General features: G+C 64.8%; 53 protein-coding genes (2 of these 53 cut by a window edge). 35 read left to right on the plus strand and 18 right to left on the minus strand.

The genetic code is table 11. The features are described from left to right. Positions 1 to 268, plus strand: the end of a protein-coding gene (locus tag OPU69_RS09725) for a phytase (RefSeq protein WP_060980212.1). The gene continues 812 nt to the left of window position 1, outside the view; the window shows 268 of its 1,080 coding nt (coding positions 813–1,080); its start codon lies beyond the left edge, outside the window; it ends in the stop codon at positions 266 to 268. Here the strand turns inward: OPU69_RS09725 and queF are convergent, their stop codons facing one another. Next, positions 269 to 727 (minus strand): preQ(1) synthase, encoded by a 459-nt coding sequence (gene queF / locus OPU69_RS09730; protein WP_498510669.1) that lies wholly within the window; start codon positions 725 to 727, stop codon positions 269 to 271. Positions 728 to 895: 168 nt separating this feature from the next. Between queF and OPU69_RS09735 the strand changes: the two genes are divergently transcribed. The 5 genes from OPU69_RS09735 to OPU69_RS09755 all read left to right on the plus strand — a co-directional run bounded on the left by OPU69_RS09735 (position 896) and on the right by OPU69_RS09755 (position 5,870). Continuing rightward, positions 896 to 2,446, plus strand: a complete 1,551-nt coding sequence (locus OPU69_RS09735; RefSeq protein WP_498510671.1) for a hypothetical protein — start codon at positions 896 to 898, stop codon at positions 2,444 to 2,446. Positions 2,447 to 2,536: 90 nt separating this feature from the next. Continuing rightward, positions 2,537 to 4,054: a S10 family peptidase gene (locus tag OPU69_RS09740; RefSeq protein ID WP_498510673.1), complete on the plus strand. Its 1,518-nt coding sequence runs from the start codon at positions 2,537 to 2,539 to the stop codon at positions 4,052 to 4,054. Between the two features lie 11 nt (positions 4,055 to 4,065). Beyond that, entirely contained in the window at positions 4,066 to 4,410 is a 345-nt protein-coding gene (locus tag OPU69_RS09745; protein WP_498510675.1) for an ArsC family reductase, read from the plus strand. Positions 4,411 to 4,575: 165 nt separating this feature from the next. Beyond that, positions 4,576 to 4,860 (plus strand): DUF427 domain-containing protein, encoded by a 285-nt coding sequence (locus OPU69_RS09750; RefSeq protein WP_060980217.1) that lies wholly within the window; start codon positions 4,576 to 4,578, stop codon positions 4,858 to 4,860. A gap of 23 nt (positions 4,861 to 4,883) precedes the next feature. Next, positions 4,884 to 5,870 carry a glycerophosphodiester phosphodiesterase gene (locus OPU69_RS09755; protein WP_498510800.1) on the plus strand — a complete coding sequence of 329 codons (987 nt, stop codon included), beginning with the start codon at positions 4,884 to 4,886 and terminating at the stop codon, positions 5,868 to 5,870. A 14-nt stretch (positions 5,871 to 5,884) separates the two neighbouring features. Here the strand turns inward: OPU69_RS09755 and OPU69_RS09760 are convergent, their stop codons facing one another. Then, positions 5,885 to 6,979, minus strand: a complete 1,095-nt coding sequence (locus OPU69_RS09760; RefSeq protein WP_498510677.1) for an endonuclease/exonuclease/phosphatase family protein — start codon at positions 6,977 to 6,979, stop codon at positions 5,885 to 5,887. A gap of 122 nt (positions 6,980 to 7,101) precedes the next feature. On the opposite strand from OPU69_RS09760, the gene panB reads away from it, so the two are divergent. Then, a complete protein-coding gene (gene panB, locus OPU69_RS09765; protein ID WP_498510679.1) occupies positions 7,102 to 7,974 on the plus strand; it encodes a 3-methyl-2-oxobutanoate hydroxymethyltransferase in 873 nt (290 codons plus the stop codon). Between the two features lie 6 nt (positions 7,975 to 7,980). Here panB and OPU69_RS09770 read toward each other — a convergent pair whose 3' ends face one another. The 4 genes from OPU69_RS09770 to OPU69_RS09785 all read right to left on the minus strand — a co-directional run bounded on the left by OPU69_RS09770 (position 7,981) and on the right by OPU69_RS09785 (position 11,443). Continuing rightward, positions 7,981 to 9,090: an alpha/beta fold hydrolase gene (locus OPU69_RS09770; RefSeq protein ID WP_067512545.1), complete on the minus strand. Its 1,110-nt coding sequence runs from the start codon at positions 9,088 to 9,090 to the stop codon at positions 7,981 to 7,983. A gap of 90 nt (positions 9,091 to 9,180) precedes the next feature. Further along, positions 9,181 to 9,849, minus strand: coding sequence for a GGDEF domain-containing protein (locus tag OPU69_RS09775; RefSeq protein ID WP_202189420.1), 669 nt, complete (start codon positions 9,847 to 9,849; stop codon positions 9,181 to 9,183). A gap of 182 nt (positions 9,850 to 10,031) precedes the next feature. Continuing rightward, on the minus strand, positions 10,032 to 10,703 hold the full coding sequence (locus OPU69_RS09780) for a GGDEF domain-containing protein (protein WP_157759186.1): 672 nt from the start codon (positions 10,701 to 10,703) through the stop codon (positions 10,032 to 10,034). Between the two features lie 113 nt (positions 10,704 to 10,816). After that, entirely contained in the window at positions 10,817 to 11,443 is a 627-nt protein-coding gene (locus OPU69_RS09785; protein ID WP_498510682.1) for a GGDEF domain-containing protein, read from the minus strand. A gap of 227 nt (positions 11,444 to 11,670) precedes the next feature. Here OPU69_RS09785 and purE point away from each other — a divergent pair, with 227 nt between their 5' ends. The 8 genes from purE to OPU69_RS09825 all read left to right on the plus strand — a co-directional run bounded on the left by purE (position 11,671) and on the right by OPU69_RS09825 (position 20,042). Beyond that, positions 11,671 to 12,189 (plus strand): 5-(carboxyamino)imidazole ribonucleotide mutase, encoded by a 519-nt coding sequence (gene purE, locus OPU69_RS09790; protein WP_269454091.1) that lies wholly within the window; start codon positions 11,671 to 11,673, stop codon positions 12,187 to 12,189. Further along, on the plus strand, positions 12,186 to 13,280 hold the full coding sequence (locus OPU69_RS09795) for a 5-(carboxyamino)imidazole ribonucleotide synthase (protein WP_498510685.1): 1,095 nt from the start codon (positions 12,186 to 12,188) through the stop codon (positions 13,278 to 13,280). Before purE ends, OPU69_RS09795 begins: the two co-directional genes overlap by 4 nt. Beyond that, complete coding sequence (locus OPU69_RS09800) at positions 13,277 to 13,774, plus strand: dihydrofolate reductase (RefSeq protein ID WP_498510687.1); 498 nt, start codon at positions 13,277 to 13,279, stop codon at positions 13,772 to 13,774. The genes OPU69_RS09795 and OPU69_RS09800 overlap by 4 nt, the downstream gene beginning before the upstream one ends. Next, positions 13,771 to 14,955, plus strand: coding sequence for a dipeptidase (locus tag OPU69_RS09805; RefSeq protein WP_498510689.1), 1,185 nt, complete (start codon positions 13,771 to 13,773; stop codon positions 14,953 to 14,955). The genes OPU69_RS09800 and OPU69_RS09805 overlap by 4 nt, the downstream gene beginning before the upstream one ends. A 9-nt stretch (positions 14,956 to 14,964) precedes the next feature. Then, on the plus strand, positions 14,965 to 15,888 hold the full coding sequence (locus OPU69_RS09810) for a bifunctional riboflavin kinase/FAD synthetase (RefSeq protein WP_498510691.1): 924 nt from the start codon (positions 14,965 to 14,967) through the stop codon (positions 15,886 to 15,888). Positions 15,889 to 15,918: 30 nt separating this feature from the next. After that, positions 15,919 to 18,900: an isoleucine--tRNA ligase gene (gene ileS, locus OPU69_RS09815; protein ID WP_498510693.1), complete on the plus strand. Its 2,982-nt coding sequence runs from the start codon at positions 15,919 to 15,921 to the stop codon at positions 18,898 to 18,900. Between the two features lie 148 nt (positions 18,901 to 19,048). Continuing rightward, positions 19,049 to 19,621 carry a signal peptidase II gene (lspA, locus tag OPU69_RS09820; RefSeq protein WP_498510695.1) on the plus strand — a complete coding sequence of 191 codons (573 nt, stop codon included), beginning with the start codon at positions 19,049 to 19,051 and terminating at the stop codon, positions 19,619 to 19,621. Beyond that, positions 19,614 to 20,042 carry a DUF3035 domain-containing protein gene (locus OPU69_RS09825; protein ID WP_498510697.1) on the plus strand — a complete coding sequence of 143 codons (429 nt, stop codon included), beginning with the start codon at positions 19,614 to 19,616 and terminating at the stop codon, positions 20,040 to 20,042. Before lspA ends, OPU69_RS09825 begins: the two co-directional genes overlap by 8 nt. An 84-nt stretch (positions 20,043 to 20,126) precedes the next feature. Here OPU69_RS09825 and dxs read toward each other — a convergent pair whose 3' ends face one another. The 5 genes from dxs to pabB form a co-directional block, all read right to left on the minus strand. Continuing rightward, positions 20,127 to 22,061, minus strand: coding sequence for a 1-deoxy-D-xylulose-5-phosphate synthase (gene dxs, locus OPU69_RS09830; RefSeq protein WP_181268028.1), 1,935 nt, complete (start codon positions 22,059 to 22,061; stop codon positions 20,127 to 20,129). Positions 22,062 to 22,175: 114 nt separating this feature from the next. Then, on the minus strand, positions 22,176 to 22,649 hold the full coding sequence (locus tag OPU69_RS09835; RefSeq protein WP_066044110.1) for a Fur family transcriptional regulator: 474 nt from the start codon (positions 22,647 to 22,649) through the stop codon (positions 22,176 to 22,178). Positions 22,650 to 22,698: 49 nt separating this feature from the next. Further along, positions 22,699 to 23,394, minus strand: coding sequence for a peptide-methionine (S)-S-oxide reductase MsrA (msrA, locus tag OPU69_RS09840; protein WP_498510700.1), 696 nt, complete (start codon positions 23,392 to 23,394; stop codon positions 22,699 to 22,701). Then, positions 23,391 to 23,534, minus strand: coding sequence for a hypothetical protein (locus tag OPU69_RS09845; protein WP_167348181.1), 144 nt, complete (start codon positions 23,532 to 23,534; stop codon positions 23,391 to 23,393). Before OPU69_RS09845 ends, msrA begins: the two co-directional genes overlap by 4 nt. A 233-nt stretch (positions 23,535 to 23,767) precedes the next feature. Further along, positions 23,768 to 25,600, minus strand: a complete 1,833-nt coding sequence (pabB, locus tag OPU69_RS09850) for an aminodeoxychorismate synthase component I (protein ID WP_498510702.1) — start codon at positions 25,598 to 25,600, stop codon at positions 23,768 to 23,770. Positions 25,601 to 25,725: 125 nt separating this feature from the next. Here pabB and OPU69_RS09855 point away from each other — a divergent pair, with 125 nt between their 5' ends. Continuing rightward, entirely contained in the window at positions 25,726 to 27,699 is a 1,974-nt protein-coding gene (locus OPU69_RS09855; protein ID WP_498510704.1) for a S9 family peptidase, read from the plus strand. 24 nt (positions 27,700 to 27,723) lie between these two features. Continuing rightward, positions 27,724 to 29,106 carry an L-serine ammonia-lyase gene (locus tag OPU69_RS09860; protein ID WP_498510706.1) on the plus strand — a complete coding sequence of 461 codons (1,383 nt, stop codon included), beginning with the start codon at positions 27,724 to 27,726 and terminating at the stop codon, positions 29,104 to 29,106. Here the strand turns inward: OPU69_RS09860 and OPU69_RS09865 are convergent. Further along, positions 29,087 to 31,216, minus strand: a complete 2,130-nt coding sequence (locus tag OPU69_RS09865; RefSeq protein ID WP_498510708.1) for a ComEC/Rec2 family competence protein — start codon at positions 31,214 to 31,216, stop codon at positions 29,087 to 29,089. The two genes, OPU69_RS09860 and OPU69_RS09865, sit on opposite strands and share 20 nt — an antisense overlap. 97 nt (positions 31,217 to 31,313) lie before the next feature. On the opposite strand from OPU69_RS09865, the gene gltX reads away from it, so the two are divergent. Then, positions 31,314 to 32,774, plus strand: coding sequence for a glutamate--tRNA ligase (gene gltX, locus OPU69_RS09870; RefSeq protein WP_498510710.1), 1,461 nt, complete (start codon positions 31,314 to 31,316; stop codon positions 32,772 to 32,774). 42 nt (positions 32,775 to 32,816) lie between these two features. Then, complete coding sequence (locus OPU69_RS09875) at positions 32,817 to 34,100, plus strand: citrate synthase (protein WP_498510712.1); 1,284 nt, start codon at positions 32,817 to 32,819, stop codon at positions 34,098 to 34,100. A gap of 295 nt (positions 34,101 to 34,395) precedes the next feature. Here OPU69_RS09875 and dnaN read toward each other — a convergent pair whose 3' ends face one another. Next, a complete protein-coding gene (dnaN, locus tag OPU69_RS09880; protein ID WP_498510714.1) occupies positions 34,396 to 35,514 on the minus strand; it encodes a DNA polymerase III subunit beta in 1,119 nt (372 codons plus the stop codon). A gap of 188 nt (positions 35,515 to 35,702) precedes the next feature. Between dnaN and OPU69_RS09885 the strand changes: the two genes are divergently transcribed. Together OPU69_RS09885 and OPU69_RS09890 are read left to right on the plus strand one after the other, a co-directional pair. Continuing rightward, positions 35,703 to 36,359 (plus strand): histidine phosphatase family protein, encoded by a 657-nt coding sequence (locus tag OPU69_RS09885; RefSeq protein WP_498510716.1) that lies wholly within the window; start codon positions 35,703 to 35,705, stop codon positions 36,357 to 36,359. Beyond that, positions 36,356 to 36,847, plus strand: coding sequence for a hypothetical protein (locus OPU69_RS09890; protein ID WP_498510718.1), 492 nt, complete (start codon positions 36,356 to 36,358; stop codon positions 36,845 to 36,847). The genes OPU69_RS09885 and OPU69_RS09890 overlap by 4 nt, the downstream gene beginning before the upstream one ends. Here the strand turns inward: OPU69_RS09890 and OPU69_RS09895 are convergent. After that, the gene (locus tag OPU69_RS09895; RefSeq protein WP_060977098.1) at positions 36,844 to 37,254 is read right to left on the minus strand and encodes a low affinity iron permease family protein; all 411 of its coding nucleotides are present in this window, start codon (positions 37,252 to 37,254) and stop codon (positions 36,844 to 36,846) included. The two genes, OPU69_RS09890 and OPU69_RS09895, sit on opposite strands and share 4 nt — an antisense overlap. 81 nt (positions 37,255 to 37,335) lie before the next feature. Between OPU69_RS09895 and rlmN the strand changes: the two genes are divergently transcribed. Next, the gene (gene rlmN, locus OPU69_RS09900; protein ID WP_498510720.1) at positions 37,336 to 38,589 is read left to right on the plus strand and encodes a dual-specificity RNA methyltransferase RlmN; all 1,254 of its coding nucleotides are present in this window, start codon (positions 37,336 to 37,338) and stop codon (positions 38,587 to 38,589) included. Positions 38,590 to 38,771: 182 nt separating this feature from the next. Here the strand turns inward: rlmN and OPU69_RS09905 are convergent, their stop codons facing one another. The 3 genes from OPU69_RS09905 to OPU69_RS09915 all read right to left on the minus strand — a co-directional run bounded on the left by OPU69_RS09905 (position 38,772) and on the right by OPU69_RS09915 (position 43,468). Next, a complete protein-coding gene (locus OPU69_RS09905) occupies positions 38,772 to 40,544 on the minus strand; it encodes a cation:proton antiporter domain-containing protein (protein WP_060978472.1) in 1,773 nt (590 codons plus the stop codon). A 61-nt stretch (positions 40,545 to 40,605) separates the two neighbouring features. Continuing rightward, positions 40,606 to 42,240: a GNAT family N-acetyltransferase gene (locus tag OPU69_RS09910; RefSeq protein WP_498510723.1), complete on the minus strand. Its 1,635-nt coding sequence runs from the start codon at positions 42,238 to 42,240 to the stop codon at positions 40,606 to 40,608. Between the two features lie 7 nt (positions 42,241 to 42,247). Then, on the minus strand, positions 42,248 to 43,468 hold the full coding sequence (locus OPU69_RS09915) for an NADP-dependent isocitrate dehydrogenase (RefSeq protein ID WP_060978470.1): 1,221 nt from the start codon (positions 43,466 to 43,468) through the stop codon (positions 42,248 to 42,250). A gap of 211 nt (positions 43,469 to 43,679) precedes the next feature. Between OPU69_RS09915 and OPU69_RS09920 the strand changes: the two genes are divergently transcribed. Together OPU69_RS09920 and OPU69_RS09925 are read left to right on the plus strand one after the other, a co-directional pair. Continuing rightward, on the plus strand, positions 43,680 to 44,414 hold the full coding sequence (locus tag OPU69_RS09920; protein WP_060978469.1) for a phosphatidylserine decarboxylase: 735 nt from the start codon (positions 43,680 to 43,682) through the stop codon (positions 44,412 to 44,414). Between the two features lie 49 nt (positions 44,415 to 44,463). Continuing rightward, a complete protein-coding gene (locus OPU69_RS09925) occupies positions 44,464 to 45,285 on the plus strand; it encodes a CDP-alcohol phosphatidyltransferase family protein (protein WP_082730772.1) in 822 nt (273 codons plus the stop codon). Here the strand turns inward: OPU69_RS09925 and OPU69_RS09930 are convergent. Further along, complete coding sequence (locus OPU69_RS09930) at positions 45,254 to 45,529, minus strand: hypothetical protein (protein ID WP_060978468.1); 276 nt, start codon at positions 45,527 to 45,529, stop codon at positions 45,254 to 45,256. The genes OPU69_RS09925 and OPU69_RS09930 overlap by 32 nt on opposite strands. Positions 45,530 to 45,875: 346 nt before the next feature. Here OPU69_RS09930 and rpsB point away from each other — a divergent pair, with 346 nt between their 5' ends. The 11 genes from rpsB to fabZ all read left to right on the plus strand — a co-directional run. Next, the gene (gene rpsB / locus OPU69_RS09935) at positions 45,876 to 46,658 is read left to right on the plus strand and encodes a 30S ribosomal protein S2 (RefSeq protein ID WP_060978467.1); all 783 of its coding nucleotides are present in this window, start codon (positions 45,876 to 45,878) and stop codon (positions 46,656 to 46,658) included. Positions 46,659 to 46,794: 136 nt separating this feature from the next. Continuing rightward, complete coding sequence (tsf, locus tag OPU69_RS09940; RefSeq protein WP_060978466.1) at positions 46,795 to 47,718, plus strand: translation elongation factor Ts; 924 nt, start codon at positions 46,795 to 46,797, stop codon at positions 47,716 to 47,718. Positions 47,719 to 47,909: 191 nt separating this feature from the next. Continuing rightward, positions 47,910 to 48,632, plus strand: coding sequence for a UMP kinase (pyrH, locus tag OPU69_RS09945; protein WP_023836941.1), 723 nt, complete (start codon positions 47,910 to 47,912; stop codon positions 48,630 to 48,632). Positions 48,633 to 48,636: 4 nt separating this feature from the next. Beyond that, positions 48,637 to 49,194, plus strand: a complete 558-nt coding sequence (gene frr, locus OPU69_RS09950) for a ribosome recycling factor (protein ID WP_060978465.1) — start codon at positions 48,637 to 48,639, stop codon at positions 49,192 to 49,194. Continuing rightward, on the plus strand, positions 49,191 to 49,967 hold the full coding sequence (locus tag OPU69_RS09955) for an isoprenyl transferase (protein WP_081097073.1): 777 nt from the start codon (positions 49,191 to 49,193) through the stop codon (positions 49,965 to 49,967). Before frr ends, OPU69_RS09955 begins: the two co-directional genes overlap by 4 nt. Continuing rightward, positions 49,954 to 50,760: a phosphatidate cytidylyltransferase gene (locus tag OPU69_RS09960; protein ID WP_498510802.1), complete on the plus strand. Its 807-nt coding sequence runs from the start codon at positions 49,954 to 49,956 to the stop codon at positions 50,758 to 50,760. Before OPU69_RS09955 ends, OPU69_RS09960 begins: the two co-directional genes overlap by 14 nt. A 7-nt stretch (positions 50,761 to 50,767) precedes the next feature. Continuing rightward, a complete protein-coding gene (gene dxr / locus OPU69_RS09965) occupies positions 50,768 to 51,979 on the plus strand; it encodes a 1-deoxy-D-xylulose-5-phosphate reductoisomerase (RefSeq protein WP_498510728.1) in 1,212 nt (403 codons plus the stop codon). A 3-nt stretch (positions 51,980 to 51,982) separates the two neighbouring features. Further along, on the plus strand, positions 51,983 to 53,095 hold the full coding sequence (gene rseP, locus OPU69_RS09970; RefSeq protein WP_060978463.1) for an RIP metalloprotease RseP: 1,113 nt from the start codon (positions 51,983 to 51,985) through the stop codon (positions 53,093 to 53,095). Between the two features lie 116 nt (positions 53,096 to 53,211). Further along, the gene (bamA, locus tag OPU69_RS09975) at positions 53,212 to 55,896 is read left to right on the plus strand and encodes an outer membrane protein assembly factor BamA (RefSeq protein ID WP_060978479.1); all 2,685 of its coding nucleotides are present in this window, start codon (positions 53,212 to 53,214) and stop codon (positions 55,894 to 55,896) included. Beyond that, positions 55,896 to 56,576 carry an OmpH family outer membrane protein gene (locus OPU69_RS09980; RefSeq protein ID WP_060978462.1) on the plus strand — a complete coding sequence of 227 codons (681 nt, stop codon included), beginning with the start codon at positions 55,896 to 55,898 and terminating at the stop codon, positions 56,574 to 56,576. Before bamA ends, OPU69_RS09980 begins: the two co-directional genes overlap by 1 nt. Before the next feature lie 9 nt (positions 56,577 to 56,585). Further along, positions 56,586 to 56,906 carry the 5' portion of a 3-hydroxyacyl-ACP dehydratase FabZ gene (fabZ, locus tag OPU69_RS09985; protein WP_060978461.1) on the plus strand. It continues 138 nt past the right edge of the window, so the window shows 321 of its 459 coding nt (coding positions 1–321); its start codon is at positions 56,586 to 56,588; its stop codon lies off the right edge, out of view.

A 56,906-nucleotide genomic window follows, 5' to 3' on the forward strand; every position in this document is an offset into this window, starting at 1 on the left:
AAGCAGCCTGCTCGTCGCCTCGAGCCAGGGCGACCATGCCTATGCGGTGTTCGACACCGCCAATGGCAAGCTGCTCGGGCGCTTCCGCATCAACGGCGGCGCGCTCGACGGCACGTCGGAAACCGACGGGATCGAGCTGGCGGTCGGCAATTACGGCCCCGGCTTCGAACGCGGCCTGTTCATCGCGCAGGACGGCGACAATGGCGGCGGCACGCAGAATTTCAAGCTGGTGAGCTGGGCCGCGATCCTCGCCGCGCTGGGGCTGTAATCAGCCCCGCCCGCGATAGCCCGGAACGTCCTGCGGCGGCAGCCACAGCCCTTGCGGCGGTTCGCCCGATTGCCAGAACACGTCGATCGGGATGCCGCCGCGCGGATACCAGTATCCGCCGATGCGCAGCCAGTGCGGCTGCATCTCTTCGAACAGCCGTTCGGCAATGCCGACGGTGCAGTCCTCGTGAAAGGCCTGATGGTTGCGGAAGCTGCCCAGGAACAGTTTCAGCGACTTGGATTCGACCATCACCCTGTCGGGTGCATAGTCGATGACCAGATGCGCGAAATCGGGCTGCCCGGTGACCGGGCAGAGCGAGGTGAACTCGGGCGCGGTGAAGCGCACCAGATATGGCCTGCCGGGACGAGGATTGGGCACATAGTCCAGCACCGCCTCTTCGGGAGAGGTCGGCATGGGGCTGTCTTTGCCCAGAAAGCGTGTTTGGGGTTGATCAGTCATGCGCCTCATCTAATGCGGCACACGGCTGATGTCATCTCCCGCCCCGCATTCAGCGCCGATTAAGCGCTCAGACCGCGTGGCGGATGCTTCAACTGGGGATGGTCAGCCTTTTGTCGGACCGGTCGCACGCGCGCCGGCCGCATCAGCTATACGGGGAATTTCGTCGGCATGAACGGTGACGGCCGCAAGATCATTGGGACGCTATTGGCAGCAGGCCTGCTCGGCCTGAGTGCGCCCGGCATGGCGCAGGACAATCCTGGCAGCTTCTCGCTCCCGGCAGGGGCGCAGCCGAGCCCACAGCCGCCATCCGACGTGCAAGGTCCGGTCGATGCCGAATCGACCCCGCCGCGCCGGACGGATGAACCCGCCGAGCCCGCACCGCGTCCCCCGGTGGCGACGATCGCGCCGACCCCGGTGCCGCGCCAGCAGACTCCGCGCCAGCAGACCCCGCGCGCGCAGGAAACGCCGCGTCCACGCCCTGCCAGCCCACGCCCGGCGGCGCAGCAGCCGCAAGCGCAGCCGCGCGTGCAAGCGCCTGTCGCGGCGCCAGCCCCCTCACCCGCGCCCGATACGCCGGTCAGCTCGGCTGAGCCGTCTGCTCAGGCTCCCGCCGCCGAACTCCCTGCAACCGACGCCCTGCCCGTGCCCGAACTGCCGGGCCTTTCCGAGCCCGATCCGGCAACCACGCCGGAGACCGACCCTGCCGAGGTTGAAGACGCCGGCTCGATCTGGTGGTGGGCTGCCGCTGGCCTGGTCGCGCTGGCGAGCCTGGTGTTCATGGGCCTGCGCTCGCGCAAGCCCAAGCCCGCCGTCGCTGCCGACACGCCGGTGCATCTGCAGCCGGTCGAGACGGTGCCGACCCCGCCGCTGCGCCAGCAGCCAAAGGTGGCCGCGCCTTCTGCCCCTGCACCGCGCCCAGCCGCACCTCAGCCTCAGCCGCAGCCTCAGCCTCAGCTTCAACCGCAAGCGGATTTGAAATTCGACGCTGCGCAGATGGCAGGAAGCTGGCGCACCGCCGCAGCGACACCACCGCCGCCAGCCATCCCGGCCACCGCTCGCGCGCCCGTCATGGCGCCGCCGCCCGAGGCGGAAGAGGCGGACATGGACGAAATCCTGCCCGATTCGGCGCTCGCCGATTCCGCCGGTGGCGCGTCGGCCTCGCTCGGAGCCCCGCCGGGCGTGCCGCAGCGGCATCAGCTCGGCGGTGAAACCCCCGCGCCGGTGGTCCCGCGCCTGCTGCTCGACTACACGACGCTGGGCATCGACGTGACGCTGGTGAACGCAGTGGCGCGCTATCATCTGGGCGTCACCAACATGTCCGACATGTCCGTAAGCAACATCGCGCTGCACGGTGCGATCGTTCAGGCGCGCAAGGGCATGCCGCCGACGATCGACCCGATGCGCGGCGACAGCCTGCTTCCGCATCTGCAGAAGATCGCCGATATCGACCCCGGCAGTACCCAGCGCTGCGAGGGCCAGATTCGCTTGCCGCTCGGCCAGATCGAGCCGATCGCGATGCAGGGCCGCATGCTGTTCGTGCCGCTGGTGCACATCTGGATCGGCTATAACGGCCCGGACGGCACGCGTTATGCGGTCACCCAGTCGTTCGTGCTGGGCGAGGAGAGCAATCCGCCCGGCCCGCGCGTCGGCCCCTTGCGGCTCGATCTCGGTCCGCGCCGCTTCACCTCGATCGGTCAGCGACCCTTGCAGCCTGCCTGATCGCGGCACTGCTTGCCAAGCATGGGGCGATCATGCCAATCAGCTGAAACGTATACGGAATGTTGATTCCGCGCTGAGAGGGTCCCCAACATGCTGAACCGGTTCGCTTCGTCCGCTCTGGCCCTGTGCCTGTGTCTTTCGCCCCTGCCGCTCTCCGCGCAGGACGGTGGCAAGGCGCAGGAAAAGGCAGCACCTGCCAAGATCGAGCCGATGGTTTCGGTGACCAAGCACAGCGGCACCTTCGGCGGCCAGCGCGTCGCCTATACCGCCACCGCCAGCGACACCTTCCTCAAGGACGAAAAGGGCAACCCGAAGGCGAGGATCTTCTCGGTCAGCTATGTCAAGGATGCGCCCGAGCCGAACCGCCCGGTCACCTTCCTGTTCAATGGCGGCCCCGGATCGGGCTCGCTCTGGCTGCACATGGGCGCGTTCGGCCCCAAGCGCGTCGCCATCCCCAATGACGGCCGCGACGATGGCGCGCCGCCCTATCGGCTGATCGACAATCCCGACAGCCTGCTCGACGTGACCGACATCGTGTTCATCGATCCGGTCGGCACCGGCTTTTCGACTGCGCTCGGCGACACCGACCCCAAGGAATATTGGGGCGTCACCAAGGACGCCAAGTCGGTCGCGCAGTTCATCCGCCAGTGGCTCAGCGACAATGGCCGCTGGAACGCGCCCAAGTTCCTGGGTGGCGAAAGCTATGGCACCACCCGCACCGCCGCCGTCGCGAACGAGCTGGAAGGCACGTATAACGACGTGGCGCTCAATGGCCTGCTGCTGATCTCGACCATTCTCGATTTCGGGGCGCAGGCCGAGGTTCCGGGCAATGAGATGCCCTATGTGCTGATGGTGCCGAGCATGGCGGTGACCGCGCTCTATCACGGCAAGACGCAGCCCGCCGCCTCGGGCCCCGGCCCCGATGCGCTGGCGCAGGAGGCGCGGGCCTTTGCAACCAACGAATATCTGCCCGCGCTGATGAAGGGCAGCGCGCTGGTCGGCGAGGAGCGAGCGGCGATCCGCGCCAAGCTTGCGCGCTATACCGGTCTGTCCGAGCAATATCTGGAAAATGCCGATCTGCGGGTGACGCCGGGCCGCTTCTACAAGGAGCTGCTGCGCGACCGTGGTCTGGTGGTCGGCCGGCTCGATGCGCGATATACCGGCAAGGATTATGACAATGCCGGGGAAGAGCCCGACAACGATCCCAGCTTCTATGGCATCGACGGCAGCTATACCGCCGCACTCAACGCCTATGTGCGGCAGGAGCTGAAGTTCAGCCCCGAGCGGCAATATGTCACGATCGGCGGCGTGAGCGACTGGGACTGGGACCTGCCCGGCAATGGCGGCGAATCGCGCTATTACAAGAATGTCGCGCCCTATATCGGCCGCGCGCTGCGCGAGAATAGCGGCCTCCGCGTCCTTGTCGCCCAGGGCTGGTACGATTTCGCCACCCCGTTCTTCGGCGCGGAATATTCGCTCACCCGCACCGGCATCCCCACCGACCGCATCGAATATACCCGCTATGACGCTGGGCACATGATGTACGTGAACGAGACGGACCTCAGCAAATTGTCGCGTGATATTCGCGGGTTTATCGGGCGTCGGTGAGGAGGCTTGCGATGACCACGATCTACGGCATCCCCAATTGCGACACGATGAAGAAGGCGCGGACCTGGCTGGAGGGTCAGGGCGTGCCTCATGACTTTCATGACTACAAGAAGGCCGGGATCAGCGCGGAGAAGCTGGATGCCTGGGCCGATGCGGTCGGTTGGGAGCTGTTGCTCAACAAGGCGGGGACGACGTTCCGCAAGCTTCCCGATAGCGACAAGGCAGGGATCGACCGGGCGAAGGCCATCGCGCTGATGGTGGAACAGCCTTCGCTCATCAAGCGCCCGGTGCTGGAATATCCCGGCGGCGTGCTGGTCGGCTTCAAGCCCGATGCCTGGGCGGCAGCGCTGGGCTGAGCCGGGCTGTCACATGCCTGTCAGCTTGGGCGTTTAGGACCTGTCGATACATCATCGTCATTCCCGCGAACGCGGGAATCCCGCTATGATCGCTGACCCCTGTGAAGAAGCGGGACCCCGTTGCACTGGGGTGACGAGACTATCGCGAGCTGAGGAGACCCGAAAATGCCCAAGGCCATCTGGAACGGCACCGTCATTGCCGAAAGCGACGATACCGTCGTCGTCGAGCGCAATCATTATTTCCCGCGTGAGCATGTGCGCGCCGATCTGCTGGTGCCCAGCGACACCACCAGCTTCTGCCCGTGGAAGGGCACGGCGAGCTATTATTCGCTCGAGGTCGACGGCAAGACCAATACCGACGCGGTCTGGTATTATCCCGAGCCCAAGGATGCGGCGAAGGACATCCGCGACCGGCTCGCCTTCTGGAAGGGTGTCGAGGTCGTCGCGTGATCCTGGCGGCGCTGGCGCTCGCCATGGCTGCGAACGGACCGATCGTCATTGCGCATCGCGGCGCGAGCGGCGAGCGGCCCGAGCACACCTTGGGATCGTATGCACTCGCGATCGACCAGGGCGCGGATTTCATCGAGCCCGATCTGGTGAGCACGAAGGACGGCATCCTCGTCGCGCGACACGAGAACGAGATTTCGGAAACCACCGATGTCGCCGCACACCCCGAATTTGCCGAGCGCAAGACGACCAAGACGATCGACGGCCAGAGCCTGACCGGCTGGTTCACCGAGGATTTCACGCTCGCCGAGCTCAAGACGCTGCGCGCCAGGGAGCGGCTGCCGCAGCTTCGCCCCGCCAACACCGCCTATGACGGGCAATGGGATGTACCGACGCTCGACGAAATCATCGCCCTGGTGAAGCGGCGCGAGCAGGAGACCGGGCGGCGCATCGGCCTGTACCCGGAGACCAAGCACCCGAGCCATTTCCGCGCGCTTGGCCTGCCGCTTGAGGAGCGGCTGGTCGCAACGCTCGCCAAGGCGGGTTATGACGGCGCGGATGACCCTGTGTTTATCCAGAGCTTCGAGGTCGATAACCTCAAGCGCCTCAATGCCATGACCGAGTTGCCGCTGATCCAGCTGATGGCGAGCGTGGCCGGTCCGCCCGACCAGCCCGGCGTAACCTATGCCGCGATGAGCACGCCCGAGGGCCTCGCCGAAATCGCGCTTTATGCCGATGGCGTGGGGCTCGAAAAGGCGATGGTCATTCCGCGAACCGCCGATGGCAGGCTGGCCGCGCCGACGCGCATCGTCGCCGATGCGCATGCCGCCGGGCTCAAGGTGCATGCCTGGACCTTCCGGCGCGAGAACTATTTCCTGCCTGCCGAGTTCAAGGCAGGCGACAGCCCGGTTGCGGTCGGTAAAGTCGGCGCGGAGATCAAGGCGTTCCTCGCCACCGGGATCGACGGGCTGTTCTCCGACAATGTCGCCGAAGCGGTGGCAGCTGTTCGATGATCACGGGGCGCTGATCAAGGCTTAGGGGCTTTCTCCCCCGAAGCTGTCCCTTCCTCGATCGCCGCCTTCTTGCCGTCGCGGATCGACATGACCATGTCCTTGCGATCCGCAGCATCGGGCTTTTCGGGCTCGTCGTTCAGTACCTTGGCCGCGCGCGGCGCGAGGCACACGGTGGCCGCCACCGGCAGATGGTCCGACCCGACATTTTCCAGCACCTTCATTTGCACGAGGGTGAAATCGGGCGACATGAACAGGTGGTCGAGCGGCCAGCGCAGGCCGGGAAGGTTCGCCGGGAAGGTCGCATAGAGCCCGCGCCCGACGCGCGGGTCGAGATAGCCGCCGATCCGCTTGAACATCTGCGAGGTGCGCGACCAGGCGACATCGTTGAAATCGCCCATGGCCAGCACCGGCAGATCGGTGAGCTTGGCATGGCGCGCGGCGATCGCGATCTCGCCATCGCGCTTGGCGGTGTCCTCGCCCGGCTGGGGCGGACGCGGGTGCAGGCCGATATAGCGGAACTTGGCCCCTGCCCCGGTCGAGATGGTCGCGAAGACCGAGGGCGTCTCGGTATCGATCAGCCAGGTGATCTCGGCATCCTCCACCGGCAGCCGCGACAGGAAGATCAGGCCATAGAGGTTGGGCAGCGGGGCCGATTGCCGGTGCGGATAGCGGTCGATCACCGGCTTCAATGCCCTTTCCCAGCCCTGGTCGGTCTCGAGCAGCAGCACGATATCAGGGTCCTCGCGGTCGATCAGGTCGATCGTGCGCTGATAGTCGCGGTTGGTCTGCAGCACGTTGAATGAGAAGGCGGAGATGCAGTTCTCCTTTTTGGTCACCGCCTGCGCCACCTCGGTCTTGGCGAGCGGAGTATAGGGATAGATGCGAAAGCCCTGCCAGCCGACCACCAGCAGCATCAGTGCGACCACGATGCCGCGCGCCCAACCGGACAGGATGGGGATCGCCAGCACCAGGGCGATCAGCGCGAGCACCATCAGCCCCAGGCGGGGAAAATCCCACATGCGGATATACCAGCGATAGCTGGTCAGCAGACTGAGCGCCGTGCCGGTAGCGGTAAGCGCCGCCAGCGCGAAAACCAGGATTCGCAGCATGCCTGAAATCACCCGAGCCAGAAGAAACAACGCCTTGTCGCCGTGTCGGACGCACAAGGCAAGCAAGCGTTGCACATAGGTTAGGTTTGCACCCCGCCCCTGCCCCCGCTACACCGGCGTCCATGTCCACCACCTACACGCTCGACACGTCGACCAGCCGCGCCAATCCCACCCCTGCGCCGATGAAGCGCCTGACCGTGCCTGCGATCCAGCGGCGCAAGCAGGCGGGCGTGACCGAGCAGCCGGTGGTGATGCTGACCGCCTATACCGCGCGCATGGCGCAGCTGCTCGATCCGCATTGCGACATGCTGCTGGTCGGCGATTCGCTTGGCCAGGTGATCTATGGCCTGCCGAGCACCGTGCCGGTGACGCTCGAGATGATGGCGGCGCATGGCGCAGCCGTGGTGCGTGGCAGCTATCACAGCATCGTCGTCATCGACATGCCGTTCGGCAGCTACGAAGCCTCGCCCGAGATGGCCTTTGCCAGCGCCGCACGGCTGCTCAAGGAAACCGGCGCGGCGGCGGTGAAGCTCGAGGGCGGCGCGGCGATGGCGCCGACGGTCAAGTTTCTCACCGAACGTGGCATTCCCGTGGTCGGCCATGTCGGCCTCACCCCGCAGGCGATCAATATCCTGGGCAGCTATGCCGCGCGCGGAAGGTCGGACAGTGAGGCGGACAAGATCGTCGCCGATGCACAAGCGCTCGACGAGGCGGGTGCCTTCGCGATCGTCGTCGAGGGCGTGGTCGAACCGATCGCGATCGCGGTGACCGAAGCGGTGTCCGCCGTGGTCATCGGCATCGGCGCATCGGCGCGCTGCGACGGCCAGGTGCTGGTCACCGAGGACATGCTCGGGCTGTTCGAGCGCACCGCGCGCTTCGTCAAGCGCTACGAGAACCTCGCCGAGGTCATCGAGACTGCGGTAAAGAGCTATGCCGGGGAAGTGAGTAACCGCAGCTTCCCCAGCGCCGACCAGACCTACGCACCCAAGGACTGAGCCCGGCTATTTCTCGCTGCGCTTGAGCAGCGCCACCAGTTCGTCCTTCCAGAACTTGGCCCAGGTGTGCGTGCTGTGCCCGCGCGTCTCGTCGGTCGCCTTGATCAGCAGATATTTGCCATCGGGCAGCCGCTTGCCGAAATCCTCGGCGACGCCATAGTCCCAGGGATTGATGAAATCGTCCGACGAGTTGATCCAGGTGACCGGCATGGTCATCGCCTCGATCGTCTTCGAAGGGTCGTAATTCCGCGAGGATTCGATCTGGTAGATGATGTCATTGGCGTCGATGCCCTTCATGGAAGCCTCGATCCGCTGGGTGATATAGGCATCGGCCGCATCGCGCGTGCCATAGGCCTTTTGCAGATAGAGCGGCGCGAAGCCCGCGACCTGCAACAGGCTGGCCGCGACGCGCAGGCCCATGACCGGCGGGCTGGTGTAATTGCCGCCCTGCCAGGCCGGATCGGCCTTGATTCCCTCGATCGCCGCCTTGCGCCACATGCGGTTGTGCCCCGCGATCGGCATCGGCAGGCAGGCCATCGGCATCATCGCCTGGACAAAGCCCGGATCGACCTGACCCCAGACGAAGCCGTGCATGCAGCCCATCGAGGTGCCCATGATCAGCCGCAGACGATCGACCTTCAATCCCTCGACCAGCATCTGCCGCTGCGCACGCACCATGTCGGTATAATCATAGGCAGGGAAGCGCATCCGGAGCCCGTCCGAGGGCTTGGATGATTTGCCGTGCCCGATATTGTCAGGCAGGATGATGTAGTATTTGGTGATATCGAGCGGCTGGCCCGGGCCGAACAGCTCCTGGGCGAATTGCGGTTGCAGGAACTGCAGCCCGGTGCCGCCGGTCCCATGCAGCACCATGACCGCATTGGTGACACGGCCTTGCGCGTCGCGCTTCGGCGTTCCGAGCGTCGCATAGTGCATCCGCAATTCGGGCAGCACCTCGCCGGTGCCGAAGCGGAAATCCTTGAGGACGATATCGCCCTGTGTGAGCTGCACCGCATAATCGACATCCGGTGCCGCCTGTGGCGGTCCTGGCTGCGCAGCGGCGGGCACGGCAAGCATCGCGCAGCCGAGCAATGCGGCGAGCATCTTCATCTTCATGGCAAACCCCTCTGTCCTTGAGGGGGCAACATTGCAGCGCAATCAACGGGTTGCAACTGTCCCGACGATGAGGCCAGATGATCGGCGCTTTCAGGCGGCGGCATGCACCCGGTTGCGACCGCTGCGCTTTGCACCGTACATCGCCGCATCGGCCTGCGCGAGTGCATTGTCGAGCGACCAGCCGGCGCGATAGGGCGCGACCCCGACCGAGATCGACAGCGCAATCGGTTCACCCTCGGGCGATCGGAACTCCAGGGCATCGATCGCACCGCGCGCACGCTCCGCAATCGTCATGCCCAGGCCGAATGGCAGGCCGCACAACAGCATCGCGAATTCCTCGCCGCCGACCCGCCCCAGCAGATCGTCGGGGCGCAGCGCCGCCTGCAGGGTCGATGCCACCAGCTTCAGCGCCTCGTCGCCAGCGGCATGGCCATGCTCGTCGTTGATCGCCTTGAAATGATCAATATCCGCCAGCAGCACGCATGCCGGGGCCTCATCGGCATAGGCTGCGGCATCGCGGTAGAAGGCTGCGCGATTGATCACCCCCGTCAGCGCGTCCCGATCGGCCCGGATCAGCAGATCAGTCTGCATGTCGAGCAATTGCGCAGCGAGCTGGCCATTGGCCTCGATCTGCCGGACCAGCACGATGCTGATGGTTGCCGTAACGGCAGCGGGCGATACAACGGCAAAGACCCAGAACGGCCAATCGACACTTTCGTGCAGCGCATGCACCATCGCCTCTAGACCAATCAAAGTCACCAGGACGCCAAACGCGACACAGAACAGGATTTTCTTGAGCGGGCTCATGCAAATCCGGTTAATCTCGAAAGCTTAAGACTAACCAAATACGCCCTGTCTTGGTCAGAAGCACTGCTCAAGGGCAAATAAGCATAAAATCAGGCGCCATTCGGGTCGCCATGACCAGGTCGGCAAGGATCGCTTCAACGGGCAACCATGACGCGATTGCGCCCCTCGCGCTTGGCGCGGTACATGGCTTCATCCGCCTGCGCGAGCGCAGCGTCGAGCGAAGCTCCTGCATCATAGCTGGCCACGCCGATTGAGATAGAAAGGCCGACCCGCAAGCCATCTGCCGATCGCATGCACAGCCCGGCAATGGCGCCGCGAGCCCGCTCGGCGATCGCCAGCGCCAGCGGCAACGGCATTTCACTGAGCAGCACCGCGAATTCCTCGCCGCCGACCCGGCCGAGAAGATCGTCGGGTCGCAGGGCCGCCTGCAGCGTCGATGCAACCAGCCTCAGCGCCGCGTCGCCTAGCGCATGCCCATGGCCATCGTTGATCGCCTTGAAATGGTCGATATCGACCAGCAGCACGCTCGCCGGCGCGTCGCCCGCATAGGCAGCGGCATGGCGGTAAAAGGCGGCACGGCTCAGCACACCGGTCAGGTGATCGCGATCCGCCCGCGTGAGCAGTTCGCGCTGCGCCACCAGCAGTTCGAGATTGAGCCGACGGTTTGCCTCGGCCTGGCGAACCAGCACATAGCTGGTCGGTGCCGAGACGACGATCGGGCAGACGATGCCAAAGGCCCAGTAGATGAATTCGATCGGCTCGCCCGTCGCCAGGACCAGCGTCTCCAGCGCCACAAGCGTCGCCACGACGCTGAACGCGATTGCAAGAAGGATTTTTTGCCACGGGCGCATGTAAAGCCCGGTAAAGCAAAAGGTTTAAGACACGGCAAATGCTTGGCCGTCGGACGGCCGAAGGAGGATCAGCGCACGGTCGCGCGCGACCGCTTCAGCCGGTACATATGGTCGTCGGCCCGCGCCAAGACCTGCTCCGCCTCGTCATCGGGGTGGACGAAAGCATGGCCGAAGGTGGCCGACAGGCTGGTCGCTGCCTCGCCATGGCCGACGCGGCAGGCCGCGATCCCGGCGGTCAGCTGTGCGACCTTGTGCTCGACATCGCCTTCGCCGATCGCGCCCAGGATCAGGGCGAACTCGTCCCCGCCGATCCGCGCGACGACATCGGTCGAACGCACATTGGCGAGCAGCACCTTTGCCACGCAGCGCAGCGCCTCGTCGCCTGCCGCATGCCCGAAAGTGTCGTTGATCAGCTTGAGGTCGTCGACATCGACGAACAGCAAAGCGGCCCGGCTCTGGTAGCGCTGGCAATGCGCAATCGCGCTCGCCACCGCCTGCTCGAAATAGCGGCGGTTGAACAATGGGGTGAGCGTATCGCGGCAGATCTCGTCCTCGAGCTGGCGCACGCGGGCGGTCAGCAGCGCGTTCTGGTGCTTGAGGTCAGCGCACAACAGGGCGAGCTGCTCGTGGCTCAAAGCCACGTCAGCCTGGGGTGGTTGTCCACCCGGGCCGCCTTGCACATCGGTCATCTTCATATATGTGCCTGCAAACTTCCCCGGCGCGGTCCCTTGAACCTTGGGCATAGCAAGCAAGGCCCGGACAGGCATGATTTAAATCACATTCACCATGTATAATCTGTGCACAAGCGGGACAGTGGCGCGCTCTAGCGCGGCTCGATGCTTTTCGCGTGCAGGGTGATTGCGGGTCTCAGGCTTTGCCTTTAAGACCCTGGCCAGACCAGCAATTACGCGGAGAGACATGCGTGGCCGAGCCACTTGAAACGCCCGACCGCCAGACCGCCGGAGCGACCCGCGTCGCCATCATCATGGGCAGCCAGTCGGACTGGGACACCATGTCGGGCGCCGCAGCGGTGCTCGACGAGCTCGGCGTCGCGCATGATTGCCGCATCGTCTCGGCCCATCGCACCCCCGACCGGCTGGTGAACTTCGCCAAGACGGCGGTCGATTCGGGCTTTCAGGTCATCATCGCGGGAGCAGGCGGCGCGGCGCACCTGCCCGGCATGGTGGCCAGCATGACGCGGCTCCCGGTGCTCGGCGTGCCGGTGCAGAGCAAGGCGCTGAACGGCATGGACAGCCTGTTGTCGATCGTCCAGATGCCTGGCGGCATTCCGGTCGGCACGCTGGCTATCGGCCCTGCGGGCGCGAAGAACGCCGGTCTGCTGGCCGCCTCCATCCTGGCACTCCATGATCCTGCGCTGGCCGAAAGGCTCGATGCCTGGCGTGCGGCGCAGAGCGATTCGGTGGGCGAACGTCCGGCATGAGCGCGATCATCCCTCCCGGCAGCACCATCGGCATCATGGGCGGAGGGCAGCTCGGGCGGATGCTCAGCCTTGCCGCCGCGCAGCTCGGCTATCGCTGTCATGTTTTCGCCCCCGAGGCGACCAGCCCCGCGGGCGAAGTCTCGGCCGAGACGACCTGCGCCCACTATTCGGACAGCGAAGCCCTCGCCGCCTTCGCCAAGGCTTGCGATGTCGTGACCTACGAATGGGAGAATGTGCCGGTCGCGCCGCTCGATGGAATCGCGGGCCTTGTCCCCCTGCGCCCCTCGCCGCGCGCGCTCGAAGTCGCGCAGAGCCGGATCGACGAGAAGCGCTTCGTCGCCGAACTTGGCGGACGCACCGCGCCGTTCGGCTTTGCCCAAACCGAGGCGGAGGTCGCCGCCGCTATGCAGGTTGCGGGCACGCCTGCCATCATCAAGTCGAACCGCATGGGCTATGACGGCAAGGGCCAGGCGCGGGTGATGCCCGGAGACGACCCGGTCGCCCGCTGGTTTGAGGCCGGCGGCGTTCCGGCCATCATCGAGGGCTTCGTTACCTTCGATGCGGAATTCTCGGTCATCCTGGCGCGCTCGCCCCAGGGCGAGGTCCGCTTCTGGGACAGCGCCGAAAATGTGCATCTTGCAGGGATTCTGGACCTTTCGAGCGTTCCTGCGAGCGCCGCGATCGAGGCGCAAGTGCCCGCTGCGCGCGCACTTGCCGCGAAGGTTGCGGAAAAGCTCGATTATGTCGGCGTGCTGACGCTGGAATTCTTCGCGACCAGGGATGGTCCGGTGTTCAACGAAATGGCCCCGCGCGTGCACAATAGCGGGCACTGGACGATCGAAGGCGCGTTCACCAGCCAGTTCGAGAACCATATCCGCGCGATCTGCGGCCTGCCGCTGGGCGAGACCGCGCTTGCCTGTCACGGGGCCCAGATGCGCAACCTGATCGGCGAGGCAGCGCATCAATGGCCGGAGCTGCTCGCCGATCCCGCCAACCATCTGCACCTCTATGGCAAGCACCGCGCGCTTCCCGGTCGCAAGATGGGGCATGTCACACGCATCACGCTGGAAGCTTCAGGGGCGGCATCATGAACCATCCCGAGATATTCCTCGTCCTCGCCCGCGCGCGCAACGGGGTCATCGGTGCGAACGGCACCCTGCCCTGGCACCTGCCGATGGACCTGCGCCATTTCAAGGCGCTGACTCAGGGGCGGCCGATGATCATGGGCCGCAAGACCTTCGACAGCCTGCCCGGTCTGCTGCCCGGCAGGCGCCATATCGTGCTCACCCGCGATGAGGACTGGGCGGAGGATGGCGCGGAGGTCGTGCACAGCATGGACGAAGCCATTGCAGCGGCTAATGCGCCGCATGTCGCGGTGATCGGCGGCGCGGAAATCTTCACCCTGTTCCTGCCGCATGCCGATCGGATCGAGCTGACCGAAGTGTATGCCGACGTGCCCGGCGACACGCATATGCCCCCCTTCGATCCGGACGTCTGGCAGGAAAGCGCGCGCACCGATCACCCCGCCGATTCCGAGCATCGCGACCGGCCTGCCTTCAGCTTCGTGACTTTGGTGCGGCGGTGATCCGCAAGATTCTGCTGGGGCTGGTCCTGCTCGTTGTTGCAGGGCTGATCTTCGCCGTCACCGTGCTGCCCGGGCTGTTCGAGAAGCAGACCAATATCGTCACCGACGAGCCGCTGCCGGCGGTCCGCGCCGACGCGAAGGCGCTGCACGAGACGCTGCAGATTGCCGATCTGCACGGCGATACCTTGCTGTGGAAGCGCGACCTGCTCGACAAGGCGAGCCGTGGCCAGATCGACCTGCCCCGGCTCGAGGCAGGCAATGTCGCGCTGCAGGTCTTCTCGTCGGTCTCGAAGACGCCCAAGGGCCAGAACTACGACAGCAACTCGGCCGATACCGACAATATCACGTTGCTTGCGATGGCGCAGCTGCAGCCGGTGCGGACCTGGTTCTCGGTGCACGAACGCTCGATGTGGCATGGTCAGCGGCTGGAAGCAGCGGCGAAGGAATCGGGCGGTCGGCTGATGCTGATCCGCGAGCCTGCCGATATCGACAAGCTGCTCGCCGCACGCGCAGCGGGCAAGCCGGTGACCGGCGCGCTCTATTCGGTCGAGGGGCTGCAGAATCTGGAAGGCAAGGCGGAGAATCTCGACCGGCTCTATGGCGTCGGCATGCGAATGGCTGGCCTCGTCCATTTCTTCGACAATGAGCTGGCCGGATCGATGCATGGCGAGCGCAAGGGCGGGCTGACCCCGTTCGGGCGCCAGATGATCCGCGCGATGGAGGCGCGCGGCATCATCGTCGACATCGCGCATTCGAGCCATAAGGCGGTCGCGGAAATCCTGGCGATGGCGCGGCGTCCGGTCGTCTCCAGCCATGGCGGGGTGCAGGCGGTGTGCGGCGTCAATCGCAACCTGTCCGACACCGAAATCCGCGCTGTGGCGGCGACCGGCGGCATCATAGGCATCGGATACTGGGACGGCGCGATCTGTTCGACCGACCCCAAGATGATCGCCAAATCGATTGCCCATGTCCGCGATCTGGTCGGCATCCAGCATGTCGCGCTGGGCAGCGATTTCGACGGGGCGGTGACCACGCGGTTCGACACCAGCCAGATCGTGCAGGTCACGCAGGCGCTGATGGATATCGGCTTCACGCCGGAGGAAATCCGCGCGGTGATGGGAGGCAATACGCTCCGCATCCTCAAACAGGGCATTGAACCCCTGCCCGGCAAGGGCCTATAGGGCGCCCCTATGATCAGGGTGGAGGGCAGCGATCGGCTGCCAGACAGGTTGCGCGGGGGCATCATCGCGCTGGGCAATTTTGACGGCTTTCATGCCGGTCACCAGGCCGTGGCCGGGCATGCCATCCGCTGGGCCAAGGGCGAAGGCCGCCCCGCGATCATCGCCACTTTCGATCCGCACCCGGTGCGCTATTTCAGGCCCGACACCCCGCCCTTCCGCCTCACCAGCCTCGACCAGCGCCAGCGGCTGTTCGGGCAGGCGGGCGCGGACGCGATGCTGGTCTTCGCCTTCGACCAGACGCTCGCCAGCACGCGGGCGGAGAGTTTCATCGCCGATCTGCTGATCGAGCGCTTCGGCGCGGTCGGCGTGGTGACGGGCGAGGATTTCACCTTCGGCAAGGGCCGCGGCGGAAATATAGAGGTGCTGCGCGATCTCGGCGCGTTGCTCGGGCTGCGCAGCGAGGCGGTCGGCCCCGTCACCACCCAGGGCGAGGTGATCTCGTCGAGCCGCATCCGGCAATGCCTGATCGAGGGTCGCCCCGACGAGGCCGAGCGGCTGATGACCCGGCCCTTTGCAGTGCAGGGCGTGGTCCAGCATGGAGACAAGAACGGGCGGCTGCTCGGCTTTCCCACCGCGAACCTCGACATGGGCAGCTATTTGCGGCCGAAATACGGGATCTATGCCGTCACCGGGCATCTCGCCGATGGCCGCGCGCTGAAGGGCGCGGCGAACCTTGGCATCCGACCCCAGTTCGATCCGCCCAAGGAATTGCTCGAACCGCATTTCTTCGATTTCGACGAGGATCTGTACGGCCAGACGATCGAGGTGGCGCTGCGCCATTTCATCCGGCCCGAGGCGAAGTTCGAAGGCTGGGACGAACTCAAGCGCCAGATCGATGCCGACTGCGTGCGCGCGCGGGAATTGCTTGCCTGAAACGCCGCCGCGCCGTAAGCGCCAGCCACTATGACTGAGCAATCGCCAAGCGCCGCCGCCGACTTTAAAGACACCGTCTTTCTGCCGCAGACCGACTTCCCGATGAAGGCGGGCCTCGCCCAGAAGGAACCGGCGATTCTGGCGCGCTGGCAGGAGCAGGACCTATACGCCATGCTGCGCGAGGCGCGCAAAGGCCGCGAAAAGTTCATCCTCCACGATGGCCCGCCCTATGCGAATGGCGACATGCATATCGGCCATGCATTGAACCATATCCTCAAGGACATGGTCTGCCGCACCCAGTCGCTGCTCGGCAAGGACGCGCCCTATGTTCCCGGCTGGGACTGTCATGGCCTTCCGATCGAATGGAAGATCGAGGAGCAGTATCGCAAGAAGAAGCTCAACAAGGACGAGGTCGATCCGGTCGCCTTCCGCGCCGAATGCCGCGCCTATGCGCAGCACTGGGTCGATACCCAGCGCGAGCAATTGAAGCGCCTCGGCATTCTGGGCGATTGGGACAATCCGTACCTGACGATGGACTTCGCCGCCGAAGCGACCATCGTGCAGGAACTGATGAAGTTCGCCGAAAGCGGCCAGCTCTATCGCGGTGCCAAGCCGGTAATGTGGTCCCCGGTCGAAAAGACCGCGCTCGCCGAGGCCGAGGTCGAGTATGCGGATGTTACCAGCACGCAGATCGATGTGGCATTCGAGATCGTCGATGCGCCCAACGCGCCCGAACTGGTCGGTGCCTATGCAGTGATCTGGACGACGACGCCTTGGACGATCCCGGTGAACCAGGCGCTCGCGTATGGGCCTGAATTCGAATACGTTTTGGTTCATTACGGCGATCGGAGATATTTGGTCGCAGAAGACCTTTGCTATGCCCTGTCACTCCGCACAGGAGCGAACGAGAATGGCACTGACGCTCCCGCCAGTGGTGAAACCAACGTTAAAATCTACCGAGGCTCCGATCTCGCCGGTGCCACCGCTCGCCACCCGATGCACGCACTTGGCGGCTTCTTCGCCATGCCCCGCCCTTTCCTGCCCGGCGATTTCGTCACCACCGATGCGGGAACCGGCCTCGTCCATATGGCACCCGACCATGGCGAGGACGATTTCGATCTATGCAAGGCGCATGGGCTGGAGCCGGTGTTCGCGGTCGAGGGCGACGGGCGCTATCGCGACGATTGGGCCTGGCTCGGCGGCGCGGACGAGCGGCGGATGTCGGTGATCAACCCCAAGTTAAACGCGCCCGACGGCCCGATCTGCGAAGATCTGCGCGCAGCTGGCGCGCTGCTCTCTGCCGCGCCGTTCCAGCACAGCTATCCGCACAGCTGGCGCTCCAAGGCACGCGTGATCTTCCGCTGTACCCCGCAATGGTTCATCCCGATGGATGCTCCCATCATGCCCTCTCCCCTTCAGGGGAGAGGAGGGAGCCACGCAGTGGCGGAAGGAGAGGGGCAGTCGCTCACGTCTCCGCAGTCCCCCCTCCCAACCCTCCCCCCTGAAGGGGAGAGGGCTAAGACTCTGCGCTCCACCGCCCTCCAAGCCATCACCGACACTCGCTGGGTGCCCGCCAAGGGCGAGAACCGCATCCGTTCGATGGTCGAGGGTCGCCCCGACTGGGTGATCAGCCGCCAGCGTGCCTGGGGCGTGCCGATCACGCTGTTCGTCAATCGCAAGACCGGCCAGTATCTGCGCGACCCCGCGGTCAACGCCCGCATCGTCGCGGCGATCCGCGAGAGCGGGGTCGATGGCTGGAACGAGGCCGCCGTCCCTGCTCTGCTCGGTCCCGATTACGACCCGGCGGACTATGAGCGCGTCACCGACATTCTGGACGTGTGGTTCGACAGCGGTTGCACCCATGCCTTCGTGCTGGAAAGCGGCAAATGGCCCGATCTGCTGCGCCCCGAAGGCTATGTCGGCCCCAAGGCGGACCTGTATCTCGAAGGGTCGGACCAGCATCGCGGCTGGTTCCAGTCCTCGCTGATGGAAAGCTGCGGCACGCGGGCGCATGCGCCGTACAAGGCGGTGCTGACCCATGGCTTCACCATGGACGCCAAGGGCATGAAAATGTCCAAGTCGCTGGGCAACACCATCGATCCGCTGACGCTGATCAAGGATTCGGGCGCGGACATCCTGCGGCTCTGGGCGCTTTCGGTCGATTTCACCGAGGACCACCGCATCGGCAAGGAAATCCTCGCCGGCGTGTCCGACCAGTACCGCAAGCTGCGCAACACCTTCCGCTACCTGCTCGGCGCGCTCGCCGGGTTCGAGGACAGCGAGAAGGTCGCGGTCGAAGACATGCCCGAGCTGGAACGCTATGTGCTGCATCTGCTTGCCGACATGGACGCGAAGCTGAAACAGGCGGTCGAGGATTTCGACTATAATACATACGTCCGCACGCTTGCCGATTTCGCCAACAACGACCTGTCGGCCTTCTTCTTCGATATTCGCAAGGACTGCCTCTATTGCGATATCGGCCCCGCCGCGCCGCAGGGCACGATGAAGCGCCGCGCTTATCGCACCGTGCTCAACGTGCTGTTCGAGGCGCTGGTCCGTTATGCCGCGCCGGTGCTGGTGTTCACGGCGGAAGAGGTGTGGACCACGCGCTATCCCGATGCGGGCAGCGTGCATTTGCTGGAGTGGCCGGAACTGCCGGAGCTGGTTGAAGATCTGCGGTTTATGGAGCGCTGGCAGACTATCAGGGTCATTCGCGACGGGATCAACGAGGCGATCGAGCCAAAGCGGCGCGACAAGGAAATCCGAAGTAGCCTTGAGGCTGTAGTAAGTCTGCCGATGCATGTTGCTTATGACGGTCAGTATGATGGGCTCGATTGGGCAGAGATATGCATCGCCGCTGAAGTCTCGTTGGTGCCCCCAGCAAGCGACTTTAACGGCCCTGCATCCGTAAGCCGCACCACCCACCATAAATGCGGCCGCTGCTGGCGTCACCTTCCCGAGGTGACCGAAGACGGCGCGCTGTGCGGTCGTTGCTCGGAGATGCTGGCGTGATGGCGCTGACGATCCCTTCCCGTCATGCTGAACTTGTTTCAGCATCCATCGACCATCTGGGTGCCGACAGGGCGAAGGCGCTTGGTGCCCGATGGACCCTGAAACGAGTTCAGGGTGACGGATATGGCGCAGGCCGGGAGTGCGCTGCATGACCCTCACCCGCTTTCGCACCGAGGGCGTTGTCCTGGCGCTTGCCATTCTCGTTATCGACCAGCTCGCCAAGTTCATCGTTGCAGGCCCGCTCGCGCTGAGCAGCCGGATGCAGATCGAGATCACGCCCTTTTTCAACCTGACCTGGGCGGAAAATCGGGGCGTCTCGATGGGCTTCCTCACCGCCGAAACCGAAACCGCGCGCTGGATGCTTGTCGTGCTGACCGGCATCATCGCCACCATCGTGCTGCTGTGGATGTTCAAGGAGCGGGCGCGCGGCGACATCCTCGCCCTGGGTATGATCCTGGGCGGCGCGCTCGGCAACATCATCGATCGCGCGCGGCTGGGCTATGTCGTCGATTATGCCGACCTGCATTTCGGCGCGTTCCGGCCGTTCATGATCTTCAACATTGCGGATGCAGCGATCACCATCGGCGTGCTGTTATTGCTTGCCCGCGTTCTGATAATCGGCGACAAAGCCGCGAAATCTGAAGGCCCTACATCGGGGGTTCAGGCTGGCGGGCATAGCGGAAACGCTCACGCCGCCAAGACGGAGAATCAAGATGCTTAATTCCGGGCGCAAATATGCCCTGATCGCCGGTGTTTCCCTCGCTGCAGCGACGCTTTCGGCCTGTGGCTCCAGCGGCGGCATCTTCAACCGCGACCGTCCCGACGAGTTCGCCGTGTCGCGCCAGGCACCGCTGGTCATCCCGCCCGATTTCGCGCTGACCCCGCCGACTCCGGGCGCTGCACGTCCGCAGAATGTTTCGGCCAGCCAGCAGGCGCTCGATGCGCTGTTCGGCGGCCCGCAGCCGCGCAGCGGCGTCGAGGGCGCAGCCTTGAACCGCGCCGGCACGCCCGATGCCGCCATCCGTTCGCAGGTCGGCGATCCCAAGACGCAGACCACCGACAAGGGTGCCACCACCCGCGACATCGTCGCCGCGCCCGAGGGCGACGGTCAGGACGCCAAGGCTGCCGTTCCGCCGCAATAAGCGCGAAGACAGGTTACAAGAAAGCCCGGCAAATCCTCTGATTCGCCGGGCTTTCTTGTATCTGGAGCCGAGATTGGATCGGGATCAGGCCCGCGCGCCATCCCCCACCACCGAGACGCCAGCGCTGTTGTGGCGCAGCGCCTTGAGCACGGTCTCGACGATGCCGTCGGCATCGAGCCCGGCTTCGGCATATTGCTTTTCGGGCTTGTCCTGGTCCTGGAACACGTCCGGCAGGCGAAGCGTGCGCAGCTTGAGGCCCGCATCAATCAAACCTTCGTCCGACGCCATGGTCAGTACATGCGCGCCCAGGCCGCCGATCGCGCCCTCTTCCACCGTCACGCACACCTCGTGCGTGGCGAGCAGCTTGCGGATCATCTCCTCGTCGAGCGGCTTGGCAAAGCGCAGATCGGCGACCGTGGTCGAAAGCCCCTTGGCGTCGAGCACGTCGGCGGCCTTCTGCGCCTCGGCGAGGCGCGTACCGAGCGAGAGGATCGCGACCTTCTTTCCCTCGCGCACGATCCGCCCCTTGCCGATCTCGAGCCGCTCGGGAACCTCCGGCAGCGCGACGCCGACGCCATTGCCGCGCGGATAGCGGAAGGCGATCGGACCGCTGTCGTGGCACGCAGCGGTATAGGTCATGTGCACCAGTTCCGCCTCGTCGGCGGCGGCCATCACCACCATGTTGGGCAGCGTCGCGAGATAGGTAATGTCGAACGATCCGGCATGGGTGGAACCATCGGCGCCGACCAGGCCGGCGCGGTCGATGGCGAAGCGCACCGGCAGGTTCTGGATCGCGACATCGTGCACCACCTGGTCATAGGCGCGCTGCAGGAAGGTGGAATAGATGGCACAGAACGGGCGCATGCCCTGTGCGGCAAGCCCTGCGGCGAAGGTCACCGCGTGCTGTTCCGCAATGCCGACATCGAAGCTGCGGTCGGGATGCGCCTGGGCGAACTTGTCGACCCCGGTGCCCGAAGGCATGGCAGCGGTGATCGCACAGATCGTGGGGTCGGTCTCCGCCAGCTTGGCCAGCGTTTCGCCGAACACGTTCTGATAGGCGGGCGGGCCTGCCGCGGCCTTGTCCTGCTTGCCGGTGACGACATCGAACTTGGCGACACCATGGTATTTGTCCGCCGCCGCTTCGGCCGGGGCATAGCCCTTGCCCTTCTGCGTCACGACATGGACCAGGCACGGCCCTTCCGCGGCATCGCGGATATTCTCGAGCACCGGCACCAGCTGGTCGAGATTATGCCCGTCGATCGGGCCGACATAATAGAAGCCCAGCTCTTCGAACAATGTGCCGCCCATGGCCATGCCGCGGGCATATTCGTCGGTCTTGCGCGCGGCCTGATGCAGGCTGCGCGGCAGCTTGCGCGCCAGGCGCTTAAGCGCTTCGCGCACGCCCAGGAACTCGCGGCTCGAAACGATGCGCGCGAGATAGCCCGAAAGCCCGCCGACCGGCGGCGCGATCGACATGTCATTGTCGTTGAGGATGACGACCAGCCGGTTGCCCGCGCGCTCGGCATTGTTCATCGCCTCATAGGCCATGCCGGCGCTCATCGCGCCATCGCCGATCACCGCGATCGCCTTGCCGGGCGCGCCGCTCATCTGATTGGCGGTGGCAAAGCCCAATGCCGCCGAGATCGAGGTCGAGCTGTGTGCCGCGCCGAACGGATCATATTCGCTCTCGCTGCGCTTGGTGAAGCCCGACAGGCCCCCACCGGTGCGCAGCGTGCGGATGCGGTCGCGCCTACCGGTCAGGATCTTGTGCGGATAACATTGATGGCCGACATCCCAGATCAGGCGATCGTTGGGCGTGTCGAACACATAATGGATCGCGGTGGTCAGTTCGACCACGCCGAGGCCCGCACCCAGATGTCCGCCGGTCACCGATACGGCCGAGATCACTTCTTGGCGCAGCTCGTCCGCCAACTGGCGCAGCTGGGTCGGTTTCAGCTGACGCAGGTCTGCCGGGGTCTTGACGGTGTCCAGCAATGGCGTTTCGGGCAGATTGGTCATTGAATTCCCTTTCAACCGCGAATCCTAGACCCATTTTTGGGCTCTGTCGAATGATCGACCCGGATGACGGCCTTGAGTGTAAGTTTTTTTGGACAGTTCCGCAAATGCGGAATTTCAGTCACAGGCCGCGCAGCGTCCGCGCACCTCTATGACCGGGCGTATATCGACATAGCCAGCCGCTTCTGCCGTCTTGCGTACGCTGCGCGACAGTCCATCATCATCAATATGCGTCGCGTTTCCGCAGGAATCGCACACCAGGAATATGCAATCGTGCACGCATCCCGGGTGTGAGTTGGCGATATACGCATTGATGCTCTCCACCCGGCGCGCCAGATTGGTGCGCACGAACAGGTCGAGAATGCGATAGACGGAGTTGGGCGCCACCCGCTTGCCGCGCTTGCGGCTGACGGAATCGGCAATGTCATAGGCCGATGCCGGCTTTTCGATCTCGGCCAGGGCGGCAAAGATCGACTCGCGCATCTCGGTCCACTGCTCGCCCGCTGCTTCCAGCGAGCGCCGTGCGGCGACGGCGAGGTCTTCGCCCTCGTGCTCGTGATGCTTGTGGCCATGGTCTGTGACGGTCGACATGGCGCTTATCTACGCATCCCGCCCGCAGGTTGCAATGGCCCGACCGGGCTCAGCCGCGCACGGGCTTGGCAATATAGAGCGCCGGGAAGGTCCGCTTGAGATTGCTCACCTTCACCGCATCCCAGCGGACGATATAAGGGTGGGCCGGATTCTTGAACATGAAGTCCTGGTGATAGTTTTCAGCCGGATAGAAGGCCTTGTACGGCTCGACCGCCGTGACGATCTTGCGCTTCCACGCCCCTGACTTGTCGAGCTCTGCAATATAGGCGCGCGCCACCTGCGCCTGCGACTTGCCTACCGGCACTACGGCGGTGCGATACTGGGTGCCGCTATCGGGTCCCTGGCGGTTAAGCGTGGTCGGATCGGCGACCACCGAAAAGAAGACCTGCAGCAGCTGGCCATAGCTGACCTGCGATGGATCATAGACCACGCGCACCGCCTCGGCATGGCGCGTGCTGCCGCTCGACACCTCGTCATAGGTCGCATTGGCCTTGCCGTCGCCATGATAACCGGACACGGCGCTCTTCACGCCCTTGATATGGCTGAACACGCCCTCGACACCCCAGAAGCAGCCGCCAGCAAAAATCGCGACCGCCTGCTTGCCCGATTCGGCTGCCTTGAGCTTGGGCGCCGGGATGATCTTCGCCTCTTCCGCTGCCAGGGCAGCGGGCTCCAGCACGGTCAGGGCCGCGCCGAACAGGCCGATGCCGGCCAGGATGGGGAGAAGACGCGAAGGCAGGTTCATTTCAGGATCGAACTCTCGATAGCGGGCCGCGCGTTTTCGGCACGGCCGTCTTCGGGCAGCAGCACGAACATCGCGATCGCGCCGATGGCAAAACCGCCCAGGAAATTGCGGAACAGATCCGACTTGAAGATAGTAGTCATGGTTCGTCTCTTGTCATGTGTCCGCAGGCCCGGTTCGGGGGAATGGCCTGCCGGGTTACATCGGAAGGACCATCTGGTGCCCCCGACGGGCGAATCAAGCAGCACCGCGGATAGTTCTGCTTGGGGTGCCCGCAATGTGCCTGAATCGGCTGTACGCGCTGTGAACCACGACACAGGCGATGGTTCAGCTTTTCGGCGAACGTCGGATGGAGGTCGATCAGGCGACCCAGCGGTCAATCGATCAGCCGCGCCCGCATCAGCCCGCGCAGCGAATTGCCCAGCCAGAAGCCGTTTGTCAGGTCGCCGGGCACCAGCCGCGCCTCCACCGCCCTGCCCTGCTCGATCAGCTCGCGCCGCAGCACGCCGGGGAGCAAGCCCTGATCCAGCGCGGGGGTGAGCAGCCGACCGTCGCGCTCGACAAACAGGCTGGTAAAGCTCCCCTCGGTCAGCGCGCCGCCGGCATCGGTGAACAGCACCTCGTCCGCGCCCTGCTGCGCTGCAGCCTCGCGACGGGGAGCGTCATAGCAATCCCGGTCGGTCGTCTTGTGCGCCAGCCGCAGATCGTCGGCAGCCAGCGCCATCGGCCGCAACGCTACCTTGAGCGGCTCGCCCAGCGGTGCGGGCATCGGGCGCATCTCGATTGCGGTATCGCCCGTCGCGGCGAGCAGCAGCCGGATGCGCGTGGGCATCTCCAGAAAGAAGCAGGCATGGTTGAGCGCGTTGCGCACGGCGTGCCGATCGAACGAAAAGCCCAGCGCCGCCGCGCTCGCCTTCATCCGTTCCAGATGCAGTTCCAGCCGGACGATGCCGCTTGCAGGATCAAAGCCCATGGTCTCGATGAGATCGAACCGCCCCGCCCTTGCCTGCAATCCTGTCGCCGCCTTCAAGAACGCCCCCTTGACCAGACATTCGCGCCACTCGTCTGCCGCGCCGGAATCCGCGACCACACCCGATCCCAGCCCCAGGCTGACCTTTTGCGTATCTTGCGCCAGATGCAAGGTGCGAATTGCAACATTGAACGCGGCGTCGCCCGGCTGGCCGCCTCGGTGCGGGTCGATCCGCCCGATCGATCCGCAATAGATGCCGCGCGGCCCGGCCTCGATTGCGCGCAGCAATTCCATCGCGCGGATCTTGGGCGCCCCGGTGATCGAGCCGCACGGATAGATCGCGCGGAGAATGTCGATCACGTCGCGGTCCGGCGCGAGCGCCGCGCGGACGGTCGAGGTCATCTGGTGCACGCTGGGATAGCTTTCGATGCGGAACAGGTCGGTGACGCGCACGCTGCCGGGCACCGCGACGCGCGCCAGATCGTTGCGCAGCAGATCGACGATCATCAGGTTTTCCGCCCGGTCCTTTTCCGAGCTGCGCAGCTGCTCCGCCGCCAGGGCATCGCGTGCCGGATCTGCCTCGCGCGGGCGCGTGCCCTTCATCGGGCGCGCGGTCATCTCGCCTTGGCGCAGCGAGAAGAACATTTCGGGCGAGAGGCTCAATTGCCAGTCGGCACCATCGAACACCACGCCGCCATAGCCCGCCGCCGATCCCGCGCGCAAAGCCCGATACAGCGCCAGCGGATGGCCCGAGACCGCAGCATGGTTCTGGAAGGTGAGATTGGCCTGGTATATGTCGCCGCGTGCGATCGCCTCGTGCACCAGCGCAAAGCGCGCCGCATAGTCGTGCTCGGCCATTGCGGGGCGCGCCGGGGTGAGAGAGGCTTGCGCGTCCCCGCTCTGCAGGGTGAGCCAGTCCGGCACGGCCTCGGGCGGCATGACGTCATATCCTTCGAACAATCCGAACCACGCGAGCCGCATCGGCCCCAGCGCCTCGAGCAGCGGCCGCAGCCGGGGTTCGAGGGCATAGCCGGCCTCGTAGGCAAGATAGCCCGCCGCATGCAGCCCTTGCCGCCCCGCGCTGCGCAACTCGTCGAGCAACTGGTCCAGCTCCCCGGCGGTGTGCGCCGACAGGCAGCGCACCGGATCGCGGTACAGCCGCGCCGGGCTGGCCCCCTGGACACGGGCATCATCGAGCAGAACGAAGGGCTGGGAAAGAGGGGCGGGCCTGGGGTCCATGGCCCGCGCTTCTAGGGCCTGGCTGCATCACTGCCTAGAGGGGTGTTTGGCAGACCATCTGGCTGTGCGGTTGCCAAGGGCGCGCGCGCCGCATAGACGGGCAGCAAGACATGAAGGGACGCAGGATGCATCGGCGCAGTTGGACATGGGCGCTGGCCGCGCTGGCGGTCGGTCTGGCTGTCCCTGTGGCCGCCGAGGACGCCGCCCCGGCCGATCCCATAGTGCCGCCCCCGGCTGCGATGGTCGCCGATGGCGTTCCGCCGATCGGGCAATCGCTGGTCGCCGATACCCGTCCCTATCTCGAATACCGCACCGCCGGTTTTGTCGGCTGGCACCCCGTCGACCGGTCGATGCTGATCACCACGCGCTTCGCCAATGTCGCGCAGTTGCACCGCGTCGCAGCCCCCGGATCGGCGCGGCGGCAGGTCACCTTCGAGGAAGAGCCGATCTTCAGCGGCAGCTGGTCACCCGATGGCGAGGTGCTGCTGCTCGAGAAGGACGCCGGGGGGAACGAGGTCTCGCAGATCTATGCGCTCGAATCGGGCCGGCTGACTTTGCTTACCGACGGTAAGAGCCGCCACGCGCTGGGACCGTTTTCCGACGACGGCAAGCTTGTCGCCTATGGCAGCAACATGCGCACCGGGGTGTATAACGACATCTACATCATGGATCCGCGTACGCCCGGGTCGGCGCGGATGGCGCTTTCAACGGACAGCGGCGGCTGGGCGGCGATCGATTTCGCGCCCAACGGCCGCGACCTGCTGGTGTTCAACTATATCTCGGTGACTGACAGCCAGTTGCACATCATCAATGTCGAGACCGGCGCGATCCGGCAGGTGACGCGCGATGCCACCCCGGTCGCCTATGGCAATCTGCAATTCGCTCCCGATGGCCGTCTGTGGGTCTCGAGCGACAAGGACTCGGACGTCCAGCGGCTCGGGCTGCTCGACACCGAGACCGGGCTGTTCACCCCGATGATCGACGGCGGGCGTTGGGACATCAGCAGTTTCGATATATCGAAGGATGGCAAGACCATCGCCTATGTCGTTAATGAAGCAGGCTTTTCCAGGCTTTATCTTTACGACATCGCCAGTGGGGCCAAGCGCCAGGTGACGGGGCTCCCCCCGGGCGAGATCGGATCGGGAATGAAGTTTGCACCCTGGGGCGATCTCGGTTTCACCGTCTATTCCAACCAGTCGCCGGGTGATGCCTATAGCCTCGACCCAGCGACGCTCAAGGTCACCCGCTGGACCGAGAGCGAGACCGGCGGCCTCGACCCGGCGACCAACGTCCTGCCCGAGCTGGTCGAGATCAAGAGCTTCGACGGCGAGCCGATTTCCGGTCTGCTTTACCGGCCTGATCCGAAACGGCACCCAGGCAAGCGGCCGCTGATCATGTCGATCCATGGCGGTCCCGAGGGTCAGGCAACCGCGGGTTTTCTCGGCCGGATCAACTATCTCATCAACGAGCTCGGCATCGCGCTCTTCTATCCCAATGTCCGGGGCTCGACCGGGTTCGGCAAGCGCTTCGTGGCGCTCGACAACGGCCCGTTCCGGCGCGAGAATTCGGTCAAGGACATCGGCGCCTTTCTCGACCGGTTGGGCAAATATCCGACGCTCGATGCCAAGCGCTTCGGCGTCACCGGCGGCAGCTATGGTGGCTATATGTGCTATGCCAGCGCGATCCGCTATGGCCGGCGCTTCAATGCCGCCAGCTGCATCGTCGCCATCTCCAATTTCGTCACTTTCCTTGAAAATACAGAGGAATACAGGCGAGACCTCAGACGGATCGAATATGGCGACGAGCGCATTCCGGAGCTGCGCGCCAAGCTGGAGGAGATCAGCCCGCTGACCCGGGTCGATCAGCTCAAGATCCCGCTGATGGTGGTGACCGGCGCCAACGATCCGCGGGTTCCGGCAAGCGAGGCCGATCAGATCATCGATGCGGTACGCTCGCATGGCGGGACAGCCTGGCACCTGCTCGCGCGTAACGAAGGGCATGGCTTCCGCCGCAAGGAAAATGCCGATTACCTCTTCTGGGCCACGCTCGCCTTCTGGCAGCAGCACCTGCTCGGCGCACAGCCGGGCGCTGCCGACTGAACCTTTCTCGCACAAGGATATCCCATGGTCGCCTCCGTCTTCGATCTGTTCAAGATCGGCATCGGCCCTTCGAGTTCGCACACCATGGGGCCGATGGTCGCGGCCGGGCGCTTCGTTGCGCGGCTGGAGGATGCAGGGCTGCTGGACAGGGTCGCGCGGGTGGAGACGCGGCTCTACGGATCGCTGGCGCTTACTGGCAAGGGTCATGCCAGCGACCGCGCGATCCTGCTCGGACTGGCTGGCGAGGAGCCGGTGAGCTGTGATCCCGATGCCGCAGACCGGCTGATCGAAACGATCCGGGCGGATGGCGAGATCCTGCTCGCGCGGCACCACCGCATCGCCTTCGACGAAGCGACAGACCTGATCTTCCTGCAACGCGAGCGTCTGGAATATCACAGCAATGCCATGACCTTCACCGCTTTTGCTGAGGATGGTTCTGAACTTGACCGGCGGGCCTATTATTCTGTCGGCGGTGGCGCGGTGATCGACGAAGGCGAGACCGGCGGCAATGCGCCCGGTGGTGGCGGGCTTTGGGACGTGCCGCATGTCTTCCGCTCGGGCGCGGACCTGCTTGCTATTGCAGCGGAGACGGGGCTCTCGATCGCCGAGATCATGCGCGCCAACGAGCTGGCCGCGCGCAGCCCGGAGGCGCTGTCGGCTGGTCTGGCCGAAATCGCGTCGGCCATGTCGGCCTGTATCGACCGCGGCATCCGCACCGGCGGCATTCTGCCCGGCGGGCTCAAGGTCAGGCGCCGCGCGCCGCTCGTCATGGCGCATCTGATGGAGCGGCAGGAGCGGATGCTGTCCGATCCGCTGACCGTGATCGACTGGGTCAACCTCTGGGCGCTGGCGGTGAACGAGGAAAATGCGGCAGGCGGCAAGGTCGTGACCGCCCCCACCAACGGCGCAGCGGGGATCATTCCGTCGGTGCTGCGTTTCTACGACCGTTTCGCGCCCGGCGCGGATCAGGCTGGTATCGAGCGGTTCCTGCTCACCGCAGCCGCGATCGGATCGCTATTCAAGGAGAACGCCTCGATCTCGGGTGCCGAAGTGGGCTGCCAGGGCGAGGTCGGTGTCGCCTGCTCGATGGCGGCGGCCGGGCTGGTCGCGGCCTGGGGCGGGTCGGCGATGCAGGTCGAGAACGCGGCGGAAATCGGCATGGAGCACAATCTGGGGCTCACCTGCGATCCGGTCGCCGGCCTCGTCCAGGTGCCGTGCATCGAGCGCAACGCGGTCGGTGCGGTCAAGGCGATCGAGGCAGCGCGGCTGGCGATGATGGGCGATGGCACGCACCGGGTCAGCCTGGACGAGGTGATCGAGACGATGCGCCGCACCGGGCTCGACATGAACGAGCGCTACAAGGAAACCTCGCAGGGCGGGCTCGCGGTCAACGTGGTCGAGTGCTGAGCCGCTCGGCGCGTGCCTTCTCGCGCGCAACCTCGCGCAGCGCCATCGCGCGGTCCCACCAGGGATGGCCTGAATGGGTTTCAGCAACGGTGCGGACCCGGCGCCCACCGAGATAGATGGCAAGCCCCCCGGTCCGATCGAGCAACGCCCGGTCCGCCTTGAACCAGCGCGGACGGCAGCTCTTCGGCAGCCAGCGGCCCGCGATCACGATATCGGCCCTGCGGCATGCAGCGGCGAGGTCGCGTTCGGGAATGCGCTCGCGGCTTCGACCAATGAGCACCTTTTGGTCGCGTAGCACCAGGCTGCAGAAATCGGCATTGCAGCGTGCGCCGGGCCAGTCCTCCATCGCGATCGGCTCGCCCTGAAAGGCGGCGCTTTCGCTCAGGCTCTGCAGCGCATAGTCGCCGGTCCTGCGGCGCAGCAGCACCAGCCCGCCGCCGGGCGCGTTGACCGCAACATGCTGCCCGTCGCCCGTCACCAGCAGATCGGGCGCAGGCTGGAGCGCGGCGAGCAAGGAGGCGGTCGCCACCGGCACCAGCCCCAGCCAGCGCCAGCGCGTTCGCCACAGGAACAGCCACAGCCCGCCAAGCACGAACAGCGCGAAGACGTGCCCACCGGTTCGCGGAAACAGCGCTACCGCGCCCGGTGCACTTGCGACAGAATGCGCCAGATCGATCAGTGCCTGGATCGCAATGCCGCACAGCCACCAGAAGGGCGCGCCGAGACCGACAGTATCGAGCAGCAGCGCCAGCGCCTCGACCGGCATGATGACGAAGGTGGTGAGCGGGATCGCCACCATGTTGGCGAGCGCGCCGTAGAGCCCCGCCTTGCCGAAATGGTGCAGCGCGATCGGCATCAGCGTGAACTCGATCAGCAGCCCGGTGAGGAAGGTCATCGCCAGGAAGCGCGCCGCTCGCCCGGCCCAGCCTAGGTCCGCCGCTGCCCAGTGCCGCATCGCGGGATGATCGTGCAGCGCGACGATCGCGGTGACGGCAGCGAAGCTCAGCTGGAAGCTCGGCCCCATCAGCGATTCGGGCCAGACCAGCAGCACCAGGAATGCTCCTGCCGCGATCAGCCGGGGCGAGACCGGATCGCGCCCGAGCGCCAGCGCGAGCAGCACCAGCAAGGCCGCCGCGCACGATCGGATCGTCGGCACCTCGGCCCCGGTGAGCAAAGTATAGCCGATACCGGCCAGCGCCCCTGCCCCGGCTGCGACGAGCGGCAGCCGCCAGGCGCGCGCGAGCGACGGGAACAAGGCGAGCAGCCGCAGCGTCAGCAGCCACACCGCGCCGATCAGCGCGGTGACGTGCAGCCCGCTGATCGAGAGCAGGTGCGCCAGGCCGCTCGACCGCATCGCCTCGGCATCTTCCTCGCTGATCGCGCCGCGATCGCCCGTCGCCAGGGTCGCGGCAATGCCGCCTGCCCCTCCGGGCACCGAGGCCTGGATATGGGCCGAGAGCCGCGCACGCAGCGAATCGAGCGCCCCGGCCGTTTCACCGCGCTTGAGCAGCTGCGGCTTGTCGAGCATGCTGCCGGTCGCGCCGAGCCCGTCGAACCAGGCGCGCTGGGCAAAGCTGTAACCGCCGGGCAGCGCCGCCTGCGCGGGCGGCATCAGCCGCGCCCGGCCTGAAATGATCGCGCCGGGCCGCAGCGTTGGGTCATCGTGTTTGAGCTCGAGATTGACTCGAACCTGCTCTGGCAGGCCCAGCGCAGGAACGGGCCGGATGATCAGGCGCACCATATCGCGCGCGGGGATCGTTTCGCGCGCCTCGATCCGGCCGGTCAGCGTACCGAACCAGGGTGCGGGCAGCGGGTCGGCGGCGACGCGCTCGGCGCGCCAGGCCATGGTCGCGCAACCTGCCGCGAGCATCAGCAGGCCCACGAACAGGCAGCGCGCGGCCAGTTCCATCGCGCGAAAGGACCGGCACCAGGCGAGCGGCGCCAGCGCGCCTGCCAGGCTGAGCGCGATGACCGCCACCGGCCATTCGCCGCCGGGCAGCGCAAACCAGGCGGCAATCCCCGCGCCGAACGCGACGACGATCCATACCGGCAGCTGATCGCGCTCTGCCAGCAGCCATTGCCCTATGGCCGCGACGGAAGGCGGGGCCATTGAAAACCGGCGCAGACTGGCCATTTGTCGCTGCCAGAAAGCCGTGCTAGAGGCGTTCGAAATTGCCATCATCGGCGAGTTTGAAAGGAAAGCGTAAGTGAGTGCAAGCGGCGAAAAATCGGACCTTCCGGCGGGTGCGTCCGGCGGTCAGGTCGTAACCCGGTTCGCCCCTTCCCCCACCGGATTCCTGCATATCGGCGGCGCGCGCACCGCGATGTTCAACTGGCTGTTCGCCCGCCACCATAGCGGCAAGGCGCTGCTGCGGATCGAGGATACCGACAAGGCGCGTTCCACGCCTGAAGCGATCGACGCGATCTTTGCCGGTCTCGACTGGCTGGGCCTCGATTGGGACGACACACCGGTCTTCCAGAGCGAGCGCGCGGCACGGCATGCCGAGGTTGCGCACCAGCTGCTCGATGCGGGCAAGGCGTACAAGTGCTTCGCCACTGCGGAGGAGCTGGAAGCGATGCGCGCCGAGCAGCGCGAGAAGAAGCTGCCGATGCGCTATGACGGCCGCTGGCGCGATCGCGATCCCAGTGAAGCACCGGCGGGCGCCCCCTACGTCGTGCGGCTAAAAGCACCGCAATCGGGCAAGATGACGATTGCCGATCAGGTCCAGGGTAACGTCACCGTCGATACGCGCGAACTCGACGATTATGTCCTGCTGCGCTCCGATGGCACCCCCACCTATATGCTCGCGGTGGTCGTGGACGATCACGATATGGGCGTAACCCACATCATCCGCGGCGACGACCATCTCAACAACGCCTTCCGCCAGCTCGCGCTGATCCAGGCGATGGGATGGCCCGAGCCCGTGTACGCGCATATCCCGCTGATCCACGGCAATGATGGCGCGAAGCTCTCGAAGCGTCATGGCGCATTGGGCGTCGAGGCCTATCGCGACGATATGGGCGTCGTCTCCGATGCCATGTTCAACTATCTGCTTCGTCTGGGCTGGGGCTATGGCGACCGCGAGAAGATCTCGCGCGCCGAGGCGGTCGAGCTGTTCTCGCTCGCTAATGTCGGAAAGTCGCCCTCGCGCTTCGATGCCAAGAAACTGATCAACCTCAACGGACAGTATCTGCGCGAGATGGACGATACCGCGCTTGCTGCACTGGTCGCACCGCGCGTGGCGGCATTGATGCCCGAATTCGATCCGGCCGGCGGCATCGATCTGCTGGGCCGCGCCATGCCGGTGATGAAGCCGCGCGCGCGCGACCTCAACGAACTCGCCGAAGGAGCGCAGTTTCTCTTCAAGAATCGCCCGTTAAGCATGGACGAGAAAGCAAAATCCCTGCTAGACGAGGCAGGGGTCGCGGTCTTGCAGACAGTATTACCGGTTCTGGCCGAAGCACCGTCATGGACGGCTGCCGCGCTGGAGGAAAAGCTTACCCAATTTGCCGAGGCACAGGGGCACGGCCTTGGCACTTATGCCCAGCCGCTGCGCGCCGCCCTGACCGGACAGGCGCGCTCACCGGGTATATTCGACGTGCTCGAACTGCTGGGTCGCGAGGAATCGCTCGCCCGGATCAACGATATCACGCACGTGGCTGCCTGACGGCCCCACGCGCACCGTCACTACGTTTGGAGGAGAAGAACCGTGTCAGACAGCGCATCATTGAAGATCGGCGACAAGGAAAGCGGCTATCCGATCCGCTCCGGCACGATCGGTCCGGACGTCATCGACATCCGCAAGCTCTATGCCGAAACCGGCTGCTTCACCTATGATCCGGGCTTCACCTCGACCGCCAGCTGCGATTCCGCGCTGACCTATATCGATGGCGACGAGGGCGTGCTGCTGCACCGCGGCTATCCGATCGGCGAACTGGCCGAGGATTCGAGCTTCATGGAAGTCTCGTACCTGCTGCTTAACGGCGAACTGCCGAGCAAGGACGAGCTCGACAGCTTCACCTACACGATCTCCCGCCACACGATGCTGCACGAGCAACTGATGCAATTCTATCGCGGTTTCCGCCGCGATGCGCACCCGATGGCGATCATGTGCGGCGTCGTCGGCGCGCTCTCGGCCTTCTATCACGACTCGACCGACATTGCCGATCCCGATCACCGCCGCATCTCGAGCCACCGGCTGATCGCCAAGATGCCGACGATCGCGGCCGCAGCGTACAAATATTCGGTCGGCCAGCCCCTCGTCTATCCCGACAACTCGCTGTCCTATACCGGCAATTTCCTCAAGATGACCTTCGGCGTTCCTGCCGAGCCCTATGAGGTCAACCCGGTGGTCGAGCGCGCGCTCGATCGCATCTTCATCCTGCATGCCGACCACGAGCAGAACGCCTCGACCTCGACCGTGCGTCTGGCAGGCTCCTCGGGCGCCAATCCGTTCGCGTGCATCGCGGCGGGCATCGCCTGTCTGTGGGGTCCGGCGCATGGCGGCGCCAACGAGGCCGCGCTCAACATGCTGCGCGAGATCGGCACGCCCGACAAGATCCCGCACTATATCGAGCGCGCCAAGGACAAGAACGATCCGTTCCGCCTGATGGGCTTCGGCCACCGCGTCTACAAGAACTACGATCCGCGCGCGACCGTCATGCAGAAGACCGTGCGCGAAGTGTTCGACGCGCTCAAGGTCAGCGATCCGGTGTTCGAGGTCGCGCTGCAGCTCGAGGAAATGGCGCTCAACGACCCCTATTTCATCGAGAAGAAGCTGTTCCCGAACGTTGACTTCTATTCGGGCGTGATCCTCTCGGCGATCGGCTTCCCGACCACCATGTTCACCGCTCTGTTCGCTCTGGCGCGCACCGTCGGCTGGGTGGCGCAGTGGAACGAGATGATCTCCGACCCCGGCCAGAAGATCGGCCGCCCGCGTCAGCTGTACACCGGCCCGACTCAGCGCCCCTATGTGAAGATCGGCGACCGCTGATTTTTCACGGCGGACATCGCCAGACAGACGAAGCGCCCTCCCCTTACCGGGAGGGCGTTTTGCTTTGGGGCTGCGTCCTAATGGCAGGCCGTAGTGCAACGTCCCTCGACTTCGCTCGGGAACGCGGGAGGTGGTCAGGGGTTCTCTGGATCCTAACCGTGCCACAGGAGCTGGCCAACATCCTGGCACCCCCTTCCGTTTGTCCCGAGCGAAGTCGAGGGACGTGGGCGCAGAAGCGGGATTCCCGCTTTCGCGGGAATGACGAGGCTGGCTTAATGAAAGCGGAACGCGCGCGTCAGACGCGCATCGGCATCAGCACGTAGAGCGCGGTGGCCTTGTCGTTCTCGCGGATCAGCGTCGGGGCGCTGCTGTCGGCCAGGTGAAGCTCGACCACATCGCCATCGATCTCGCTCAGGATGTCGAGCAGATAACGCGCGTTGAAGCCGATCTCGAAGCCGTCGCTGCCATACTGGCCCTCGACCTCTTCGGCCGCGGTGCCGTTTTCCGGGCTGGTGACCGAAAGCGTGATCTTGTCCTTTTCCAGCGCCATCTTGACCGCGCGGGTCTTTTCGGTGGCGATGGTGGCGACGCGGTCGACGCCCTGTTCGAACGCGCGCGGGTCGATCTTGAGCAGCTTGTCGTTCGCGGTCGGGATGACGCGGCTATAATCGGGGAACGTCCCGTCGATCAGCTTCGAGGTGAGGATCGCGCTGCCCAGGGTGAAACGGATCTTGCTCGCCGACAGGTCGACCTGCACGCGCGAATCGCCCCGCTCGTCGAGCAGCTTGCGCAGTTCGGCGATGCATTTGCGCGGCACGATCACGTCGGGCATGCCTTCTGCGCCATCGGGCCGGTCTAGCGTCACGCGCGCGAGGCGGTGGCCATCGGTCGCGGCGGCCTTGAGCACCGGGCGATCGTCATCGGCGACGTGCAGGAAGATACCGTTGAGATAATAGCGCGTCTCTTCGGTCGAGATCGCGAAACGCGTCTTGTCGATGATCTGCACCAGCTCCGCCGCAGCCAGCTCGAAGCTGGTCGGCAGGTCGCCCTCGGCAATCACCGGGAAGTCGTCGCGCGGCAGCGTCGGCAGCGTGAAGCGGCTGCGGCCTGCGCGCACCAGCATCTTGCCGTCGGCGGCATCGAGCATCACCTGGCTGCCATCGGGCAGCTTGCGCGCGATCTCGAACAGCGTGTGCGCCGATACCGTGATCGATCCGGGGGTCTCGACCGAATAGGCGCTCATCGTCTCGACGATCTGCAGGTCGAGATCGGTCGCCATGAAGCGCAGCGCGCCATCGCTCGACGCCTCGATCAGCACGTTCGACAGGATGGGGATCGTGTTGCGCCGTTCCACCACCGACTGAACATGGCTGAGGCTCTTGAGGAGCGTCGCGCGTTCGATTGTCGCTTTCATGAAAATCCCCCGAGGCACTGCGGCCTCATCAGCAAATGACATATCCGCCATGCAGGCAGATTCCGGACCCACTTCATTAACAAGATTGGCTTTAGGGGCAAGCCGATAGCCGGGGAAACGCGCCAAAACTGTGGAAAATGACGGGATAGACTTGCCTATTGGCCCCCCTTTGCCGAAACGGGTCCGATATGACGCAAAATTCCCGCTTCACCTGCCCGCCGGTGCCCGGACGCCTGTTCATCGCGCGCCATGGCGAGACCGTGTTCAACGCCGCCAAAAGACTGCAGGGTGACCATCTGCACACCCCGCTGACACGCGCGGGCTTTGCCCAGGCGGATGCGATGGGCGCGGCGCTGGCGGGCGTGCTGGGCCAGCGACCTGATCTGAAGCTCTGGGCATCGGATACCGGCCGCGCGCTCCAGACGCTGGCGGTGATCACTGAGCATCTCGGGCTCGACTGGCACGATGCCGCGCGCGACATCCGCCTTGCCGAGATCGGCATGGGTTGCTGGGGCGGGCGCTATTATGCCGAGGTGGTCGAAAAGGTCGGCCCGATCGTCAGCGCCGACATGCTGCTCACGCCCGCCCCCGATGGCGAGACTTATCCCGAGATTGCCGAGCGCGTCATCGGGTGGCTGGCCGATCATGCCGACGAACCGGGCGACCGGCTGGTTATCATGCACGGCATTTCCAGCCGGGTGCTGCGCGGCGTGCTGCTGGGCCTGCCGGTGCACGCGCAATTCGGGGCACCGATCGCGCCCGGCTTGCCGCAGGGATCGGTGGTGATGATCGAGAACGGCCAGGAGCATGTCGTCGTGACCGGCACCGGCGGAGGCCATGCGTGAAGCGTTACGTCGCCGCGCTTCTGCTGCTGGCGGCACTGGCCCCGGCGGCCGAGGCGCGCGACAGCCTGGGCGTATTCGAGGCGTGGGGCGCCTTCCGCGACCCGCGAGTACCCCGCTGTTATGCCATAGCGCAACCCGATGAGGTACGCGGGACCCGGCAATACCGCCCGTTCGCCAGCATCGGCTATTGGCCCAAGCGCGGCGTGCGCGGCCAGTTCCACCTGCGTTTGAGCCGTGCGATGGCTAGGGGGCAAGCCGTCACGCTGACGATCGGCATCCGCCGCTTTCGCCTGACCGGTGGCGGCGGCGATGCCTGGGCGCGCGACAAGACGATGGATGCCAGCATTATCGCCGCGATGCGCTCGGCGCGCGAAATGACCGCGAGCAGCCAGGATGCACGCGGCAACACCATCCGCGACCTGTATCTGCTGAAGGGCGCCGCGACCGCGATGGACGCCGCTGCCCTGGGCTGTGCACGACGCAGCTAGATACGCTCGAGCAGCCGCTCGACACTGGCATGGGCCGCCTTGTGATGGTCGCCCCTGGCACGCCCCTCCTCTTCCAGCGCGGCGCGGAGCGCGTCGATCTGCACGTCGGTGAGATGCTCGATGCCGATAAAGGCATTGCGCGCGTCCTGCTGCGCGCGGATCAATTCGTCGAGCTTGGCCTGCATCGCCGCCGCATCGCGGTTCTGGCTGTTCTGGATCACGAACACCATCAGGAAGGTGATGATCGTGGTGCCAGTGTTGATCACCAGCTGCCACGTATCCGAATAGTCGAATACCGGCCCGGTTACCCCCCAGATCACGATGATCAAAGTGGCCGCGAAAAAGGCAAAGGGCCTGCCCACCAGCCAGGCGACACGGGTGGCAATCACGGTGAAGAAACGATCCATGGGGGCTCCTGAAGACGTCGGACGGTGGTTCGCCAGCGGCACAGCTAGCAATTCCGCCCGAATTTGACTATGTGCGCCGCCATGAACGCCGAAACGCCTATCTCCATGCCCATCCCGGGCCATATCGACCCCGTGCCCGTGCCGCGCGCGATCACCCCGCGCGCCGATGGCCGCAGCGACCTGATGGGCCTGGCGCGCGAGGATATCGGCGCGCTTCTCGAGGCTGCCGGGCTCGACCGCAAGCAGGCTAAGCTGCGCTCGAAACAGCTGTTCCACTGGATCTACCATCGCGGCGTCACCGATTTCGAAAGCATGACCGACATCGCCAAGCCGATGCGTCCATGGCTCGCCGAGCGCTTCGTCATCGGTCGTCCCGAAATCGTCGAGGCGCAGGTTTCGAGCGACGGCACGCGCAAATGGCTGCTGCGCACCGATGACGGCCAGGATTACGAGATGGTCTTCATCCCCGATGCGGACCGCGGCACCCTGTGCATCTCGAGCCAGGTGGGCTGCACGCTCAACTGCCGCTTCTGCCATACCGGCACGATGCGGCTGGTGCGCAACCTGACGCCGGGCGAGATCGTCGGCCAAGTGATGCTCGCGCGCGATGCGCTAGGCGAATGGCCCAAGGGCGCGATGGACCGGCTCGACGAGGACGAGGACGCTGCCGCCTATACCGCCGATGGCCGGCTGCTCACCAATATCGTGCTGATGGGCATGGGCGAGCCGCTGTACAATTTCGATCATGTCCGCGATGCGATGAAGGTCGTCATGCACGGCGACGGCTTGGCGCTCTCCAAGCGGCGCATCACGCTGTCGACCAGCGGCGTCGTGCCGATGATGGCGCGCTGCGGCGAGGAGATCGGCGTGAACCTCGCGGTCTCGCTGCATGCGGTGACCAAGGAGGTGCGCGACGAGATCGTGCCCTTGAACCGCAAATACGGGCTCGAACAGCTGCTCCAGGCCTGCGCGGACTATCCCGGCGCGAGCAATGCGCGCCGCATCACCTTCGAATATGTGATGCTCAAGGACAAGAACGACAGCGACGAAGACGCGCGCGAGCTCGTCCGGCTGCTCAAGGCTTATGGCCTGCCCGCCAAGGTGAACCTGATCCCGTTCAACCCCTGGCCCGGCGCGGCGTACGAATGCTCCGATCCCGAGCGGATCAAGCGCTTTTCGGACATCGTGTTCGAAGGCGGCATCAGCGCGCCGGTGCGCACCCCGCGCGGCCGCGATATCATGGCCGCGTGCGGGCAGCTGAAATCGGCGTCCGAAAAGAAGAGCCGCGCCGAGCTCGACCGGCTGGCCGAAGAGAAGCAGGCGGCTTTGGGTTAGCTCTCCTTAAATCCTCCCCGAGCTTGTCTCGGGGAGGGGGACCGCCGACTGCAAGTCGGTGGTGGAGGGGAAGCGAGATGGCACATCTGCTCATCTGAAGCACGACCCCGCTGCCCCTCCACCACCCGCTGCGCGGGCGGTCCCCCTCCCCCAGCAAGCTGTGGGAGGATTTTGGGGAAGGCCTACCCCGCCGGCGCCTCACCCGATTTGAGCAGCGGCTGTTTCGACAGCTCGCCCTCCTGCATGATCTTGCGGCGCAGCTCGTCGCGCTTTTCGTGGATCGAGGCGATCACCGGGCCCATGGCGATACCGAGGTCCACCAGCAGCGCCTCGGAGAGTTGCAGCGAACTTTCCAGCGCCTCGGGCACCGCGAGCGTCGCCCCGGCGCGATAAAGCTCGGCAGCGTGATTGGCATCGCGCGCACGGGCGATGATCGTGAGGTCGGGCACCCAGCCAGCGACGCGGCGGACGATGCGCACCGCGAGCACCGGATCGTCCATCGTCAGGATCAGCGCCTTGGCATGGCCCAGCCGCAACCGGTCGAGCAATTCGGGCCGCGCGACATCGCCGAACAGGATCGGCACGCCCTTGCGCCGCGCGGCGGCGACGACATCCACATTGGATTCGATCGCGACATAGGGCTGGTTGTGCTTGGCGAGCATGTCCGAGACGATCTCGCCCACCCGGCCATAGCCGAACAGAACGACGCGCCCGGCGCCCGCCGATTCCTCGTCGGGCGCAGCGCTTTCGCTCGCGCGCATGTCGATGCGCGTAGCGATGACATGGCCGAGCTTGGCGAGCAGCGGCGTGATCGTCAGGCCGATCGCGGTGACGATCTGCCAGAATTGCGCGGTGCTCGACTGGATGAGCTGTGCCTGCACCGCGGCCGCGAGCACGATCAGCGTGGTCTCGGCGGGGCTCGCCATCAGCACGCCGGTCTCCGCCGCGACGCCACGCCGCGCGCCGACCAGCCGCAACAGCCCGCCGGTCACCACCGCCTTGATCAGGCAAACGCCGACCACCGCGATCGCCAGCGATTGCCAGTTGGCCGCGACCACCCGCAGATCAACCGACATGCCGACGGTGATCAGGAACACCCCAAGCGCCAGCCCCTTGAACGGCGCGGTGATGATCTCGACCTCGTCGCCATATTCGGTTTCCGCGATCATCACGCCCGCGATCAGCGCGCCGACGATCGGCGAGAGGCCCGCTGCCGCCGTCGCGACCGAGGCGGTAATGACGACGAGCAGGCACGCGGCGAGGAACAGCTCAGGGCTCTTGGTGCGCGCCGCCTGCGCGAACAGATAGGGCAGCAGATAGCGCCCCGCTAGCAGCATGATGACGATGGTCAGCCCGCCGAGCCACAGCGTCTGCACCAGCCCGTCCAGCCCCGCCGCCTCGGCGCGCGGCGCAAGCGCGCCGAGCGCGAAGATGATCGGCACAAGCGCCAGATCCTCGAAGATCAGCATGGCGAGCGCCGAACGCCCGACCGGCCCGGTCGTGCCGACCATCGGCAGCACCAGCGCAGTCGAGGACAAAGCGAGCGCCATGCCAAGGCCGAGCGCGCCTGCAAGCGGCTGACCGATCAGGTTGAGCGCAAAGCCGATCACCAGCCCCGAGGCGAGAAGCTGTGCCGAACCCAGCCCGAACACCTGCACCCGCATCGCCCAGAGGCGCTTGAACGACAGCTCGAGCCCGATGGTGAACAGCAGCATGACGATGCCGAATTCGGCAAACGGATCGATCGCCTCGCGGTCGGTAATGGTGATGTGGTAAAGCCACGGGAACTGGTCGACGATCGAGCCGAGGCCCGATGGCCCCACCAGCATGCCGACCAGGATGAAACCGATGACAGGGTTGATCCGGAGCCGCGCAAAGGCCGGAATGACGATGCCGGCCGCCCCCAGGATCACCAGGGCATCGCTGAAGACCGGATTCTCAAAGGGCGTGTGCATGGATCAATTCATGGCGGATAAAGGACAGCATGTCAGCCATAAATCATTGTGATGCGAGCGATCAGCCGCCCCCACCGCCCTGCGGCCCTGCGGGGGCTGCCTGACGCGCGCGTTCGCGCTTCGCAGCGGCATTGCCGCGCCCAACGGCGCGGTCCCACTCGATATGGTAGAGGTCGTAGCGGCGATCACCCAGATTGCGCACCGTGCCTTCGTGTCTTGCCCAGCTGAGGTCGTCGAGATTGACGTCGCTGATCGTCAGTGTCTCGACATTCTCGCTCGCTTCCGCCGCGATACCATCGCGCGCAAACGGCAGGTCGCACGGCGTGAGGATGCAGCTCTGCGCATACTGGATGTCCATGTTCTCGACATCGGGCAGATTGCCGACATTGCCCGACATCACGACATAGCACTGGTTCTCGATCGCGCGCGCCTGGCAGCAATAGCGCACGCGCATATAGGCCTCGCGGCTGTCGGTGCAGAAAGGAACGAAGATGATCCGCGCGCCCTCATCCGCCAGACGCCGCGCCAGTTCGGGAAACTCGCTGTCATAGCAGATCAGCACGCCGATCGGTCCGCAATCGGTCTGGATCGCGTCGATGCTATCGCCGCCCTTGATCTTCCACCAGTACCGCTCGTTCGGTGTGGGGTGAATCTTTTCCTGCGCGTGGATCGATCCATCGCGCAAGGCGACGAGCGCGATATTCTGGATATCGCCGTCGTCGGCGCGGGTCGGGTGCGATCCACCGATGATGTTGATATTATACTCCATCGCCATGCGCGTGAGCTCGTCGCGGATGCGCGGGGTGAACTCGCTCAGCGCCTCGATCGCTTCCTGCGGCCCCATCTTCTTCTTGGCGAAGGAGAGCAGCGACATGGTGAACATCTCGGGAAACAGTACGAAGTCCGCCCGGTAATCCGCTGCCACATCGACAAAATATTCGACGTTGCGGACGAATTCCTCGAAATTCGCCACTGCCCGCGCCTGAAACTGCACGGTCGCGAGGCGCACGCTTTCAACCCCGCGCGGGACGCGGTGCTTGGGCGGCTCGTCCGCGTTCACATAAGGGTTGCGCCACACCATATGCGCCGCATGACCGCGCGACTGGCGGTCCTCGGGCAGATAGCGCTTCAATATGCCGACGGGGGTAAAGCCGTTTGCGATCTGGAAACCGATGACCGGATCGCGCAGCTTGCCGTCGATCACCTTGGCGAGATAATCCTCGGGACTCTCGGCCTGCTTGGTGCGCTTGGCCCGGTCGTAGCCCGGGATGCGCCCGGCAAAGACGATGCCGTTGAGTTCGAGTTGCTCGGCCAGCGCCCGGCGCGCCTCATAAAGCCGTTTGCCGATACGTACCCCGCGCTGGGCAGGGTCGACGCACATTTCATAGCCGTACAGCCATTCGCCGGTGGGCACATGGCGGGTGCCGAAGCCGTTGCCGCTGATCTCTTCCCAATCGTGCGGACCAAAGGCCATCGCCTCGGTCACGCGCGACGAGGCGCAATAGCCGACAATCTCGCCGTCAAGAATGGCAACGAACTGGCCCTCAGGGAAATTGTTGATCTGGCCGCGCAGCTCGCCGAACTTGTACGGCGGCAGGCTGGGATAGGCCCGCTCGACCAGAGCCGATATTCCGGGAATATCGCCCCTGCGTGCCTGCCTGACTTCCAGCCGTGCCTTGCTGCTGCGCTGCGCCATCAACCCCTCATGCCCAGCTGCCCATTTCCTTTTCCAGATTGACCCGGATCGCCTCGAAGAACTGCTCGGTGGTCATCCAGGCCTGGTCGGGGCCGATCAGGATGGCGAGGTCCTTGGTCATCGATCCCTGCTCAACGGTTTCAATACAGACGCGTTCCAGCGTCTCGGCAAAGCGCACCACTTCCGGCGTCTCGTCGAAGCGGCCGCGATAGATGAGGCCGCGGGTCCAGGCGAAGATCGACGCGATCGGGTTGGTCGAGGTCGCCTTGCCCTGTTCGTGCATGCGATAGTGCCGCGTGACGGTACCGTGCGCGGCTTCGGCCTCGACGGTCTTGCCATCGGGGGTCATCAGCACCGAGGTCATGAGACCCAGCGAACCGAAGCCCTGCGCGACGGTGTCCGACTGCACGTCACCGTCATAGTTCTTGCACGCCCAGACGAACTTGCCCGACCATTTCAGCGCGGACGCGACCATGTCGTCGATCAGGCGGTGCTGATAGGTGATGCCGGCGGCCTCGAACTTGGTCTTGAATTCCTTCTCGTAAATCTCCTCGAAGATGTCCTTGAAGCGGCCGTCATAGGCCTTCATGATCGTGTTCTTGGTCGAGAGGTACGTCGGCCAGCCGCGATCGAGGCCATAGTTCATCGATGCGCGTGCGAAATCGGCGATCGAGTCATCGAGATTGTACATCGCCATAGCAACGCCCGACGAGGGGAACTGGAACACTTCCTCGTCGATCGTGGTTCCGTCCTCGCCCTCGAACACCAGACGCAGCTTGCCGGGACCGGGAACGCGGAAATCGGTGGCCTTGTACTGGTCGCCGAACGCATGACGGCCGACGACGATCGGGTCGGTCCAGCCGGGCACCAGCCGCGGAATGTTCGAGATCACGATCGGCTCGCGGAACACGACCCCGCCCAGAATGTTGCGGATGGTGCCGTTGGGCGACTTCCACATCTTCTTTAGGTTGAACTCCTCGACGCGTGCCTCGTCGGGCGTGATGGTGGCGCACTTGACGCCGACGCCATGCTCGCGGATCGCGTTCGAGGCGTCGACGGTGATCTTGTCGTTGGTTTCGTCGCGCTTCTGGATCGACAGATCGTAATATTTCAGGTCGATGTCCAGATAGGGCAGGATCAGGCGTTCGCGGATCCACTCCCAGATGATGCGGGTCATTTCATCGCCGTCGATTTCGACGACGGGCTTGGCCACCTTGATCTTTGCCATGCGGATTTTGCGCCTTCTTGCTAGGGAGGAATCAGGAAATCTGGGACGCTCTTAGCAAAGTCGGGCGAGGTTTCAACCTTGCGGATCAGCGCAATCGCCGCACTTTCAGTATTGCAAATCACTAGCAAGTTTATGCCGCAGCGCAGCATTCACCGCATTGCGGGGCCATTGGCCGTTGTCACACCCGGCCAGTGTCCCTAAGAGGGCGGGCATGTCGCAAGAATTACTGGATAACCGGGGCAAGGGCCTGGCGAGCTGGAGCCTGCCCCCGGTCCATCCCGAAGGTCGCAAATTCGCCGTTATCGCAGCAGGCATCACGCTTATCTTCGCGCTGATGGCCTGGGAAACGCTGGCCTGGCCGATGGGCGGGCTCACCTTGTGGATCCTTGCCTTTTTCCGCGATCCTGCCCGGGTCACGCCGCTCGACGAGCGCTTTGTCGTCGCGCCGGCCGATGGTCTGGTGACGCTGATCCAGGAGGTCGCGCCGCCGATCGAGCTGGCCGACCATGACGGCCTGGGGCCCGATCCGCTGTGGCGCGTATCGATTTTCATGAGCGTGTTCGATGTGCACATCAACCGCGCGCCGATCGGCGGTACCATCCGGCGCATCGTCTATATCTCGGGCAAGTTCCTCAATGCCGATCTCGACAAGGCGAGCGACGAGAACGAGCGCCAGCACATCATGGTCGAGCGGTCGGACGGTCTGCGCATCGGGTTCACCCAGATTGCAGGCCTGGTCGCCCGCCGTATCGTACCGTTCGTCAAGGAAGGCGATTTCGTCGCCGTCGGCCAGCGCGTCGGGCTGATCCGCTTCGGCAGCCGGGTCGATGTCTATCTGCCGCGCGGCACCGCGCCCAATGTTGTCAAGGGCCAGCGGATTGTCGCGGGTGAAACCGTGCTCGGCATTGTCGGTGACGCACCGGTGCGCGAAGGGATCGCGCATTGATGCAACACTCCGCTGCCCCGGCATCCGGTCCTTCAAGGAGCATGACGGCATGAGCGAGCGCGATCCGTTGGAGCGTCGCGGACGCCGTGGCCCGATCCGTTATCTGGCGGGACGCCGGTTTCGCCTGCGCGAAGGACTGACGCTGCGCGCGATGGTTCCCAACGCTATCACCGCCAGCGCCTTGTGCTGCGGGCTTACCGGCATCCGCTTCGCCTTGCAGGACCAATGGCCGCTGGCAGCGGGCGCGATCGTGCTGGCGGGCGTGCTCGACGGGATCGACGGACGCGTCGCGCGAATGCTCAAGGCGCAAAGCCGGTTCGGGGCCGAACTGGACTCGCTGGCGGATTCGATCGCGTTCGGTGTGTCGCCTGCCCTTGTCCTGTTTCTGTGGTCATTGAACGAGCTTCCGCGCTTCGGCTGGCTCATCGCGCTTACGCTAGCGGTATGCTGCGCGCTGCGGCTGGCGCGGTTCAACGCGCAGATCGATCTGGAGGATCAGCCGCACAAGTCCGCGGGCTATCTCACCGGCATTCCGGCCCCGGCCGGCGCCGGCCTCGCCATGCTGCCACTCTATTTGTGGATCGAGACCGGTGAGGACTTGTTCCGACACTATAGTGTCATCGGCCCATGGGTTCTGCTGATCGCATTTCTGATGATATCGAATGTCGCGACCTTCAGCTGGTCGTCGCTCAACGTGCGCAAGAACATTCGCCTCGAAGCGCTGGCGGTGTTTGCAATTACGGCAGCGTCGCTGCTCACCGTGCCGTTCATCACGTTGACGGCAATCTGCCTGATCTATCTGGCGCTGATCCCGTTCGGCATCGTATCCTACGCCAGGGTCAAGCGGCAGCGCGCCAATCCGGCTGGCTGACGCGGACGCTGCCGCGAACCGGCATCGCGATCACGTTGCGCGGGCTGTAATCGGGCGCGCGGTTCGGAACATAGGTCGCGACAGCACGCATCTGGCCCTGAGCAACCCGCCCCTGTCCTGCAGCGCGATAGGCGGCGAACAGCGCATCGAAGCGCTCTGCCGATCCTGCGAACGACTGGGCAATGACCAGCACGGCCCCGATTGCGGCGGCGGCGAAGAACAGGGCAATGGCTACAGCAAACATAACGCTACATCCTGACTTGCGTCCGCCGGATTGGAGCCCGGTGGAACATTGTGGATAACTCAGTGGACAGGCATTGGTTCCATATCGTGACGATCCGGAGCCATTGACCCTCTTTGTATGTGTTTTGTTCCACTTCTGTTTCGACCCGTCAACCGGAAAATTCGGTTCGTCGCACAATTTGAGGCTGGATTTCGTGCGCCAGTTCGCCTAAGGGGCCGCTCGCACGTGGCGCTGTGCCGCATGCAATCCACATGGAAGACACACATACCGGTGCCCCGGCCACCCTTTGAGGGTCAGGCCCACAAGGTTCCCGTCTTCCAGAGGCACAACCGGAAAGGAAATCCCTATGGCGGCACCTGTCGTCACCATGCAGCAATTGATCGAAGCCGGCGCGCATTTCGGCCACCAGACCCACCGCTGGAACCCGCGCATGAAGCCGTATATCTTCGGCGCACGCAATGGCATCCACATCCTCGACCTGTCGCAGACCGTGCCGCTGTTCGCACGCGCGCTCGAATTCGTCTCGGCCACCGTTCAGGCGGGCGGCAAGGTGCTGTTCGTCGGCACCAAGCGCCAGGCCCAGGCCCCGATCGCCGAAGCGGCCCGCGCCAGCGGCCAGCATTTCGTCAACCACCGCTGGCTGGGCGGTATGCTAACCAACTGGAAGACCATCTCGGGCTCGATCAAGCGCCTCAAGATGCTCGAAGAGCAGCTCGCTGGCGACACCTCGGGCTTTACCAAGAAGGAAGTGCTGCAGCTCACCCGCGAGCGCGACAAGCTGGAACTGTCGCTCGGCGGCATCCGCGACATGGGCGGTATTCCCGACGTGATGTTCGTGATCGACGCGAACAAGGAAGACCTGGCCATCAAGGAAGCCAATGTTCTCGGCATCCCGGTGATCGCGATCCTCGATTCGAACGTCGATCCGCAGGGCATCGCCTTCCCGGTTCCCGCCAATGACGACGCCGCGCGCGCCGTGCGCCTCTATTGCGACGCCGTCGCCGCTGCGGCCACCAAGGGCCGCACCGGTGCTGCCGTCGCGTCGGGCGCGGACGTCGGCGAAATGGCCGAACCGCCGGCAGAAGCCGCGCTGGAAGACGCCGCTGCAGATGCCGGCGACGCTGCCTAATCGGATTGGCTGATCGAGCCGGGCGGGGTCCAGCCCTGCCCTGCTTGCACAAAACTGACACATGCAGGGGCTACGGGCCGGGCATTGGCCCGCACCCGTGGCCCCTGCGTCCATATTCAAAACAAGGAACACGAACATGGCTGTTGTAACCGCTGCTACTGTCAAGGAACTGCGCGAGCGCACCGGCGCTGGCATGATGGACGCCAAGAAGGCGCTGACCGAAGCGAATGGCGATATCGAGGCCGCCGTCGACGCGCTGCGCGCCAAGGGCCTGGCCACCGCGCAGAAGAAGTCGAGCCGCACCGCCGCCGAAGGTCTGGTCGGCATCGAAGTTTCGGGTCTCAAGGGCGTCGCCGTCGAAGTGAACAGCGAGACCGACTTCGTCGCCAAGAACGACCAGTTCCAGGATTTCGTCCGCAAGGTGACCTCGGTCGCCCTGACCACCGGGGACGATGTCGAGGCGCTCAAGTCGGCTGAATATCCCGATGGCGGCAGCGTCGGCGACAAGCTGACCAGCTCGATCGCCACGATCGGCGAAAACCAGTCGATCCGCCGCATCAAGACCGTCTCGGTCGATCAGGGCGTTGTCGTGTCGTACATGCACAATGCCGTCGCGCCGAACCTTGGCAAGATCGGCGTGCTCGTCGCGCTCGAAGGCGATGTCGCTGCCGACGTGCTCGAGCCGCTGGGCAAGCAGATCGGCATGCACATTGCCGCCGCCTTCCCGCTGGCGCTGAACGCCGACGGCCTCGATGCCGAACTGATCGCACGCGAACGCAAGATCGCCGAGGAAAAGGCGGCGGAAAGCGGCAAGCCCGCCGAAGTGCAGGCCAAGATGGTCGATGGCGCGATCGCCAAGTTCGCCAAGGAAAACGCGCTGCTCAGCCAGCTGTTCGTGATCGACAACAAGACCCCGATCGCCGACGTGGTGGCCAAGGCTGCCAAGGACGCGGGCGGCAAGATCGTGCTCAAGGACTATGTCCGCTTCCAGCTCGGCGAAGGCATCGAAAAGGAAGAAACTGATTTCGCGGCGGAAGTCGCGGCGGCTGCAGGCCTCTAAGCCTTTAGCCTTTCAGCAAAAAGACGGCGGGTGGCCCCTGGGGCTGCCCGCTGTTTTTGCGTCCGCGACGCCCGATCGATCGCGTGACGTCAAACTGTGCAGGAACGTGCTTGGCAGTGCCGGATGCACTGACTATGGTGCGCGCCACTCGGCCAGAAGCGCCGCATTTCATTCCAGATACCGGAACATTCATGACCATCGCATCCTACCGCCGCATCCTCCTGAAGCTGTCGGGGGAAGCCCTGATGGGCGACGGCCAGTATGGCATCGATCCCGCCACCGTCGCACGCATGGCCGCAGAGGTGAAGGCGGCCAAGGATACCGGGCTCGAAATCTGCCTGGTCATCGGCGGCGGCAACATCTTCCGCGGCATGGCAGGCGCTGCCAAGGGCATGGACCGTGCGCAGGCCGATTATATGGGCATGCTCGCCACGGTGATGAACGCGCTCGCTATGCAGAGCGCGCTCGAGCAGATGGGCGTCCCCACCCGCGTGCAATCCGCGATCGAGATGGACAAGGTGTGTGAGCCGGTGATCCGCCGCCGCGCCCAGCGCCATCTCGAAAAGGGCCGCGTGGTCATCTTCGCCGCGGGCGTCGGCGCGCCCTATTTCACCACCGATTCCGGCGCGGCACTGCGCGCGGCCGAAATGAAATGCGATGCGCTACTGAAAGGAACCAGCGTCGACGGCGTGTACAATGCCGATCCCAAGCTTGATCCCACCGCCGTGCGTTACGAAACATTGAGTTATGACCGGGTGTTGCAGGACAATCTCAAGGTCATGGACGCCAGCGCCGTGGCGCTCTGCCGCGACAATTCCATTCCCATCGTGGTGTTCTCGATCCGCGAACAGGGCAATCTCGCCCGCGTTCTGAGCGGCGAAGGCACCGCGACAACCGTACATCAGAAGGACTGAACCAGTGGCACAGTTTGACAAGAAGGATCTCGAGCGCCGGATGAACGGCGCGGTCGAATCGCTGAAGGGCGACCTTTCGGGCCTGCGCACCGGACGCGCCAACACCACGCTGCTCGATCCGGTGACGGTCGAAGTCTATGGCGCGCACATGCCGTTGACCCAGATCGCCACCGTCTCCGCGCCCGAGCCGCGCATGCTGTCGGTGCAGGTCTGGGACAAGTCGAATGTCGGCCCGGCGGACAAGGCGATCCGTTCGGCAGGCCTCGGCCTCAATCCGATCGTCGATGGCCAGACGCTGCGCCTGCCGATCCCCGACCTCACCGAAGAACGCCGCAAGGAGCTCGCCAAGCTCGCCGGCCAATATGCCGAAAAGGCGCGCGTCGCGATCCGCAACGTCCGCCGCGACGGCATGGATTCGCTCAAGACCGACGAGAAGAAGGGCGTGATCAGCGAGGACGAGCGCAAGCGCTTCGAGACCGAGGTGCAGAAGCTGACCGACGACATGATCGCCCAGGCCGATGCCGCCGCGACGCAGAAAGAAAAAGAAATTCTGGGCCAGTGATCTTTCGGCCCGGCCCCAAGCTGTCCAAGGCAGAGGCGCATTCCGCAGCGCCTGCACATGCGGGGCTGGCGCCTGCCTGCGGGTTGCGCCACGCCGCCATCATCATGGACGGCAACGGCCGATGGGCCGCGCGGCGCAACCTGCCCCGCTTTGTCGGCCACAAACAGGGCGTCGAGGCCGTACGCACAACCGTGCGCGCGGCCCGCGACATGGGGCTCGAGGCGCTGACGCTCTACGCCTTCTCGTCGGAAAACTGGAAGCGTCCGGAGGACGAGGTTTCGGACCTGATGGGGCTGCTCAGGCATTTCATCCGCGCCGATGTCGACGAGTTCATCGCCAACAACGTGCGGCTCAAGATCATCGGCAATTATCGCGTGCTCGCGCCCGATCTGGTCGAAATGATCGACGATGTCGTGCAGCGCACCGCGCATAACAGCGGCACGACGCTCGTCATCGCGCTCAATTATGGTGCGCAGGACGAGCTCGTGCGTGCCGCGCGTGCGCTTGCCGCTGCGGCTGCGCGCGGTGAGGTCAACGCAGACGCGATCGAGGCGGCGCATATCGATGCGATGCTCGATACCAGCGACCTGCCCCCGCTCGACCTGCTGATCCGCACCTCGGGCGAGCAGCGGCTGAGCAACTTCCTGCTCTGGCAGGCGGCCTATGCCGAGCTCTATTTCACCGACACGCTCTGGCCCGATTTCGACGGGAATTCGCTCGCCGAGGCATTCCAGTCCTATGCCACCCGCGAAAGGCGCTTTGGTGGCCGCTGAACCGGTGAAGCGGTCCCTGTTCGGCCAGGATCTCGCGATCCGCACGGTTTCGGGCGTAGTGCTGGTGGCGATCGCCGGGACCGCGCTGTGGCTGGGCGGCATTGCCCTCTGGCTTCTGCTGATGGCAGGTGCGCTGGCGATGCAGCACGAATGGGCCGGGCTGGTCGGGCGGATGGAGCGCCGGCGTCTGTCGATGCTGGCGCTGATGGCGCCCTTGTCGATGCTTTCACCCTTTGCCGATGGCCCAGGCTTTCTCTCACTCGGTTTCATCATCGGCGGCGCTTTCTTCATCGCGACGATCGATCGCGGCTTCCGGCTCGCCTGGGGCGTGCTCTATTGCGCGCTGCCGGTCATGGCGCTGCTCTATCTGCGTCAGCAGGACAATGGCCTGCTGCTCGCCTTCTGGACGATGGCGACCGTCTGGGCGACCGATATCGGCGCGTATTTCGCCGGGCGCGGCATCGGCGGACCCAAGATCGCCCCGTCGATCAGTCCCAGCAAGACGTGGGCGGGCCTGGCCGGCGGCATGACGGCCGCCCTGCTGTTCGCGATGCTGCTGCGCGAGCATTTCGACCTGCCCTATATCCTCGTGCTGGCCAGCGCACCGCTCGCGGTGGTCGCGCAGATCGGCGATTTTCTGGAGAGCTGGATGAAGCGCCAGGCGGGTGTGAAGGACTCGGGCACGCTCATCCCCGGCCATGGCGGCATTCTCGACCGCGTGGATGGTCTGGTCCCGGTCGCACCGATCGTTGCAACGCTGGTTGCAGCCAACGCATTTTGGGCGCTAGGATAAGCATTCCATGTCGCGCCCCGAAACGCTCTCTCCCGGCCTGATCGTGCCGCCGCCGTCCGCTGAGCCGCGCTCGATCAGCATCTTCGGCGCAACCGGATCGGTGGGCACCTCGACGCTCGATCTCATCCGCCTCAACCCTTCGGCCTATCGCATCGTCGCGCTGACCGCGAACAGCGATGCGGAGGGCCTCGCGAAGCTCGCGCGCGAATTCTGCGCCGAGGTCGCGGTGATCGGCGATCCGGCGCAGCATCACGCGCTGGCCGATGCGCTTCAGGGCAGCGCCACCCAGGCCTGGTCGGGCCCTCAGGCTTTGCTCGACGCGGCCGATCTCGATGCCGACTGGACCATGGCCGCGATCGTCGGCTGTGCCGGCCTCGCGCCGATCATGCGCAGCCTGCTGCGCGGACGCAGCGTCGCGCTCGCCAACAAGGAGGCTTTGGTCTCGTCGGGCGCGCTGATGATTGAGGCGGCGCGCAGCTCGGGCGCGACCCTGCTCCCGGTCGATTCCGAACATAACGCGATCTTCCAGTGCCTTGCGGGCGCCTCCTATGATCAGGTACAAAGCATCACGCTGACCGCGAGCGGCGGCCCGTTCCGCAGCTGGACGCTCGACCAGATGCGCGCCGCGGGCCCGGCCCAGGCGGTCGCGCACCCCAATTGGTCGATGGGCGCAAAAATCTCGGTCGACAGCGCTACCATGTTCAACAAGGGGCTCGAACTGATCGAGGCCTATCACCTCTTCCCGGTCGGGCTCGATGCCATACGCATCCTCGTCCACCCGCAATCGGTCATCCATTCGATGGTCGAATATCGCGACCGTTCGACGCTGGCACAATTGGGCGCACCCGACATGCGCATCCCGATCGCCTCGGCGCTCGCCTGGCCCGACCGGATCGCCACCGATTGCGCGCCGCTGGACCTTGCGACCATCGGCCAGCTGACCTTCGAACCGCTGGACGACGAACGCTTTCCCGGCCCCGGCATCTGCCGCCAGGCGATTGCCGCCGGCGGCGGCGCCCCCGCCATCCTCAATGCGGCAAACGAAATCGCGGTGGCCGCGTTTCTGAAGGAAGAGATCGGATTCCTCGATATTGCCGCAATTGTGTCGGAGGTTCTGGCAGGCTATAGCCCGCAAGACCCGCAAAGCCTGCAGGATGTGCTGGCGATAGATCGAGAAGCGCGCGAGCATGCTGCCGCCGCGGTGCGAACCAGGAACTGACCCTTGAACGAAAATCCCGGCTTGTTGCTGACCGTCTTCGCCTTTCTGCTCGTGCTCGGACCTTTGGTCTTCGTCCACGAGATGGGCCATTATCTGGTCGGACGCTGGTTCGGAGTGAAGGCGGAATCCTTCTCGATCGGCTTCGGTCGCGAGATCGCCGGTTGGACCGACAAGCGAGGCACCCGCTGGAAGCTGGGCATGCTGCCGCTCGGCGGCTATGTCCAATTCGCAGGCGATATGGACCCATCCAGCCGCGCCGACCCCAATTGGGTCGCGCTTCCCGCCGAAGAGCGCAACCGCACCTTCCAGTCCAAGACCCTGTGGCAGCGCGCGCTGATCGTGTTTGCAGGCCCCGCGATCAACTTCCTCTTCGCCATCCTGATCCTTGCCGGTTTCGCCTTCGCTTACGGCAAGAGCGTAACGCCGCCGGTGGTCGCGGGCGTGCTACCCGGTTCAGCGGCGGCAGAAGCTGGTCTACTGCCCGGCGACCGCATCGTGTCGGTCGATGGCGAACGGATCGAGTGGTTCGACGAACTGGGTCGCCGCATTGCGCACCGGCCCGATGAACGCATCACCCTGCGCGCCGAGCGCGCCGGGCAGGTCCGCGAATTCGATTTCAAGATCGGAACCGAGATTCAGAAGGACCGGTTCGGAAACGAATATCGCATTGGCCGCCTCGGCATCATGTCGGCCAAGCCCGTCATGCGCCCCGTCTCGCTGGTCGAGGCTCCGATCGTCGCCGTCGAGCGAACCGGCGATATCGTGCGGCTCATGGTCGCCACCTTGGGCCAGGTCATCACCGGCCGCCGCTCGGTTTCGGAACTCGGCGGACCGCTGAAAATCGCGCAGGTTTCGGGCGAGCAGCTCTCGGCGGGGCTCGACGATTTCATCTTCTTCATCGCGCTGATCTCAATTAATTTGGGGTTCATCAACCTGCTGCCAATTCCCATGCTCGATGGCGGTCATCTGCTATTCTATGCGATCGAGGGAATCCGGCGCAAACCGGTCAACCCCAAGGTCATGGAATGGGCTTTCCGTTCGGGCCTGGCAGCCGTGCTGGCCCTGATGGTGTTCGTGACCGTCAACGATCTGGCATCGTTCGGCCTGCTCGGCTGAAAGACGGGTTGATTGATTGCAGCGGATGATGCAGGGGATTGCGCACCGGGGCGGGTTATCGGACGGCAATGCAGGGACCGTCCGGTGTTTTTTGGCTTAGGGTGGGTCTTTTTTTCGTGAAATCTGAACAGAAAATCGCCATCGGCGCGCGTGCCCTCGGCCTGTTGCTGAGTTCCACCGTTCTGGCGGGAACTGCAAGCGCCGCCTTCGCCCAGGCTGCAGGGCCGGCAGCCCCTCCCGCACCGCCACAGGCGTCGGCTCCCGCTGCCGTGGTGCCGCCTGCAGGCCAGCAAATCCGCTCGATCACCGTGAACGGATCGCAGCGCATCGAGGCCGATACCGTGCGTTCGTACATCCAGCTGCGCGTCGGGGATGTCTACACCCAGGTCGCGGCCGACCAGGCACTGCGCGACCTGTTCGAAACCGAATTGTTCGCCGATGTCGCTATCCGCAACAATGACGGCGCGGTGGTCATAGACGTCAAGGAAAACCCGGTCATCAACCGCGTGATCCTGGAAGGCAACAAGCGCATCAAGGAAGACAAGATCCTTCCCGAAATCCGCCTTGCGCCGCGCCAGATCTTCACCCGCACCAAGGTGCGCGCCGACGTCGCGCGCATCATCGAACTCTACAAGCGCCAGGGCCGCTTTGCCGCCACAGTCGAGCCGAAGATGGTGCAGCAGGACCAGAACCGCGTCGACGTGGTCTTCGAGATCAACGAAGGTCCGCGCTCCAAGGTTCGCCAGATCAACATTCTGGGCAACGAGAAATTCTCCGACGGCGAACTGCGCGGCGAGATGGCGACCAAGCAGTCGCGCTTCTACCGCTTTTTCAGCTCGGGCGATTCCTACGATCCCGACAAGCTGGCCTATGACCAGCAGAAGCTGCGCCAGTTCTATCTGACCCAGGGCTATGCCGATTTCCGCGTCATTTCTGCCGTGGCCGAGCTGACCCCCGACAAGCGCGACTTCATCATCACCTATGTCGTCGAGGAAGGCGATCGCTACAAGTTCGGCGATGTCGGCGTCGACAGCCAGATTCGCGACTTTTCCGAAGATGGCCTCAAGGCCCAGCTGCCGATGAAGACCGGCGACTGGTATAATGCCAAGCTGGTCGAGGACACTGTCGAGCAGCTCAGCGAAACCGCAGGCCTGTTCGGTTATGCGTTTGCGGACGTGCGGCCCAATTTCAACCGCAACCGCGAAACGCTCACCATGGACATCACGTTCGAGCTGGCGGAATCGGCGCGCGTCTATGTCGAGCGGATCGACATCAACGGCAACACGCTGACCCAGGACAAGATCGTCCGGCGCGAGTTCCGCCTGAACGAGGGCGACGCGTTCAACAGCTTCCTGGTCAAGCGCTCGGAAAACCGCATCAACTCGCTCGGCTATTTCCAGGAAAAATTCGAGATCGAGCAGAAGCAGGGCAGCGCGCCCGATCGCATCATCCTCGAAGCCAATGTCGAGGAAAAGGCGACCGGCGAGCTTCAGCTCTCCGCCGGTTTCTCGTCGATTGAGAATTTCATCCTCCAGGCCTCGATCCGCCAGCGCAACTTCCGCGGCAAGGGCCAGACCGTCGGCCTGAGCATCAACTACTCGCAGTTCTCGCAAGGCATCAACCTGAGCTTCACCGAACCCTATGTGTTCGACAAGAACATCTCGTTCGGTGCGGATATCTTCCGCCGCGATCTCAACAGCTTCAACTTCGTCGGCAATTCGCGCAACACCACGTTCGAACAGCTGACCACCGGTGCATCGTTCCGCCTTGGCGTGCCGCTGACCGAATATGTCTCGGCGCTGCTGCGCTACTCGCTGACGGTCGACGACGTCACGCTCGACCGTACCCAGTTCTTCTCCGACCTTGACGGAAACGGCACGCTGGAATGCGACCCGGTCCGCGCAGGCTTCTTCCTGTGCGACAACCTGGGACAGCGCACGACCTCGCTGATCGGCTATTCGCTGATCTATGACAATCGCGACAACCGCATCCGTCCCACGCGCGGCCAGAACGTGACGCTGTCGCAGGACTTTGCCGGCCTTGGCGGTGCGGTGAGTTATCTGCGCACGCGCCTCAACGCGTCCAAGCACTGGCGCATCGGCCGCAGCGGGTTCATCTTCACCATCGCGGCAGAAGGTGGCCATATCATCGCCTTCGAGGACCGCGGTACGCCGGCTCAGGGGATTGACGATATTCGCCTGACCGACCGCTTCTTCCTGGGCCAGCCGCAGATCCGCGGTTTCGATATCCGCGGCGTCGGCCCGCGCGTGATCCGCACCGGCTTCACGCCCGAGATCGTCAACGGCGCGATCGTCAACACGCCCGTCACCGGTCGCCGCAACCGCGTCGATGACGCGCTTGGCGGTCGTTATTACTATCTCGCCCGTGCCGAGCTCGACATCCCGCTGGGCAGCGGCGCTCGCGAGCTTGGCCTGCGTCCGTCGGTCTTCGTCGATGCCGGTGCCGTCTTCGGCGTGGTGCGGCCGCTGCTGCAGACTCCGCAGAACCGCGACGCAAACGGCAATCTGCAATATCTGGAGATCGGAACCGATCAGCAGGGCAATCAGGTGATCAACACCGTGACCAATGCGACCAATGCCGCCGGTCAGCCCAACACGCCGAGCCTTGCCTTTACCGAACAGTTCTTCGGCGATTCGCCCAAGCCGCGCGTCACCGTCGGCTTTGGCGTCAACTGGAACTCGCCCTTCGGCCCGTTCCGCATCGATATTGCCCGCGCCCTGCTCAAGGAGCCTGGCGACGACACCCGTCTATTCACATTCAACGTAGGGACCCAGTTCTGATGAAACTTCTTCTGAAATGCACCGCCGCAGCCCTGATGGCTGCCGGCACCCTGGCTTCGGGCGCGATCGCTCCCGTTGCGGCACAGACCGTGGCTGGCATCGCCGTGGCCGATCAGCGCCGCGCCGTGGTCGAATCCTCGGCCTTCGTCAATGCCAACACCGCGCGTCCGACGACCTACAAGGCGCAGTATGACGCCGCCCAGGCCAAGTCGAACCAGATCCGCCAGCAGCTCGAACCGTTGGTGAACAAGTTCAACACCGATGTCCAGGCCCCCAACGCGCAGCAGAACCAGGCCGCGCTGCAGCAGCAGCTGGGCCAGATCCAGCAGCTGCGCGAGCAGGGTTCGCAGGAAGTGCAGGAAATCCTGCAGCCGGTCGCGCTGTCGGAAGCCTATGTGCTCGAACAGATCAGCGACAAGTTCGACCAGGCGGTCCGTCAGGCGATGACCAAGCGCAAGGTCAGCATCGTGCTCGAAGCCGGCGCCACGCTCGCCCGCGCCGATGGCTATGACATCACCAAGGACATCACCGCAGAGCTGAACGCGCTGATCCCGACCGCTCAGCTGGTTCCGCCGCAGGGCTGGCTGCCGCGTCAGCAGCGCGAGCAGCAGGCTGCGCAGCAGGCCGCTCAGGGTCAGCAGCAGGCAGCCCCGGCCGCACAGCAGCCTGAAGGCCGGTAAGCTCTGGTCATGACCGAGGGCGAGCTGAACTACGACATTGCCAAGGTGATGGCGGCGCTTCCGCACCGCTACCCCATGCTGCTCGTTGACCGCGTGGCGCGGCTGGACATCGACCAGTCGATCCATGCGATCAAGGCGGTCAGCATGAACGAGCCGTTCTTTCAGGGCCACTTCCCTGCCCGCCCGATCATGCCCGGCGTCCTTATCGTCGAGGCGCTGGCGCAGGCGGCGGGTATATTGGCGGTCGAATCGCTCGGCCTGGCAGGCTCGGGCAAGCTCGTCTATTTCATGGCGATCGATGGCGCCAAGTTCCGCGTTCCGGTCGAACCC

It is taken from the genome of Blastomonas sp. 34TW (assembly GCF_059803595.1).

What these genes read in the sequence shown, in the direction of transcription:
- OPU69_RS09740 (WP_498510673.1), top strand. Translation starts at nt 2,537, where the DNA reads ATGCTGAACCGGTTCGCTTCGTCCGCTCTGGCCCTGTGCCTGTGTCTT.
- ileS (WP_498510693.1), top strand. Translation starts at nt 15,919, where the DNA reads ATGACTGAGCAATCGCCAAGCGCCGCCGCCGACTTTAAAGACACCGTC.
- OPU69_RS09785 (WP_498510682.1), bottom strand. Translation starts at nt 11,443, where the DNA reads ATGAAGATGACCGATGTGCAAGGCGGCCCGGGTGGACAACCACCCCAG.
- queF (WP_498510669.1), bottom strand. Translation starts at nt 727, where the DNA reads ATGACTGATCAACCCCAAACACGCTTTCTGGGCAAAGACAGCCCCATG.
- pabB (WP_498510702.1), bottom strand. Translation starts at nt 25,600, where the DNA reads ATGGACCCCAGGCCCGCCCCTCTTTCCCAGCCCTTCGTTCTGCTCGAT.
- rlmN (WP_498510720.1), top strand. Translation starts at nt 37,336, where the DNA reads ATGAACGCCGAAACGCCTATCTCCATGCCCATCCCGGGCCATATCGAC.
- OPU69_RS09735 (WP_498510671.1), top strand. Translation starts at nt 896, where the DNA reads ATGAACGGTGACGGCCGCAAGATCATTGGGACGCTATTGGCAGCAGGC.
- OPU69_RS09755 (WP_498510800.1), top strand. Translation starts at nt 4,884, where the DNA reads ATGGCTGCGAACGGACCGATCGTCATTGCGCATCGCGGCGCGAGCGGC.
- panB (WP_498510679.1), top strand. Translation starts at nt 7,102, where the DNA reads ATGTCCACCACCTACACGCTCGACACGTCGACCAGCCGCGCCAATCCC.
- OPU69_RS09800 (WP_498510687.1), top strand. Translation starts at nt 13,277, where the DNA reads ATGAACCATCCCGAGATATTCCTCGTCCTCGCCCGCGCGCGCAACGGG.
- OPU69_RS09885 (WP_498510716.1), top strand. Translation starts at nt 35,703, where the DNA reads ATGACGCAAAATTCCCGCTTCACCTGCCCGCCGGTGCCCGGACGCCTG.
- OPU69_RS09930 (WP_060978468.1), bottom strand. Translation starts at nt 45,529, where the DNA reads ATGTTTGCTGTAGCCATTGCCCTGTTCTTCGCCGCCGCCGCAATCGGG.
- dxr (WP_498510728.1), top strand. Translation starts at nt 50,768, where the DNA reads ATGTCGCGCCCCGAAACGCTCTCTCCCGGCCTGATCGTGCCGCCGCCG.
- OPU69_RS09770 (WP_067512545.1), bottom strand. Translation starts at nt 9,090, where the DNA reads ATGAAGATGAAGATGCTCGCCGCATTGCTCGGCTGCGCGATGCTTGCC.
- pyrH (WP_023836941.1), top strand. Translation starts at nt 47,910, where the DNA reads ATGACCATCGCATCCTACCGCCGCATCCTCCTGAAGCTGTCGGGGGAA.
- OPU69_RS09835 (WP_066044110.1), bottom strand. Translation starts at nt 22,649, where the DNA reads ATGTCGACCGTCACAGACCATGGCCACAAGCATCACGAGCACGAGGGC.
- OPU69_RS09915 (WP_060978470.1), bottom strand. Translation starts at nt 43,468, where the DNA reads ATGGCAAAGATCAAGGTGGCCAAGCCCGTCGTCGAAATCGACGGCGAT.
- msrA (WP_498510700.1), bottom strand. Translation starts at nt 23,394, where the DNA reads ATGAACCTGCCTTCGCGTCTTCTCCCCATCCTGGCCGGCATCGGCCTG.
- rpsB (WP_060978467.1), top strand. Translation starts at nt 45,876, where the DNA reads ATGGCGGCACCTGTCGTCACCATGCAGCAATTGATCGAAGCCGGCGCG.
- OPU69_RS09980 (WP_060978462.1), top strand. Translation starts at nt 55,896, where the DNA reads ATGAAACTTCTTCTGAAATGCACCGCCGCAGCCCTGATGGCTGCCGGC.
- OPU69_RS09760 (WP_498510677.1), bottom strand. Translation starts at nt 6,979, where the DNA reads ATGCTGCGAATCCTGGTTTTCGCGCTGGCGGCGCTTACCGCTACCGGC.
- OPU69_RS09910 (WP_498510723.1), bottom strand. Translation starts at nt 42,240, where the DNA reads ATGGCGCAGCGCAGCAGCAAGGCACGGCTGGAAGTCAGGCAGGCACGC.
- OPU69_RS09795 (WP_498510685.1), top strand. Translation starts at nt 12,186, where the DNA reads ATGAGCGCGATCATCCCTCCCGGCAGCACCATCGGCATCATGGGCGGA.
- OPU69_RS09825 (WP_498510697.1), top strand. Translation starts at nt 19,614, where the DNA reads ATGCTTAATTCCGGGCGCAAATATGCCCTGATCGCCGGTGTTTCCCTC.
- OPU69_RS09810 (WP_498510691.1), top strand. Translation starts at nt 14,965, where the DNA reads ATGATCAGGGTGGAGGGCAGCGATCGGCTGCCAGACAGGTTGCGCGGG.
- dnaN (WP_498510714.1), bottom strand. Translation starts at nt 35,514, where the DNA reads ATGAAAGCGACAATCGAACGCGCGACGCTCCTCAAGAGCCTCAGCCAT.
- OPU69_RS09865 (WP_498510708.1), bottom strand. Translation starts at nt 31,216, where the DNA reads ATGGCCCCGCCTTCCGTCGCGGCCATAGGGCAATGGCTGCTGGCAGAG.
- OPU69_RS09925 (WP_082730772.1), top strand. Translation starts at nt 44,464, where the DNA reads ATGAGCGAGCGCGATCCGTTGGAGCGTCGCGGACGCCGTGGCCCGATC.
- OPU69_RS09845 (WP_167348181.1), bottom strand. Translation starts at nt 23,534, where the DNA reads ATGACTACTATCTTCAAGTCGGATCTGTTCCGCAATTTCCTGGGCGGT.
- OPU69_RS09750 (WP_060980217.1), top strand. Translation starts at nt 4,576, where the DNA reads ATGCCCAAGGCCATCTGGAACGGCACCGTCATTGCCGAAAGCGACGAT.
- OPU69_RS09895 (WP_060977098.1), bottom strand. Translation starts at nt 37,254, where the DNA reads ATGGATCGTTTCTTCACCGTGATTGCCACCCGTGTCGCCTGGCTGGTG.
- dxs (WP_181268028.1), bottom strand. Translation starts at nt 22,061, where the DNA reads ATGACCAATCTGCCCGAAACGCCATTGCTGGACACCGTCAAGACCCCG.
- lspA (WP_498510695.1), top strand. Translation starts at nt 19,049, where the DNA reads ATGACCCTCACCCGCTTTCGCACCGAGGGCGTTGTCCTGGCGCTTGCC.
- OPU69_RS09855 (WP_498510704.1), top strand. Translation starts at nt 25,726, where the DNA reads ATGCATCGGCGCAGTTGGACATGGGCGCTGGCCGCGCTGGCGGTCGGT.
- OPU69_RS09745 (WP_498510675.1), top strand. Translation starts at nt 4,066, where the DNA reads ATGACCACGATCTACGGCATCCCCAATTGCGACACGATGAAGAAGGCG.
- OPU69_RS09920 (WP_060978469.1), top strand. Translation starts at nt 43,680, where the DNA reads ATGTCGCAAGAATTACTGGATAACCGGGGCAAGGGCCTGGCGAGCTGG.
- OPU69_RS09905 (WP_060978472.1), bottom strand. Translation starts at nt 40,544, where the DNA reads ATGCACACGCCCTTTGAGAATCCGGTCTTCAGCGATGCCCTGGTGATC.
- tsf (WP_060978466.1), top strand. Translation starts at nt 46,795, where the DNA reads ATGGCTGTTGTAACCGCTGCTACTGTCAAGGAACTGCGCGAGCGCACC.
- OPU69_RS09860 (WP_498510706.1), top strand. Translation starts at nt 27,724, where the DNA reads ATGGTCGCCTCCGTCTTCGATCTGTTCAAGATCGGCATCGGCCCTTCG.